Genomic DNA, 54,788 nt, shown 5'->3' with positions numbered 1-54,788 from the left:
GCTGCGGCATCACCAAATGCAGGCTATCCTTGGCCCGCGTCATCGCCACGTAGAGCAGCCGCCGCTCCTCGTCGACGTCCTCCTTGCTGCCGACCCCTAGGTCGATCGGGATGCAGCCGTCGACGGTGTTGAGCACGAAGACGTTCTTCCACTCCTGGCCCTTGGCCGAATGGATGGTCGACAGGATCAGATAATCCTCGTCGCGGTGCGGCGGGCCGGCTTCGTCGCTGGTCGCGTCCGGCGGATCGAGCGTCAGCTCGGTGAGGAAGCGCTCGCGCGATCCATAGCCGGAGGCGATCTGCTCGAGCTGCAGGAGATCGGCCCGGCGCGTCGTCGCATCCTCGTGGATGCGTTCCAGATGCGGCTCGTACCAGAGCCTGACCTGCTCGATGTCGGCCGGCCATTTCTTTGCGCCGGCGCGCAGGCCGCAATAGAGCGCGACAAAGCCCGGCCAGTCGTCGGCGGCCCGCTGCGGCGGCCGGTAGCGCGCAAGCCCCATCGTCTCGTCGAGCGACGTCGCCATGGTCTTGACGATCGCATTGGCGGCCGAAGGGCCGATGCCGGGCAGAAGTTGCAGCACGCGAAAGCCGGCGACGCGGTCGCGCGGGTTTTCGGCAAAGCGCAGCACGGCCAGCACGTCCTTGACGTGGGCGGCATCGAGGAATTTCAGCCCGCCGAATTTGACGAAGGGGATGTTGCGGCGCGTCAGTTCGATCTCCAGCGGGCCGCTATGGTGCGAGGCGCGAAACAGCACGGCCTGCGCTTTGAGAACGGTACCGGCCTCGCGCTCGGTGAGTATCGCCTGGCAGACATAGCTCGCCTGCTCGATCTCGTCGCGCACGCTCACCAGCTTCGGCTTTTCCGCCGATTTGCGCTCCGACCAGAGATTTTTGGTGAAACGTTCCGACGCTTCGCCGATCACCGCATTGGCCGCCGCCAGGATCGTCTCGGTCGAGCGGTAGTTGCGCTCCAGCATGACGACCTCGGCCGGCTGCGCGAACTGCTTGGGAAAATCCAGGATATTGCGCACTTCCGCGGCGCGGAACGAATAGATCGACTGCGCGTCGTCGCCGACCACCGTCAGCCCCGATCCGTCGGGCTTGAGGGCCGTCAGGATCGAGGCCTGCAGCCGGTTGGTGTCCTGGTATTCATCGACCAGCACATGGTCGAAACGTGCACCCAGATGCGCGGCGATTTCCGGCTCGCCGGCCATCTGCGCCCAGTAGAGCAGCAGATCGTCGTAATCGAGCACGTTCTGCGCCTGCTTGGCCTCGACATATCTGGCGAATAATTGTTTCAGCTGTTCGGCCCAGCCGGCGCACCACGGGAACACCGAACCCAGCACCTCGCCGAGCGGCGCCTGTGCATTGACGGCACGCGAATAGATCGCAAGGCAGGTGCCCTTGGTCGGGAAGCGGGCTTCGGTCTTCGAAAACCCAAGCTCGTGGCGGGCGAGGTTCATCAGGTCGGCGGAATCCTCGCGGTCGTGGATGGTGAAGGCGGGATCGAGACCGATCTCCAGCGCATAATCACGCAGCAGCCTGGCGCCAATGCCGTGGAACGTGCCGGCCCAGCTCAGCGCATCGGTGATGACAGAAGCATCGCGGCCCAGCCTCGCCGGCGATGCGCTCGACCCGCTTGGCCATTTCCGCCGCGGCACGGCGGGAAAATGTCATCAAGAGGATGCGGCGCGGATCGGCACCCCTAACGATCAGATGCGCGACCCGGTGCGCCAGCGTGTTGGTCTTGCCGGAGCCGGCGCCGGCAATCACCAGCAATGGTCCCGCGACCTTGCCGTCGCCATGTTCGACGGCAAGCCGCTGCTCGGCGTTGAGCTTTGCCAGATAGGCCGGCTGGAAGGACGAATCACGGGCGGCGAGGTTCATCGCCCATCAAGCATCGTTTCTGCTTTGTTCGCAACGGTTTGCGGAGCCGGGATAGGGCTCGTGAACGAAGAAGCCTTGTGGGCCGGCCTGTTGACTAACGCCCGGGCTCGACGCCCATCCTTGCCGATTGCCGCCGCAGCGCCTCGCGATCGTCTTCTGGTGGCGGCAGCAGCAGCGGATCGAAATCGTCGGGCACCTCGTCGATCACTTTCTTGGCGACGCGATAGGCAACATAGACGATTGCCCCGGCGATAAGCAGACGGATCATGGCTTCCTCCATTGATTCTGGAGCAACCGGAGACGCGGCATTTTGTTCCCCGACTTCTCGGCGAATGCGGGAACGACACCGATCGCGCAACCAAATCGCCGACGCCTCGTTGTCGGGCGAGAGGAGACTGCGATGAACAAGCGCTCAATCCTGCTGCTTGTGGCAGCGCTGACCGTTGCGGGTTGCGACAACAACATCCAGCCGACCAAGGCCCCTGGCGATACGGTCGAGCAGAATCCGCAGGTCGACAAGAATCCGGTGCCGAAGTCGACGACCGGCGGCGATCAGCCCGGCACGCCGCCGAAACAATGACCGCTTCAAATGGCGTCGGCGCCGGTCAAAAAAGGGTGGCCGGCGCCGCTTGGGAGGAAGCTGATGACGCCGGCCAGGCGGAGATCAGGCCCGCCGCACATCCAAGAATAGCCGAGTCTTTCCGCAGCGTCATGGTCCGATAGCGTACAAACGGCACGCCCTGTGGACAAACCTGCCGCCACGCCGGCGTTTGTTCATCACATGGTTTGTCTATCCCATGGAACAAACCCGGCTGCTGCGTGTTTGGGTGTCGATCGGACGCTCCCAAGGCCGCCGTTCACGAAAGAACCCGCTTTCCTTGCCCCCCTCAGGATAGCGGGTTCTTTTTGCGTTTTGCGGGAAGTCGCGGTGCGCGGGGGTCGGCGTCACCTGCTTGCCGGTTTTCGCGCCTAATGCGGCGAACCGGGGCTCAAGCCCTTGCGAAGCATGGTTGTCCCGTGCAAAAGCGCGGCCATGCTGATCATCAACGACCTTTCGCTCCGCATGGCCGGACGCCTGCTTCTCGACCATGCCTCGCTGACCTTGCCGGCCGGCAGCAAGGCTGGCCTTGTCGGCCGCAACGGCACCGGCAAGACGACCTTGTTCAAGGCGATCACCGGCGACCTCGCCTCCGAGACCGGCTCGATCAGTCTGCCCAAGAACACACGCATCGGCCAGGTCGCTCAGGAAGCGCCGGGCACCGAGGAGCCGCTGATCGAGATCGTGCTCAAGGCCGACCTTGAACGGAGTGCGCTGCTCGAAGAGGAAAAGACGGCGACCGATCCGCACCGCATCGCCGATATCCATATGCGGCTGGCCGATATCGATGCGCACTCGGCCGAGTCACGCGCCGCCACCATTCTCGCCGGCCTCGGCTTCGACGACGCCGCACAACAGCGCCCGGCCTCGTCCTTCTCCGGCGGCTGGCGCATGCGCGTCGCGCTGGCCGCGGTGCTGTTTGCCGAGCCCGATCTGCTGCTGCTCGACGAGCCGACCAATTATCTCGATCTCGAAGGCACGCTGTGGCTGGAAAACTACGTGTCGAAATACCCGCACACTGTGCTGCTGATTTCGCACGACCGCGACCTGCTCAACCGAGCCGTCAATTCGATCGTCCATCTCGACCAGAAGAAGCTGACGTTCTGGCGCGGCGGCTACGATCAGTTCGAGCGCCAATATACCGAGCAGCGCGAATTGCAGGAGAAGGGCCGCGTGAAGCAGGAAGCCGCGCGCAAGCACATGGAATCCTTCGTCGAGCGCTTCCGCGCCAAGGCGTCTAAGGCGAGGCAGGCGCAGTCGCGCATCAAGGCGCTGGAGAAGATGAAGCCGATCGCCGCGATTGTGAACGACACGGTTCGGCCGTTCTCCTTTCCGGAGCCGGTGAAGACGGTGGCCTCGCCGATCATCGCGCTGAACAACGTCAATGTCGGCTATACCGAGGGTGCGCCGATCCTGAAGAAGATGACGCTGCGCGTCGATGCCGACGACCGCATCGCGCTGCTCGGCGCCAACGGCAACGGCAAGTCGACCTTCGCCAAGCTGTTGGCCGGCCGGCTGAAGCCGGAGACCGGCGGCATGACCGTGGCGCCCGGGCTGAAGGTGGCAATCTTCGCCCAGCACCAGCTCGACGACCTCAGGCCCGACGAAAACGCCTATGAGCATGTCCGCCGGCTGATGCCGGACGCGCCGGAATCCAAGGTGCGCGGCCGCGTCGCGCAGTTCGGCCTGACCACGGAAAAGATGAACACCGCCGCCAAAGACCTGTCCGGCGGCGAAAAGGCGCGGCTCCTGATGGGCCTGTCGGCCTTCGAGGGGCCGAACCTGTTCATCCTCGACGAGCCGACCAACCATCTCGACATCGACAGCCGTGAATCGCTGATCCATGCGCTGAACGATTTTCCCGGCGCCGTCATCCTGATCTCGCACGACCGCCATCTGCTCGAAGCGACCGCCGACCGGCTGTGGCTGGTCAAGGAGGGCGCGGTTAACCCGTATGACGGCGACCTCGAGGACTACAAGACGCAGGTCACCGGCGTCTCCGGCGACCGCCGCGGCAAGCGCGAGGCGGACAAAGCCTCGAAGGCCGACCGCCGCCGCGATGCAGCCGCGCGCCGCGCCGCTTTCGAGCCGCTGGCCAAGGAAATCCGCGCCACCGAAGCGCTGATGGACCGCCTCCGCAAGCGCATCGACCTGATCGAGGACGAACTCGCCAATCCGGCCGTCTACGAAAAGGACCCCTCGACCGCGACAAGGCTGGCCAAGGAACGCTCACAACTCGCGCAACAGCTGGCCGGCCACGAGGAGAAATGGCTGTCGATGTCGGCGGAGTACGAGGAAGGCACGGCGGAGTAGGACGATGTCGGCAAAACTGTGGATCGAAGCTGCCAAGGTTTTGGCCGTCAATTCCGGAGCTGTCGTAAAATGTCCTGAGTGTGGAGACGGCAATCTGCTGGTCATCGACGCCGGAGCCGGATCATCGCATGTCGAGCGCCACATACATTGCCCGAAATGCGGTGCCTACAACGCCTTGTTCAAGCGCATTGATGGCGTGTAACTGGCCCTACACGCCGCTATCACAACCGGCTAGTTTGCTCCCATGAATCAGCACGCCAAGCTCAAAATCGGCCATTCGGCCTGTCCGCATGATTGTCCCTCAACCTGCGCGCTCGAGGTCGAGTTGCTTGACGCCAGGCGTATCGGCCGCGTCCATGGCGCCAAGGCCAACAGCTACACGGCCGGCGTCATCTGCGCCAAGGTCGCCCGCTACGCCGACCGCGTCCATCATCCCGACCGCCTGCTGAAACCGCTGATCCGGGCGGGCGCCAAGGGCGAGGGCGCCTGGAAGGAAGCGAGCTGGGAGGCCGCACTCGACCTTGTCGCCGAAAAGTTCATCGCGGCGGAGGCAAAATTCGGCTCGGAGACGGTCTGGCCCTATTACTATGCCGGCACGATGGGTCTGGTGCAGCGCGACGGCATCGAGCGGCTCAGGCATGCCAAGAAATACTCCGGCTTCTTCGGTTCGATCTGCACCAATCTGGCCTGGACCGGCTGGATGATGGGGGCAGGCGCACTGCGCGGTCCCGATCCGCGCGAGATGGGCAAATCCGACTGCGTGGTGATCTGGGGCACCAACGCCGTGGTCACGCAGGTCAACGTCATGACCCACGCCATCAAGGCGCGCAAGGAACGCGCAGCCAAGATCGTCGTCATCGATGTTTACGAGAACGCGACGATGAAGCAGGCCGATCTCGGCCTAGTGCTGAAGCCCGGCACCGACGGCGCGCTGGCCTGCGCGGTGATGCACGTGCTGTTCCGTGACGGCATGGCCGACCGCGCTTATTTGGAAAAATACACCGACGACCCGCATGGTCTGGAAGCGCATCTTCAAACGAGGACGCCGCAATGGGCCGCTGATATCACCGGGCTTTCTGTCGACGAAATCGAGACCTTCGCCCGTCTCGTCGGCACGACGAACAAGACCTACTTCCGCCTCGGCTACGGGTTTTCGCGCCAGCGCAACGGTTCGGTCAACATGCACGCCGCAGCCTCGATCGCCGCGGTCACCGGCTGCTGGCAATATGAAGGCGGCGGCGCCTTCCATACCAATTCGGGCATCTTCAAGCTCAATCAGGAACTGCTCGAAGGCACGCGGATGCGCGACCCCGCGATCCGTCATCTCGACCATTCGCGCATCGGCCCGGTGCTGACCGGGGCTGAGGATGCGCTCTATGGCGGCCCGCCGGTGACGGCGCTGCTGATCCAGAACACCAATCCGGTCAATGTCGCGCCGGAGCAGCGGCTGGTGAAGCAGGGTTTTTTGCGCGACGATCTGTTCTCCTGCGTGCACGAGCAGTTCATGACCGACACCGCCAAGCTCGCCGATGTGGTGCTGCCGGCGACGATGTTTCTCGAGCATGACGACGTCTACAAGGGCGGCGGCAACCAGCACATCACGCTCGGGCCGAAGCTGATCGACCCGCCGGAAGGTCCGCGCACCAACCATTTCGTCATCGAGGAACTCGGCAAAAGACTCGGTGTCGCCGATCGCCCGGGCTTCGGCATGACCGAGCAGCAGCATATCGACGTCATTCTGGGCAAGCGCGGGCTGGGCAGCTTTTCGAGCCTGAAAGAGCAGAAATGGGTCGATTTGCAGCCGGATTTCGATGCCGCGCATTACCTCGACGGCTTCGGCCATGCCGACAAGAAGTTTCATTTTCGCGCCGACTGGACGGGCCAGGCGTCGCCCAATCGGCCACCGAAAAGCATGGGCCTGTTCGGGCCGGTGGCGAGCCTGCCGGAATTCCCCGACCATGTCGATCTGATCGAGGTGGCGGACGAGGCGCACCCGTTCCGGCTGACCACCTCGCCGGCGCGCAATTTCCTCAATTCGACCTTCACCGAAACGCCGGTGTCGCAGGCAAAAGAGCGCCGGCCGGAGCTGCTCTTGCATCCCGATGATGCGGCGGCACTCGGCGTCGCCGACGGCGGCCGCATCGAAGTCGGCAACCAGCGTGGCGAAGTGGTGCTGCACGCAAAACTGTTCGACGGCATCAAGCGCGGCGTGGTCATCGCCGAAGGCATCTGGCCGAACAGCGCCCATGAGCGCGGCGAGGGCATCAACGTGCTGACTGGCGCCGATGCGCCGGCGCCCTATGGCGGCGCCGCCTTCCACGACAACAAGGTCTGGCTGCGCCCGGCAACTTGAAGCGTTCGGAACGATATGTTCCTCCGGCCGTTTCGCATGGCGGGTGGAGGCATGGTCATGGCAGAAGCGTTGGCGGCGCCGGACCCCATCGGGCGAACGCTTTCGTCCGGCGAACTCGTAACCACGATGTCCCACTTCCATCGCGCCGAGATTGCGCGCATGGCTGGGTGGCGCGACCGCCTGGACCGGACGAGCAATTGGGCGATAACGGTTGTCGCGGCGATGCTGTCCGTCTCGCTTTCGACAGCCAGCGCTCACCATGGCGTGCTGCTGTTTGCCATGCTGCTTGTTCTGCTGCTGCTGTGGATCGAGGCGCGGCGATACCGCTTCTTCGACTTCTATCGGGCTCGCGTGCGCCAGTTCGAACGGCACTATTTCGCACAGGTATTCTCACCGCAGCCGGATTTTGCGTCCGATTGGCTGTTGATCGTCGGCGAGAGCCTGCGCGCACCAAAATTCCTGATTTCGCAACGCGTGGCTTTGGCGCGCCGCCTGCGTCGGAATTACATCTATATGCTGCTGATCCTGCTGCTGGCCTGGATCCTCAAACTGTCGACCCCCAGCCTCTTAAACGAAGGCGTCCGCATCGGCTTCGTCGGGTCGATGCGTGAGGCCGTCGCCAGTGCTGCGCTGGGTCCAGTTCCTGGTGGCGCCATCGTCGTGCTGGTCGCCGTCCTCTATGCCGGCCTGCTGATGGCAGCCTACCTGACGGAGAGCGACGACGGCGAACTCTCCTTCGGTGACGTCCACGTCTAGCAACGCAACTCATTGTCGCGCGTTGTTGGGCAGGTGCATTGGGCGATGGGGGTTTCATGGCTTGGCAGGCTCCGACATGTTCCAGCCTGGCGCTGTTGGTTTGCGCTTTCGCCCCCGCAGGCGCGGCCCGGGCGGCGGAGACGCTTGTTGCCGGAACCAAGGCTTCGGGAATGGGCGGTTCGGGCGAAGGCGCTTTCGTTGCCGAGATCGTCCTGCTGCTGCTTGTCGGGCGCGGCCTGGGCGAAGTGCTGCAGCGCTATGGCCAGCCGGCAATCATGGGCCAACTGATCGGCGGCATCCTGCTCGGTCCTTCGCTGTTCGGCTGGCTATGGCCATCGGCTCAGCACCTGATCTTTCCCAGCGATCCTGCGCAAAAGGGCATGATCGACGCCGTCTCACAGCTCGGCATCCTGATGCTGCTTTTGCTGACCGGCATGGAAACGGACCTGCGGCTGGTGCGCCGGGTTGGCGCGGCCTGTTTTTCCATTTCGGCGACCGGCGTCGTGGTGCCCTTCATCTGCGGTTTCGCGCTGGCGCAGTTCCTGCCGGGCGCATTGCTGTCTGACGCCACGCAACGCACCGTCGCCGGGCTGTTCCTGGGCACCGCGCTGTCGATCTCGTCGGTCAAGATCGTCGCCATGGTGGTGCGCGAGATGAACTTCATGCGCCGCAACCTCGGACAGGTGATTATTTCCTCGGCGATCATCGAGGACACGATCGGCTGGCTTATCATCGCCGTAACCTTCGGCATCGCCACCAATGGCAGGTTGCAGTTCGCGCCGCTGGTGACCACCATCGCCGCGGTGGCACTATTCATGGTGTTCTCCTTCACCATTGGCCGCCGTCTTGTCTTCACCTTGATCCGCTGGACCAACGATCAATTCCACAGCGAGTTCGCGGTGATCACCATGATCCTCATCATCATGGGCGTGATGGCGCTGATCACCAATATGATAGGCGTGCATACCGTCCTGGGTGCGTTCGTCGCCGGCATTCTTGTCGGTGAATCGCCCATCCTCTCCAGCCATATCGAAGGCCAGCTGCGCGGCGTCATCACTGCGCTGTTCATGCCGATCTTCTTCGGCATGGCGGGGCTTTCCGCCGATCTCACAGTGCTCGCCGATCCGACGCTTGCCATGCTGACGGGCGCTCTTGTGGTTATCGCCAGCATCGGCAAGTTTGGCGGCGCGTTCATCGGCGCCAGGCTCGCCGCCATGTCGTTCAAGGAAGCAATCGCCGTCGGCAGCGCCATGAACGCGCGCGGCTCGACCGAGGTGATCGTCGCCAGCATCGGCCTGTCGATGAACATCCTGTCGCACAATCTCTTCACCATGATCGTCACCATGGCCGTGATCACCACGCTGGCCATGCCGCCGATGCTGCGCTGGGCGCTCGGCCGGCTGCCGGTGGGGCACGACGAGCAGCAGCGTGTCGAGCGCGAGGCGTTGGACGAATACGGCTTCATTTCCAGGCTGGAGCGGCTGCTGGTGCTGGTCGACGACAGCAGGATTGGCAAGTTCACTGCCCATCTCGCCGGACTGGTCGGCGGAGGCAGCGGCATGCCCACTACCTTGCTTCGCCTGCCCACCACCTTGCTTCAGCCGAAAGACGGCCGAATTGACAGGCCGAGCGACAGCAAGGGACAGGAGCGCGCCCTGCAGGAAATCAAGAAGGGTGCAAAGAAAAGCGCCCAGGCGGTAAAACGGATCGAAGATACGCTTGTCGGCAAAGTCCACCTGACGGCCCGCACCGAGTTGGAAGCCACCGGTGAGACGATCGCCGAAGAGGCCCGCAAGGGATACGGCCTGCTGCTGGTCGGCCTCGACAATGTGCTGACCGCCGATGGCGCCTTCGCGCCGGCCCTCAACGACATTGCCGCAGGATTTGACGGCCCACTTTGCCTGGTCCTGAACGGCGGCAATGCAGCCGAAAAGATGCCGACGCTGAAGGCCGGCACCAGCATTCTCGTCCCCGTCAACGGAACCCAGGTGGCGCGTCGCGCCGCCGACTTGGCGCTGGCGCTGGCCCGTCCAAACCGGGCGCGGATCAAGGTTCTCTACGTCTCGCAAAGGGCAGCCAAGGGCCGCAGGTCGACATCGGTGTCGCATAGCCGCGAAGAGGCCGTCCTGAAAGACATCGCCGACTTGGCGGGCCGCTACGGCCTGCATATCGACACCGCGTTCCATACCCGCGTCACACCCGACAAGGCGATCACTAGGGAGGCGGCCAAAGGCGCGGCGATCGTCGTGATGGGTGTCACCCAACGTCCGGGTGAGGACCTGTTCTTCGGCGAAACCGCCGGCGCTGTTTTAGCCGCCTGCAACTGCCCCGTGGTGCTTCTGGCCAGCGCGCGGCCCAAGCATGACACCGCTGGCGCTGAGCTGGCAGCGTGATTTTTACTGGGCATTGATCGGTCGGCAGGCATGTCGATCGAGGCTCTGAAGCGCTGATCCAGCCAAACGTAAAATAGTTCGAACCGAACGGTTCGGTTCTGTTGACAGAGGGTACAGGAATACAGGAATGGGTGAACGCCGGCTCACAGAATGTTCGCGCTGAAAATCACCAATAACCGCATAACTAATTGAAAAGAAATAAGAACATTGTGGCGAAAGGAGCCGCATGTCGAATTTCAAGCGGCCAATTTGGCGCACCTGTACAAAACTTTTGTGATTGGAAACGACAAGCTTGCGGACCCATCTCGGGGCGGTCCGAGCGACGCGAATTCTTCCCAAGGCACGCCACTTGACGGACAGACCAAAGAACTACCGGAGTACCTGAAATGACCAAGATCGCTCTTACCGCCGGCGCCATCCTCGTTGCCACCGGCATTGCTTTTGCCGGCAGCGACCATTATGGCTCAGACAACGTCAACCAGCCGGCCGCTCCTGCTGCCAACGTTGACAACACGTTCACCGGCTCGATCCGCAAGCCGGTTACTTCCGAGCATACCGGTGCCAAGACGACTTCCGAGTCGGTGGCGCCTGAATCCGGCCAAGGCATCTGGGGCCGCTGATTATCACAGCCCCGGAACACAAAGAGCGGCGGGCTCGGCCCGCTACTCTTGCTTTCGCGTATCAGCCGGGACGAGCGCTGGATCGAATCCTGCGCCAATCGAATACTTTGAATTGCAGGTTTCATCTGTAGCCACAATCTCGGTTGCTGAAATCGTCCAGCAACGTGCACGTCGGAAAAAGCCGATGCGTATTCGTCGGTGCGGGCAGCGCTCTCATCTCGAATGCGTCGAAAGCAACGACAACTCACGAATGACCAGCACACTGGAGTACCCGAAATGACCAAGATTGCTCTTACCATCGCCGCTATCGTCCTCACCGCCACGGGCAGCGCCTTTGCCGGCAGCGACCACTATGGTTCGGACGGTGCCAACCAGCCGGCCGCGCCTGTTGGCAATGCGCCTGTCGGCGCTATCGACAGCGGGTTTACCGGTTCCATCCGCAAGCCGCTGACGGCTGAGCACAACGCCGTCGACACCGGGGCGACGACCCGGTTCGGCACGGATCAGCCCGTAGTGCCCCAATCTGGCCGGGGCAACTGGGGCCGCTAGTTCCTCAAACCCCGGGAGCACAAAGAACGGCGGGCTTGGCCCGCCGCTCTTGTTTGTGCGAAGCTCGGTCGGTCGAGGGATCGGCGGTTTTTCCCCCGGCCTGTTGGTAAATCCCTAACGCAGATCCTTCGGCCAAATGCAGTGCGTCAGTCGGGCGCTGCCGAAGGTGAGACCGGCCCAATCGCCATCGACGTCGAACCGAGCCAGGGCCGCGGTCGGGAATTTTTCCGCCAGCTTTTTCAGCGCCGCTTCATCCGATCCAGCCCCGGCAAGCCCGCGCGCGAACTCCTCCAACCCGGGATTGTGGCCAAGCACCAGCAGCGTTCCGGTCTCCGCCTTTACTTGCCGCACCTTGGCGAGGATGTCCGCCGCCGCTGCCTCGTAGAGCGCCTGGGCAAATTTGGCCTGCACCTTCGCCGGCAATTCCGCCGAAACCAGCCGCCATGTGTCGCGGGTGCGCAGCGCCGGCGACACCAGCGCCAGCTCCGGCAGCCAGCCGCGCCGGGTCAGTTCGCGCCCGACCAGCGGCGCTGCTTTCCGCCCGCGCCCGGACAGCGGCCGGTCGAAATCGATGAGGCCAGGATCGTCCCAGCTCGACTTAGCGTGACGCAGGAGCAGCAATTGCATCATGGTTTCAATTCAAGTCCAAGGGATGTCCGGCTGAAAGTCTTTCCCATATCCGCCGCCATGCTTTGTGCCCATGGCGGTATCAAAACTCGCCCAAAGCACACCAAAGATGAACAGGCCTACGCGCCGTTCATCTTTATCCCATCTGACCGAAATGTCTGCTTCAGTGATAGCCCAATCGCCCGATCGAATGTGAATTGCTTCGATGACAGAATCGGCCCGCCCGTCCTCGGTTCGACAAAGATAGAAATATGCCGTGGCACTGTTCGGATCGTCCGCCTCGTCATACTCGAAGACGCCGGCGAGATCACCTTTTGTGCGGATCGCGCTGTCGAAAACGTCCATTGGTCTGTTTCTGCCGACCCCGACGATTTATTGGCTTTTTCTACGGACCCTCACGGCGTTATCCGCGCCAGGTGCTCGAGATCGGTCTCTTCGCGCAGCGGGTCGGGCGCGATCACCACCGACGTGGCATTGTCGGCATCGTCGGCGAAGCGCGAAAACACCGTGCGGCCGCCTTCCATCCGCGCCTTGCCTTCGGCGACCAGGCCCAGCGCCAGCGGATAGAGCTGGTGCTCGGCCTTGAGCACGCGCGCGGCCAGCGTGTCCTCATTGTCGCCGACCATCACCGGCACTGCGGCCTGGGCGATGATCGGCCCGTCATCCATGTCGAGCGTGACGAAATGCACTGTGCAGCCATGGATGCGCATGCCTGCGCGGATGGCTCGCGCGTGCGTATCCAGCCCCTTGAAGGCAGGCAGCAGGGCAGGGTGGATATTAACCATCCGGCCCTGCCACTTCTCGACGAAACGCGCGCCGAGGATGCGCATATAGCCGGCCAGCGCGACGATTTCGGCGCCGAACGAGACAAGGGCCGCATCGATCGCCCCGTCATGCGCTTCCTTGCTGGCATAGTCGGAGCGCGAAATCACCTTGATGGCGATGCCGCGAGCCGCGGCGATGCCGAGGCCGGCGGCATTGGCGCGATCGGAGATGACGCCGACGATCTCGGCCGGATAGGCCGGGCTGCCGGCGGCCGCGATCAGCGCCGTCATGTTGGAGCCGCGCCCCGAAATAAGCACTACGGTGCGTTTCCTGGTCATAGGCCGATCGAGCCCCGATAGATGACGCCGGCATCGCGGCGCGGCACGATCTGGCCGATCGGCGTCACCGTCTCGCCGGCCTCCTGCAGAACGGCGGCGACCTGCGCCGCCTGACCGGAGGCGACGACCAGGATCATGCCGATGCCGCAATTGAAGGTGCGCATCATCTCTTCCGGCGCGACGCCGCCGGTCTTGGCCAGCCACGAAAACACCGGTGGCACCTCGATGGCGCCGAGATCGAGCTCGGCCGAAAAATCCTTGGGCAGAACGCGCGGGATGTTTTCGGGAAAGCCGCCGCCGGTGATATGGGCCAGCGCCTTGATGCCATGCGTGTTGCGGATCGCCTTGAGAATCGACTTGACGTAGATGCGCGTCGGCTCGAGCAGCGCCTCGGCAAGTGTCGCCTCGTCATTGAACGGCGCCGGATCGCCCCAGCCAAGGCCGCTTACGGCAACGATGCGGCGGACCAGCGAAAAGCCGTTCGAATGCAGGCCCGACGAGGCAAGGCCGAGCAGCACGTCGCCCTCGACGATGTCGTCGGTCGGCAGCAGCTGGCCGCGTTCGGCGGCACCGACGGCAAAGCCGGCAAGGTCGTAGTCCTTGTCGTGATACATGCCCGGCATTTCCGCCGTCTCGCCGCCGATCAGCGCGCAGCCGGCCTGCCGGCAGCCGGCGGCGATACCACCGACGATCGAAGCACCCTGGTCGGGATCGAGCTTGCCGGTGGCGAAATAGTCGAGGAAGAACAGCGGCTCGGCGCCTTGCACGACGATGTCGTTGACGCACATGGCGACGAGGTCGATGCCGATCGTATCGTGCTTGCCGGCGTCGATGGCGATCTTCAGCTTGGTGCCGACGCCGTCATTGGCGGCGACCAGCACCGGATCGGTGAAGCCGGCGGCCTTTAGGTCGAACATGCCGCCGAAGCCGCCGATCTCGCCATCGGCGCCCGGCCGGCGGGTCGCACGCACCAGCGGCTTGATCTTCTCGACCATGAGATTGCCGGCATCGATGTCGACGCCCGCTTCGGCATAGGTGAGCCCGTTCTTGCGCTTGCTCATTTCCGGCGCCTGCTCATCTGTTGCGCTTGCCTGTCGCTGGTTTCATTCGCTTGCGGGCTCTTCGCATGAACGGTTTTGCCCCGCAAGGCAAGCGCGCGATGATGGTGTTTTCAGTTGGATACCGGCGGAACCGGGCGCGATATACTCCAACAGTAAAAAGAAATCCCCGCCAGAATTGCGGCGAGGCCACCGACGGTGGCAAGAGACCTGATTTCACCGTCGAAGGGCAGGATTCCATACGAGAAGCCGGCGGCGACCAAAGCCGCCGCGGCAGCCCACAGACCTGGATTTGCAACGACCGACCTCGCGAACAGAAACGCCACGACCGCAGCCGTCAGCCAGAGGGGCCAAGAGACGACCACGCCCACGGCCAGCTCAAGAGCGAAGGCCCACAGAAGATCTTGCGTCGCTATGTTGCGGTGCGGGGCTCCGAAAGATGCGAAAGCCAGCAGACTTTCTGTCAGTCCGGCCAGATAGCAAAGCGTTACTCGCCAAGCGATTGTGATTCTCTGCGCCATCGTCATTCAGCAGTAGGGAAAATAAGCTATTGCTTTCCCGGGCTCTTCGCATGAACGGCCGCACCTCGCAAGGATGACGGCGGGATCAGACTGTCTTGGCTCGACAAAAGAGTGGACAGTCGCCCAAGCTGCCGCCCTTATGGACGTCCCTCTCGTTCCGCCAGAACCATGTCGACGCGGTCGAGTTGTGCCTTGGCGTAGCCGCTCAGCGCTATTCCGCTATTGTTCGTTCGAATCCAGTGCACAGCCTGCCTCACCCGCTCGTAGTGCCCAAGTTCGATTTCGCAGGCAATCAGCGCGAGGATCCGAACTGCGAAGGGCTGTGTGAATTCGTAAGGTTTGTCGAGCAGCTCGCTATGTCCGGCGACGTAACTGGCGAGGTCCGGATTCTGAGCCCTGATCCGTCGCGCCAGCTCGACATATTTCCCCAGCAACCTATCTATGCTCGTCTGGTCAAGGTTCTCGAAGTAACGACCATAAGCTTTCAGCTCATTGTTAAATATCGTTTCGGGATGAAACTGCGACAGTCCGGGCCAGATCCATTTTTTGCCGTACAGCCTTTCAAGCAACGGCCTGACGGTAAGAAAGTCCAGGTAAACGAGCATGTTCACATGAACATCGCCAGAGCTTGCAGTAAAGGCTTCTTCGAGAATCAGGCTAATATCGTCGCTCCGGTCGACTTCGAAGACGCCTTTCCGGATGCGGCGAAAGCCATGTCCCATCATGAACGTATCGAGATACTTACGCGCTTCGCCAACGGCCAAAGACAAGGTTCCACTCCCTCTTTGTTGCGCCATGGTGCCTTGATGGTTGCCGAAGAGTCCAGCCACTGCGCCGCTTGTTCCAAAATAGCTTCGCGGCCAGTGCGCTCTCGACAAACCCGTGCACGGCCCAACTTTTGTCGCTTCTCACTTGCCGTGACCCTCCATCTCCATCATGTATCGACAAACAAGAGCGACGGGATAATGCGTTTGACCATCCCCAACATGATCACGATCATGCGCTTCGTGCTGGTGCCGGCCGTGGTGCTGGCCATGCTGCAGGAACGCTGGGACTGGGCCTTTGCCGGCTTCCTCATTGCCGGCATTTCCGACGGCGTCGACGGCTTCATCGCCCGCCATTTCAATCAGTTTTCCAGGCTCGGCGCCTATCTCGACCCGATGGCCGACAAGCTGCTGCTGGTCTCCGTCTTCGTGGTCATGGGCATCAGCGGCGAGTTGCCGCTATGGCTGGTCATCACCATGGTGTCGCGCGACGCGCTGATCGTCTGCGCCGTGCTTTTGTCCACCGTCATGGCGCATCCGGTTGAGATGAAGCCGCTCCTGGTGTCGAAGGCCAACACCGCGATCCAGATCGTGCTGGCGGCAGTGGTGTTGGGCGAACTCGCCTTTGACATCCGTCTCGATCCGCTGAGGCCGGCCCTCATATTGCTGTCCGGGGTCTTGACCGTGGCTTCGGCCGCGGCCTATCTCGTGGCTTGGCTGAGGCATATGAGCGGCTATGGCGAAGGCTCCACACCCGGCACCTGAACGCGGGGCACCTGAACACCAGGGACCCGACGAACGGTCGATCGACGCCGAGGCCGAAGCCGCGGCAGCGGAGGCTGCGGCATCGGCGTCGTTTCGCCGCCAGATCCGCTTCTGGCTGGTCAGCGCCATCATCCTCGCCGTCTTCCTCTATGTCTTCAGCGGCATCCTTCTGCCCTTCGTCGCTGGCATGGTGCTCGCCTATTTCCTCGACCCTGTCGCCGACCGGCTGGAGCGTCTCGGCCTGTCCAGGCTGATGGCGACGGTGGTCATCCTCATCGCCTTTATCGTCGTCCTGGTGCTGGCCGTCGTCATCCTGGTTCCGGTGCTCGCCTCGCAGATGGCTGATTTCGCCAGCAAGCTGCCGGACTATCTGACCCGGCTGCAGAGCCTGATCACCAGTTTCGACCCGAAATGGCTGGAAGAGAAATTCGGCGTCGACGCCAATGGCCTGCGCGAAGGGCTGAACTCGCTGCTGACCTCCGGCTTCGGTCTCCTGACTACGGTCTTCACCTCGATCTGGAGCTCCGGCGTGGCGCTGGTCTCGGTTGTCAGCCTGTTCGTGGTGACGCCGGTCGTCGCCTTCTACATGCTGCTCGACTGGGACCGCATGGTGGCAATCGTCGACGGCTGGGTGCCGCGCGACTATGTCAAGACGGTCCGGGCGATCGCCAGGGACATCAACACCGCGACCGCCGGCTTCGTGCGCGGCCAGGGTACGCTCTGCCTGGTGCTCGGCGCCATGTATGCCACCGGCCTGACGCTGACGGGCCTGAATTTCGGCATCCTCATCGGCCTGTTCGCCGGGCTGATCTCGTTCATCCCCTATGTCGGCTCGCTGACCGGGCTGGTGCTGGCTGTCGGCGTTGCCTTCGTCCAGTTCTGGCCGGACTGGACCATGATCGCGGCAGTGGCAGGCGTGTTCTTCGTCGGCCAGTTCATCGAGGGCAACATCCTGCAGCCGCGGTTAGTCGGCAAAAGCGTCGCCCTGCATCCGGTATGGCTGATGTTTGCGCTGTTTGCCTTCGGCGCGCTGTTCGGCTTCGTCGGCCTGCTGATCGCCGTTCCGGCTTCCGCCGCCGTTGCCGTTCTGGTGCGTTTCGCCATCGCGCGCTATCTCGAATCGCCGCTCTACAAGGGCCATGCCGACGAGCCGGTGCCGCCGCTGCCGGTTCGGCGCCGCGGGGGCGCGCGCGGTTGAGCCAGATGCCGGACAACAAGATCGATCCGCCGCGCCAATTGCCGCTCGATCTAGGCCACGGCACCGGCTATTCGCGTGACGAGCTCGTCGTCTCCGCCACCAACAGCCAGGCCGCGGCGCTTGTCGACCGCTGGCCGGACTGGCCGTCGCCGGTTGTCGTGCTGGCTGGGCCGGCCGGCTCGGGAAAAACCCATCTGGCCTCGATCTGGCGGACCCGCGCCGACGCGGTGAAAGTGGAGGCCGCCCGCATCGGCGACTGTATCGAAAATCTCGGCGCGCATCCGGCCCTGATCGACGATGTCGACGCCGGCCCGGTCGACGAGCACGGCCTGTTCCACCTGATCAATGCGGTGCGCGGCGCCGGCTCGACCTTACTGTTGACGGCGCGCCGCTTTCCCTCCGCCTGGGGCGTCAGGCTGCCCGACCTGGCGTCGCGGCTCAAGGCGGCGGCTACCGTCGAGATCCACGAGCCCGACGATCTCTTGCTGGCCGGCGTCATCACAAAACTGTTCGCCGACCGCCAGGTCGAGGTCGAGCCGCATGTCGTGCAATACCTGGTGCGCCGCATCGAACGCTCGCTGGCCACCGCCATGGGGGTGGTCGAACGGCTCGACCGCACCGCGCTCGAGCGCAAGACGCCGATAACGCGAGCGCTCGCAGCCGAGACGGTCAGCGCCATGGATGAAGGGCAGGGCGAGTTCGAGATATAGCGGGATGATCTCGTTTGGCGGGTGTGCTAATCAAGTCGATCTTTTTGACAGTAGGTTTGGAATGAGCCCGATCGTCAGACGAATCGCACTGATATGGCTTGTCTCATCGCTGTTCTGGTCGGCGATCGTGGTCCAAGAGATCTTCGATTACGCGGACTTGATGCTCAGGACTTACGGCGAGGAGCCTGCTCATAGCACCTGGCTCAGGCAAGCCTTTTCAGAGTTTTGGCCAGCTATTCCCTGGGGCTCGGCCGTGATCCTGGTCGTGGAAGTCGGAGGCGCATTGCTGCTGATTTCAGGAATTCGACTGATCCGGCACATCAGGCAAAAAGCCTCGGCGTGAACATCAGGGAGCTCATTCCCGTCTGTGTCCCATTTCGAGAAGAAAGACTGGCATCTGTCTTGCAACAAAGAGCTTGCCGGCTGATCCCGGTCCTGATTGCGTATCAATCAGGTAAGTAGGCTCGCCGGGAGATGGGGTGGTTGGGGTTCTCTTCCCGGCGAGCTTGCCTTTGGCAGCATCGAATCGATAGCGCCATTGCGCGGCGGCCGGGCCTCAGCTCTCTCCACCCGCAATCACAGCTCATTCCACGCCAAAGCGCCGGCGATAATCGCCGGGCACCAGGCCGGTTATCCTGGCGAATACCTTGCGGAAGGAGCCGGGATCGTCATAGCCGACCTCCCAGGCGATCTGGTCGATCGATCGTATCGTGGTTTCCAGCATCTCGCGCGCCTTGCCGACCCGCAGGTGCTGACAATATTCGGTCGGCCTGAGGCCAGTGGCGTTTCGGAAGCGTCGCAGAAAGGTCCGCTCCTCCAGCCCCGCATGCTCGGCCATGGCGCCGAGCGTCACGTCGCGCGCGCCGTTCGCCTGCAGCCAATGCTGCACCTTGAGGATCGCTTCGTCGTCATGGGTCAATCGCGGCGCAAACGGGCTGTAAAAACGTTGCTCGCGGCCCGGCGGATCGACCAGCATGAAACGCGCCGTGTCCATCATGACGGTTGACCCGAGCACCCTGTCCACGAGCTTGAGGCCGAGGTCGGTCCAGGCCATGTAGCCGCCCGCGGTGATGATGTCGCCATCGTCGATGACCAGCCTGTCGGCGTCGAGCAAGATGTCTGGAAAGCGTAGCGCCAGCGCGTCGCGATAGGCCCAGTGCGTTGTCGCGGCGCGACCGGACAACAGGCCGGTCTCGGCAAGCACGAAGGCGCCGGCACAGACCGAACCGAGCGTCGCGCCTGCCGCATGACGGTCCCTGAGCCAGCCGGCATAGGGCGCGGCCGCCTCGCGAGGGATCGGCTGCAGCAGGGTCGGCGGCAGGATGACCATGGCCGGTTCATTGTCGGCGCCGGGGTCGCTGTCGAAGGTGCGGATTACGGTATTGCCCGCGTCCAATTGCCAATGGCTGACGCGAAGCCTCGCCGCCTCCGGCGACCGCTCGACAGCCAGCCGGTTTGCCAGCATGAAAAGATCGGTCAGGCCGAGCACGGCTGCTTCCTGCACGCCGGGATACAAGACAAGGCCGATTTCGATCAGATCACGCGCAGCCGTCATTTGTCAGTTTTGCCACGTTGAATGTCCGTTTTGCCAATGCTCACCCTGACCGCACTGTTATAATTTGTCCAGCTGAAGGGGCTAAAAGCTTCCCTGTTACCTCCCAGCTTTCCATCAAGGAGTAGGACGATGAGCACATTCACCACCCATGACGGCACCGAGATTTTCTATAAGGATTGGGGCAAGGGCCAGCCGATCGTGTTCCATCACGGCTGGCCGCTGAGCTCAGACGACTGGGACAACCAGATGCTGTTCTTCGTCGAAAAGGGCTACCGCGTCATCGCCCATGACCGCCGCGGCCACGGCCGCTCGTCGCAGACCGCGACCGGCAATGAGATGGACACCTACGCCGCCGATGTTGCGGCGCTCGCGGCGCATCTCGATCTCAGGGATGCGATCCACATCGGCCACTCGACCGGTGGCGGCGAGGTGGCGCGTTACGTCGCGCTTTATGGCGGCGGAGGCCGTGTTGCCAAGGCGGTGCTGATCGGCGCCGTGCCGCCGATTATGGTCAAGACCGACAGCAACCCCGGCGGCTTGCCGATCGAAGTCTTCGACGGCTTTCGCGCGGCTCTGGCCGCTAATCGCGCCCAGTTCTACAGGGATGTGCCGGCCGGCCCGTTCTATGGCTTCAACCGCGACGGCGCCAAGATCTCGCAAGGCGCCGTCGACAATTGGTGGCGCCAGGGCATGATGGGCGGAGCCAAGGCCCATTACGACTGCATCAAGGCATTCTCGGAGACCGATTTCACCGACGATCTCAAAAAGATCGAGGTTCCCGTCCTGATCATGCATGGCGACGACGACCAGATCGTGCCGATCGCCGATTCCGCGCTGCTTGCGGCCAAGCTGGTGAAGCACGGCACGCTCAAGATCTACAAGGGCCTGCCGCACGGCATGTGCACCACCCATCCGGAGATCATCAATCCGGATCTGCTGGCCTTCATCCAGGGCTGACATCTTCCATATCGGACGGGCAGCGCAGGCTCGTGCTGTCCGTCCGTTGCCTGAGCATGATACGGCGACGGATCACGCTCGAGCGTGATCAGCTTGCGCTGCCGACGAGATTTGCTTGATGAATGGTCGGAGTGGAGAGATTCGAACTCCCGACCCTCTGGTCCCAAACCAGATGCGCTACCAGGCTGCGCTACACTCCGAACGGTCTGTTGCCTATTGATTTCGGCCCGCCAAAGCAAGCGTAAAAAGCCATCGGCCTTGCTGCCGGCGCCATTGCGCAGTAATGACGGGCTAGTGCATGGCCAGAGAATAGTAATCTGGTTTCGAGGTCGTGTGCTTGCAACCAGCAATGAGGTGGTCATGTCAGCCCGCATTTTCAGCCCAGCCAAAACCGCGATGCAGTCCGGCAAGGCCAAGACCGGCTATTGGGTGCTGGAATTCGATCCGGAGCAGCGCAAGAAGATCGATCCGCTGATGGGCTACACCACGTCCGGCGACATGCGAAGCCAGATCAGGCTGACCTTTGACACCAGGGAAGAGGCGGTCGCCTATGCCGAGAAGGAAGGGCTGTCTTTCCGCGTCGAGGAGCCGAAGGAAATCAAACGCCGCCAGATTTCCTATGCGGAGAATTTCCGCTATGACCGCAGGACGCCCTGGACGCATTGATCTCATACCGGCCCTGCCGGCGCCAACAATCAGCCGGTCATGCGGCCGGCCAGCGGTCCCGTAGCTCAGCTGGATAGAGCACCGGCCTTCTAAGCCGATGGTCACAGGTTCGAATCCTGTCGGGATCGCCAATATTTCAGCGTCCATTCCGGACAGGTTCACTCGCCAGTCGCGAACAGGATTTCCAACACATGACAGCGATGGGCGCGGCGGCATTGCTGATCCTGGTCCTGACCTATGCCGGCGTCGCCATCGGCACGATACCAGGGCTACGCCTCGACCGGGCAGGCATCGCGCTGCTCGGCGGTGCGGCGATGATCGCCATCGGCGCGCTCAGCATGGAGGACGCCTACCGCGCCATCAGCTTCGACACCATCACGCTTTTGCTCGGCATGATGATCGTCGTGGCGCATCTGAAAGTGTCCGGCGCTTTTCGCGCGCTCGGCGGGTTCGCCATTGAGCATGCGCATGCGCCATTCATGCTGCTGGTGATGGTGACGCTGTTGACCGGCGTCCTGTCGGCATTCCTGGTCAACGACGCCATCTGCCTGGTCATGGCGCCGATCGTCGTCCATGTCACCCGCGTCATCAACCGCAACCCGGTTCCCTATCTGATCGCCACCGCCACGGCCTCGAATTGCGGCAGTGTCGCCACCATCACCGGCAATCCGCAGAACATGGTCATCGGCGCCCTGTCGGGGATTTCCTATCCGGCCTTCTCGGCGGCACTTGCACCGGTCGCGGCGTTCGGCCTCTTCGCCGTCATCGTCATCATCCGCATCGTCTACCGCGCCGAATTTTCGCGCAAGGCCGAGCTCAGCCCCGAAGTCTATCGCGGCCGCATGCTGCCGGGGCAGGTGCTCAAGGCGGTGGTCGTCTGTATCGGTTTGGCGGTCGCTTTCTTTGCCGGCGTTCCCGTAGCCAAGGCGGCGCTGATTGGCGGTGCGATTCTGTTGCTGACCCGCGCCATCAAGCCTGAGCGCATCTATCGCGAGATCGACGGGCCGCTGCTGTTCATGTTCGCCGGGCTGTTCATCGTCGTCGCCGGTGCCGAAAAGACATTGCTGACGCCCGACATCGTCGCTTCGGCAAAGGACCTTGGGCTGAATGATGTCTGGCGGCTGTCCGGCTTCACCGCAGTGCTGTCCAACATCATGAGCAACGTTCCGGCCGTGCTGGCGCTGCGGCCGTTCATACCCGGCCTGGAGAATCCAGAGCGTGCCTGGCTGGTCGTCGCCATGAGCTCGACCCTGGCCGGCAATTTCACGCTGCTCGGCTCGGTCGCCAATCTGATCGTTGCCGAGCACGCGCGGGTCTCCGGCAAGCCGCTGGGCTTCATCGCCTTCTTCAAGGTTGGCCTGCCATTGACGCTGGTCACGCTTCTTGTCGGGACGGCATGGCTGGCGGCCTAAAAGCACGTCGCGTTCGACCGGCCTCATGCGACGCGCTTTAGGCTCTTGTTTTATGCATGTCGTTATCGCAAAACCGCTGCACACTTTTGCGCGACAGGCATTAGCCAGTCAGGGCGATGTCACCGTCACATGGCCCTTCATATTGGGATGGAAGCGGCAGAAATAATCGACCGATTCGGCCTTCTTCACCATCAGGCTTGCTGCCTGCTTCGGCGGGATCATCACTTCCCAGCCGCCGTTGACGGTTGCCGTGTGGGCGAACACGTCCTTGTTCACCCACTTGATCGTGTCGCCGACCTTCGCCTCGATGTTTCCGGGCGAAAACACAACCTTGTCGATCGTCACCTCAATGGTTTCGGCCTTGGCAGGTGCGGCGCCGATGGTCAGCGCCAGCGCAACCCACAGATGCCGCCTCGACACCATTGGCCCGATCCTCACTTCAGCATACCGGCGACGTGTTCGGCGTGCTGTTCGTGGCCCTGGAATATTTTCAGGCCGGTTTCCAGCAGGCTCTTCAGCTCGGCATTGCCGGCCGACGGGATCAGCAGAGTTTCGAGCGCGCCATTGACCTGCTTGTGGTAGGCCACCTCGCTGGCGACATAGGCCTTGTCGAACGCCGCGCCCTTGAGCTTGGCAAGCTTGGCACGTTCCTCGGCCGCCGCCTTGGTCAGCGCTTTGCTGGTCGGATTGTCCTCAGGCGTGACCTTGAGCTTCTTGACCAGGTCGAGAGCCTGTTTGTTGACGGCCTCGTGATCCCGCACCATGTCCTTGGCGAAATCTACGACCTCTTTGTTTTTCGATTTCTGCAGCGCCTGCTTGGCCGCCTCGACGTCAAGCACGCCCGCTGTGTAGGCGATATGTGCGATCTGCGGATCGGTCGGCTTGTCGGCAGCTTGCGACAAGGGCGCTGCGCTAAGCAGGAAAAATGCGGCCAGTGCCGTGGTCGATCGAATAAACATGATGCTCTCCTTCGCCCCGACGCCGAGCTGCATCGGGCTTCGTTTTCAGTGATGCTCATTGGATGCAGGTCGCCGGAAAACGTTCCCGCGAAAATCGACGCGACCTATCCGGAAAGACCAAGCCGCTGCATCACGGCATTGGTCAGCCGTTCACAGCGCCGGCCCGCGAACGGAAACGCGTCGAGCAGCACCGGGCCGATCTGGTCGTCCAGCGCCTTGCGCACCAGCGCACGAGCGCGGTGCAGCCGGGTCTTGATGGTTTCTGGTCGCACGCCAAGCAGTTCGCCGGTCTCCTCGATGCTCAGCCCCTCGATGACTCGCGCCACGAACACCAGCCGGTAGACATCGGGAAGACTGTCGGTTGCCCGTTCGACAAGCTCAAGGATCTGCCGTTGCGCCATCGTCCGCTCCGGATCGTCGCTCGGGTTGAGGGGAAACCGGATGATTTCGGCTTGCGGATTTTCAGGTATCGCCACCATTCGCCGCCTTTTGCGCAAGCGGCCGAGCGCTTCGTTGATGACGATACGCGACAGCCACGTGGCGAGCGAGGCATCGCCACGAAAGGCCTCGAGGTGGGCAAACGCCCTGACATAGGCCTCCTGGACGATGTCCTCGGCCTCGCTGTCGTTGCGCACAACGCCGCGGGCGATGCGGTAGAGCCTCTGGTTGTGCGTCTTGATGATGGTGCGGAATGCATCGCCATCGCGTGCCAGCGCGCGGCCGACAAGCTGCATGTCGCCGGAAGCGGCGGACGTTGCCGTCAACACAGCCGGCATTGGCGATCTCCTGATAGGCTTCTCATCGGGATATTGGATGCATCGGCCGACAAAAGGTTCCCGACCGATCCGCCGGCCAGCCTCGATCCGCATCAAGCGCCGGCAGAAGCTATTCTATCGCTTCCGCCACGCCGGCGTCTCTATTTTGTAGACGCCGCTTCATCGGCTGATCGGTCGCCATGACACCGCTCAGGATCGCAGTGTTTCCAGGCTGTTACGCCGATTCCTGACTCAGTCTGGCAAGGTGCTGGCTCAGGCCTCTGCGGCCGCCGCCAGCCCGCGCGCCAGGTCGGCCTTCAAATCCTCGACATCCTCGAGCCCGATCTGCAGGCGCACCAGCGGTCCGTCATACGGGCCCTTGGCGACGGTACGGTCGCCCAGGAATACCGGCACGGCAAGGCTCTCATAGCCGCCCCAGGAATAGCCGAGGCCAAAAAACTTCAACGCGTCGAGGAAGGCGTGCTGCTGCTTCTGTCCGCCGCCTGCAAGGACGATAGAGAAGATGCCGCTCGATCCGCAAAAATCACGCTTCCACAAAACGTGGTCGGGATGGCTGGGCAGCCCCGGATGCAGCACCTGCGCCACGCCCGGCTGGCCCTCCAGCCAGCCGGCGAGGGCAAGCGCGCTCTTTTGATGGTGCTCCAGCCGCACGCCCATTGTGCGCAGGCCGCGCAGCACCTGGTAGACGTCATCCGGCCCGGCGCAGCATCCCATCGTGTTGAACGTCTCGCAAAGCTGCTTCCAGCAGGCTGCGTTGGCCGAGACCGTGCCGAGCAGCACGTCGGAATGGCCGGCCGGGTATTTCGTCGCCGCATGGATCGAGATGTCGACGCCATGGTCGAGCGGGCGGAAGTAGAGCGGCGTCGCCCATGTGTTGTCCATCATGACGATGGCGCCGGCGGCATGCGCTGCCTTGGCGATGGCCGGTATGTCCTGCACCTCGAAAGTGTTGGAGGCCGGCGATTCGGTGAACACCACCCTGGTGTTGGGCTTGATCAGCGCCGCGATGCCGGCGCCGATGCGCGGTTCGTAATACTCGACCTCGATGCCCAGCCGCTTCAGCATCGTGTCGGCGAAATTGCGGGTCGGGTGATAGACGGAATCGACGATCAGCAGATGATCGCCGGCCGACAGGAAGGCGAGCAGCGGCAGCGTCACCGCCGCCAGGCCCGATGGAACCGCGACCGTGCCCGCAGAGCCTTCCAGCGCATCGATCGCGCTGTTCAGCGCATCGGTGGTCGGCGTGCCCCGCGTTCCGTAGGTGTATTTCTGGCTGCGTGAAGCCATCGCCGCCGCGTTGGGATAAAGCACGGTCGAGGCATGCACCACCGGCGGGTTGACGAAGCCGAAATAGTCATGCGGGTTGTTGCCGGAATGGGCGAGCCGCGTGTTGATGCCCATCTCGCTGCCGTCTTTTGCCATTGCATTTCGTCCCGTGAGTAGGTCGTTAGCCATAGTGCGGCGGCATTGGCCGCGCAACCGCACCGCACTCGCCAGGCAAAGGTCTTGAATATGCCAATTCAGCAATGCGCCGTAGATCCGCAGGGCGCCCGGCGCGGTCGGGAAGTCGCGGTCGGGAAGGCGCGATCGGATTTTGCCGGCTTTATCGGCGCGTTGACCGATTTGCGGGCGCGTTTGTCTGCGATTCAGGCATTTCAGCCAGTTGGTTTTCAAAGTCTTTCGGATTTGGTCATTTCCCTTGACCTCACAGGAATAATCGCCTTCGATGTTGTTCGTGAATGGGAGACAGCGCGTCGGTTACGATGCGGGATTCCGGTAATGGGCCGGGATACGAAGCTGCGTTCACACGGGAAAAAGTCAGGTTCGCCTGGAAAAAACAGAAAAGGGTCTGTGGGTCATGAAACACATTGCAATCGGCGTTTTGGGCGCCGCCGCGTTTGGATTCGCGGCTTCGGCCGCATCCGCGAGCACGCTCGACGACGTCAAGGCGAAAGGCTTCATCCAGTGCGGCACCAACACAGGTCTTGCTGGCTTCGCGGCGCCGGACGACAAGGGTGAATGGAAAGGCATCGATGTGGATTTCTGCCGCGCCGTGGCGGCCGCCGTCTTCGGCGATGGCACCAAAGTCAAATTCACGCCGCTCAGCGCCAAGGAGCGGTTCACCGCGCTGCAGTCGGGCGAGGTCGACATCCTGTCGCGCAACACCACCTGGACCATCAACCGCGATACGGCACTTGGCCTGAACTTCGTCGGCGTCACCTATTATGACGGTCAGGGCTTCATGATCAACGCCAAGAAACTGCCGGGCGTCAATTCGGCGCTGCAGCTTTCGGGCGCGGCGGTCTGCGTGCAGAGCGGCACCACGACCGAGCTCAATCTCGCCGACTACTTCAAGGCGAACAAGATGGAATACAACCCCGTCGTCTTCGAAAAGCTGGATGAGGTCAACGCCGCCTATGACGCCGGCCGCTGCGACGTCTACACCACCGACCAGTCGGGTCTCTACGGCATCCGCCTGACGCTCAGCGCGCCGGCCGACCATGTCGTGCTGCCCGAGATCATCTCCAAGGAACCGCTCGGCCCGGCCGTGCGCCAGGGTGACGACCAGTGGTACCACATCGTCAAGTGGACCTACTTTGCGCTGTTGCAGGCCGAGGAACTGGGCATCACCCAGGCTAATGTCGACGAGATGAAGAACTCGGACAATCCTGAGATCAAGCGCGTGCTCGGCCAGGAAGCCGACACCAAGATCGGCACCGATCTCGGCGTCTCCAACGACTGGGTCGTCAACATCGTCAAAGCAGTTGGCAACTACGGCGAAATGTTCGAACGCAATGTCGGTTCGGGCAGCCCGCTGAAGATCGCGCGCGGCATCAACGCGTTGTGGACCAAGGGTGGCCTGCAATACGCTCCGCCGATCCGCTGATCGAAATGTGATCCGGAAGGCAGCTTCCTGCCTTCCGGTTTCTCTTTCCAGGGGATGGTCGCCAGAAGGGTGGTGGTTTAATGGCATCGCAGGGAATTCTTCGCGAGGAGCCAAGCCGCGGTTCCTTCATCAATGATCCTCGCGTCCGCGGCATATTCTTTCAAGCACTGGTCCTCGTCCTGCTGGTAGCGGGTGTCTGGTGGGTCACCCACAACGTCATCGCCAATTTGACGCGGCTGCACATCGCTTCCGGCTTCGGCTTTCTCAAGGGCCGCGCCGGCTTCGACATCAGCGAAAGCGCCATCGCTTATTCATCGGATTCGACCTATTTCCGTGCCATCCTGGTTGGCTTTATCAACACCGTGATCGTTGCTGTCGTCGGCATCATCACCGCCACCATCATCGGTTTCATCGTCGGCATAGGCCGGCTGTCGCATAACTGGCTGATCAGGAAGATCTGCACCGTTTATGTCGAGGTGTTCCGCAACATCCCACCGCTGCTGGTCATCTTCTTCTGGTATTCCGGCGTGCTCGCCGTGCTGCCGCCGCCGCGCGACAGCATCAATTTGCCGTTCGGCTCCTTTCTCAACCAGCGCGGCTTCTATTTTCCCCGCGCTATGTGGGGCGAGGGATCCTGGCTGATCCTGGTCGCACTGCTCCTCGGCATCGCCATGGCCTGGTTCGTCGCCCGCAAGGCGCGACAGCGGCAGATGGCGACGGGGCAGCCATTCCCGGTGTTCTGGACATCCATAGCGTTGATCGTCGGCCTGCCGCTGCTGGCCTACGCGCTGAGCGGCTTTCCGCTGAGCTTTGAATTTCCAAAGCAGTCGACCTTCAATCTCGTCGGTGGCTTTCAGGTCAGGCCCGAGTTCCTGTCACTCTATCTGGCGTTGTCGTGCTATACGGCCGCCTTTATCGCCGAGATCGTGCGCGCCGGCATCAGGGGCGTCAGCGCAGGCCAGACCGAGGCGGCCGCTGCACTCGGGCTGCGCTCGGGATCGATCCTCAGGCTTGTCGTCGTGCCGCAGGCGATGCGCATCGTTATTCCGCCGCTGACCAGCCAGTATCTCAACCTGACCAAGAATTCCTCACTCGCCATCGCCATCGGCTATCCGGACCTGACGGCGACGGCCGGCACGGTCTTGAACCAGACCGGGCAGGCAGTCGAAGGCGTGGTGATCATGATGGCGGTGTACCTGGCGCTCAGCCTGATCACGTCGGCGGTTATGAACGTGGTGAACGCCAGGATGGCGCTGGTGGAGAGATAAGGCCATGCAAGAGCACGATATGTCCTGGGTGCGGACGGAGATGGCGCTGGCGCAGCCGGCGCCGTCGAGCGAGCGCGGCCTCGGCGCCTGGGTCCGCAAGAATCTGATCGCGTCGACCGGCGACACCATCCTGACCATCATCAGCATCGTGCTGGTTGCCATGATCCTGCCGCAGATCGTCAATTGGGCTTTCATCAACGCCCAGTGGACGGGACCGGACCGCACGGTCTGCGCCACCGTGGCGCAGGGCGGCATCCAGCCGGACGGCTGGACCGGCGCCTGCTGGGCCTTTGTCAACGCCAAGTTCGGCCAGTTCATGTTCGGCCGCTATCCCCTGGAAGAGCGTTGGCGCCCGATCCTGGTCGCCATCCTGTTCGTGGCGCTGCTGGTGCCACTGCTCATTCCGCGCGTACCGCGCAAGGGGCTGAATGCCATTCTTCTCTTTTTTGCACTGCCGGTCGTCGCCTTCGTTCTGCTGCTCGGCGGCATGTTCGGCCTGCCCTATGTCGAAACCCCGCTTTGGGGTGGACTGCTGGTGACACTCAGCCTGTCCTTCGTGGGCATCGCTGTGTCGCTTCCGGTCGGCATCGTGCTGGCGCTCGGCCGGCGCTCGAACATGCCGATCGTCAAGCTGCTGTGCGTGATCTTCATCGAGACGGTACGCGGCATCCCGCTGATTACGGTGCTGTTCTTTGCCAGCGTGATGCTGCCGCTGTTCCTGCCGGCCGGCGTCAGCTTCGACAAGTTCCTGCGCGCGCTGATCGGCGTGTCGCTGTTTGCCGCCGCCTACATGGCCGAAGTGGTGCGCGGCGGCCTGCAGGCGATCCCCAAAGGCCAGTATGAGGGCGCCGATTCGCTCGGCCTCAGCTACTGGCAGAAGATGGGTCTGGTCGTCATGCCGCAGGCGCTGAAGCTGGTCATTCCCGGCATCGTCAACACCTTCATCGGCATGTTCAAGGACACCAGCCTGGTCATCGTGATCTCGATGTTCGACCTCCTCGGCATCGTCAAGCAGAACTTCTCCGACGCCAGCTGGGCAACGCCGCAGACGGCCAGGTCCGGCCTGGTGTTCGCGGCCTTCATCTTCTGGCTGTTCTGCTTCGGCATGTCGCGCTATTCAATGTACACGGAACGCCGTCTCGACACCGGCCACAAACGCTAAAAAGGGGACCTTGTCATGGCCATAGAAAACGCCGTCAGCGCGGAAGAGATCAAGGTCAATGCCGCCAAGATGCATATTTCCACCACCGATGTCGCCATCGACATCATCGCCATGCACAAATGGTACGGCGAATTCCATGTGCTGAAAGACATCAATCTGAAGGTGATGCGCGGCGAGCGCATCGTCATCTGCGGCCCGTCGGGCTCCGGCAAATCGACGATGATCCGCTGCATCAACCGGCTGGAGGAACACCAGAAGGGCAAGATCATAGTCGACGGCAAGGAACTGACCAACGATCTGAAGAAGATCGACGAGGTGCGCCGCGAAGTCGGCATGGTGTTCCAGCACTTCAACCTGTTTCCGCATCTGACCATCCTCGAGAATTGCACGCTGGCGCCGATCTGGGTGCGCAAGATGCCGCGGAAGCAGGCCGAGGAAATCGCCATGCATTTCCTCACGCGCGTCAAGATCCCGGAACAGGCCAACAAATATCCCGGTCAGCTTTCCGGCGGCCAGCAACAGCGCGTGGCGATCGCCCGCTCGCTGTGCATGAACCCGCGTATCATGCTGTTCGACGAGCCGACCTCGGCGCTCGACCCGGAAATGATCAAGGAAGTGCTGGAGACGATGGTCGGGCTGGCCGAGGAAGGCATGACCATGCTCTGCGTCACCCATGAAATGGGCTTTGCGCGCAAAGTCGCCAACCGGGTGATCTTCATGGACCAAGGCCAGATCGTCGAGCAGAACACGCCGGCCGAGTTCTTCGACCACCCGCGCCACGAACGCACGAAACTGTTCCTGTCGCAGATCCTGCACTGATCCTGTACGCCGGTTCGTGACAAGGCCGGCGGACCGGGCTCGCTGCCTTGCTCAGGGCCTTACGCGTATTCGACGAGCGCTGACCGTGCGCGGCGCGAGAAGATAGCAAGCGTGCTTCAGGCCGCTCGAGTGGTCACCTTGCAACCTGGTAACTAAGGCCGGCACGGATCATAAGCGCGCCGGCTGCGTTCATTGCCATTAGGAGTTGTATAACAAGCCGCGTGGGCGCGTGCGGCGGCAGGTTAAGGGCTCATCCTGATGCTCATCCAACCGATCGACTATTTCCTCGTCGTCTGGTTCGCGCTGGCGCTGGCTTCGACGCTTTATGTCGGCTTCGACCAATATCGCAACAACCCCGAGCCGGTGGTGATGAAATGGGGCTTCATCCTGGTTACCCTCTACATGGGTCCGCTCGGCCTGCTACTCTACGTGCTCGCCGACAAGGAGCCCCGGCCGGGCGAGCATGAACTCTTCACTCAGCCGCTCTGGAAGCAGGGCGTCGGCTCCACCATCCACTGCGTCGCCGGCGATGCCACCGGCATCATTCTTGCCGCCGCCGTCACGGCGGCGCTCGGCCTGCCGATGTGGATCGACCTGATCGTCGAATATCTCGCCGGCTTTGCCTTCGGCCTGTTCATCTTCCAGTCGCTGTTCATGAAATCGATGATGGGCGGCACCTATTGGGAGAACGTGCGCAAGAGCTTCCTGCCCGAATTCATCTCGATGAACTTCATGATGGCCGGCATGGCGCCGGTCATGAGTTTTCTGATGATGGGCCGCGACATGCGCGCAATGGAACCGACGGAGCTCTTATTCTGGGGCGTGATGTCGATCGGCGTCATCGCCGGTTTTGCGCTTGCCTACCCGGCCAACGTCTGGCTGGTCGCCCGGGGGCTGAAGCACGGGTTGATGACGCAGCGCGCGCAGGCAGCCGGCATCAATGGTCGGCAGCAGCCTGCCACGAGGCAACACGCGCAGATGCAAATGCAGCAGGCCGACGCCAGCGGCCATCACAGGCAGCACCACGATATGGCTTCCCACAAAGGCAAAGGCGGCGCCGGTCATCACATGGAGACGGATGCCACGACCCCGCAAGTCGCCGCCCTCAGCATGGTCTCCCTGCTGGCCCTCGCCATCGGCATGATCGCGCCGGCGAACTGGCTGAACCTAACCTTGTCGGCGCGCGATGTCGGCGGGGTGATCATGCCGCAAGGCATGATCATGGACCGCGACACGCCGGCCGACGCGATGCGCGACATGGCCGCCACCGATCCTCGCCTTGTGGCCGCCTCTTATGATCTGACGGCAAAGGGTGACCAGGACCTGCCTTTTCGAATGGAGAACGGCATCAAGGTGTTCGAGCTCAGGCCTTCGGTGGTCCGCTGGCAAATCCTGCCTAACGTTGCGGTCGACGCCTATGCCTATAATGGCCAGATTCCCGGCCCGCGAATTCATATTCGCCAGGGCGACCGGATCAGGATCAACGTCACCAACGGCCTGCCTGAGGAAACGACGGTGCATTGGCATGGCCTGATCCTGCCGAACCAGATGGATGGGCCAGCCGAAATCACGCAGGCGCCGATCGAGCCCGGCCAATCCTATTCATACGAATTCACCGCAACCCAGCACGGAACCTATTTCTACCACCCCCACGCCAAGCCGGACCGGACCCAGGCGCTCGGCCTCTACGGTGCGCTGATCATCGATCCCGCCAATCCCGCCGATGAGGTCGCGGCCGACCATGATTACGTCATCGAGCTTCAGGAATGGCTGGTGCGGGAAGGGCTGACGTACCCGTCGATGCCGATGGACGGCGGCATGCCGAATTTCTTCACCATCAACGGCAAGGCCTATCCCTCGACCGAGACGATCCCGATGAAGGTCGGCGAGACGCTCAAGGTGCGGTTCATCGGCACCAATAACGGCTTCATCCATCCGATGCATATCCATGGCGGACCGTTCGAGGTCGTTGCCCGCGACGGCGAGACGATCCCTGCCTCGGGTCGTTTCCTTGCCGATACGGTCAATGTCGGGCCGGGTCAGCGCTACGACGTGATCTGGAAGGCGCAGCGTCCGGGCAAATGGCTGATCCATTGCCACATCCCGCATCACACCACGAACAACAATGTCGAGGAGAAGGGCGGCGGCGGGCTGATGGTCGTGATCGATGTGACATGACCGGCGTCGGCTTGGCTCGTTCCAACCGCTGCACCGGCCCGGACGCCATGCAGTGGCTGAAACCATGTTTTCTCTTAAGCTGATGTGATCTGCCAGACAGCGACGCCGGCAAGGGCGAGACCGGCGGCGCCCTCGATGGCCCGGGAGATGGTTTCGAACAGCCGTGGCTGGCGCGCGAAAAACTGTACAAGCCGTTCCCGAAACACGATCGACAATACCGCGACGCAGGACAGCGTCAGCGCCACGCCGACCATCATGGTGATGGCAAACAGGACGCCCGCTGCCGGAACACCCCTGGAGATCGCGAAAGTCATCGCGAAAAGCGTCAGCGGGCAGGGGATCAGGCCTGCCATCACGCCGACAGCCTCGCCTTCGTGCCTGTGGTGATGGCTGTGGCTCAAAGCGCGCCAGAGCATCCAGACGCCAATGAGGCCGAGCAGCCCACGACTGATATGCTCCAGAAGCGGAGCGCGGCCAACGCTGCCCAATGCTATGGAGACCAGTGGCAGCGAGAGAGCCGCAATCAGAACGGCAATCGTCACATGCGTGAACGATAGCGTGATAGACACGAGCAGGCCGCGCGAGACCTTCGCATCCGAACCGGCAAGATAGGTCGCCAGGACCGCCTTGCTATGACCCGGCGTCAGCGCATGGGCAGCCCCGAACACGACGCCCATCGGCAGGAAGGCCATGAATGCCAGCCAATTGCCTCCGGCCGCAAGCAGCTTGATCTGCTCGCCGAGCGTCAGATAGATCGTGCGCTGAAATTCGACGAGCGTCTGGAACATCGGACGAGACTAGCAGAAAATCGGCGAGCGTCAGTGCATGTGGCCGTGGTCATGCGTGTGCTCGTGAGGATGGTCGTTCTCTCCACGTTCCGTTGAAAACCGGACATTCGCCTCAGCCAGGGCTGGCATATGCTGGGACAGTTCGTCTTTCAGCGCTGCCGCGATCTTGTTCGCCGCCGACAGCGGTAAGGTTTCGTCCGCGGCAATTGCGATGTCGGCGTGCAATCTATGACCGACCCAGCGCGCCTTAGCATCGACAATATGCGCGCCCGCAATATGCTCGGCGGCATGTCGGATTTCATCCATCACACCGGGTTCGATTCCGTCCAGCATGCGGGTCAGCACCGAACGGGCCGATTGCCACACGATACCGAAGATCGCAATCGTGATCAGCAGGCCGACGATCGGGTCGGCCAAGGAAAAGCCGAGCCAGACGCCGATGGCTCCGATGACCACGGCAAGGCTGGTAAGTCCGTCGGTGCGGGCGTGGTAGCCGTCGGCAATGAGTGCCGCGCTGTTGATTTCGCGGCCGACGCGGATACGGAACACGGCAACCGCCTCGTTGCCGAGGAAGCCGACAATGCCCGCCGCCGCCAGCCAGCCCAGGTGTGTCACCGCTTGTGGATTGATCAGCCTGTCGATGGCTTGGTAGGCGGCGACTACAGCGCTGAACAGGATGATGAGCACGATGATGATGCCGGCCAGATCCTCGACCCGGCCCAAGCCATAGGTGAAGGTCCGCGACGGCTTGCGCCGCGCCAGCACGAACGCAATCCATAGCGGGATCGCCGTTGTCGCATCGCCGATGTTATGGATCGTGTCGGCCAGCAATGCCACGCTCCCCGACAGCACAACCACGACCATCTGCAACGCCGCGGTGATGGCCAGGATTACGAACGACCATTTGATTGCCCAGATGCCCCGGTCGGTGGTAGCAATTGTCGCATCGATGACGCCGTGGGTGTGACCGTGCGAACCGTGATCGCCGTGATGATGTGCGGCGTGCGAGCCGAACCCGAGCCAGTCCAGAATGCGGGCTACGATGGCATTCATAGATACTTCGCCAGCTGCTTGAGTTCCGCCAGCGAGTTGCCGCCGGTTTCCACGCTGTCCGTGAGGCAATGCTCGATGTGATCGTTGATCAGCTCGCGCTTGGCGCTGCTGATGGCCCTTTCGACGGCATGAAGCTGCTGCGCCAGATCAACGCAAGGGCGATGCGCCTCGATCATGGCCAGCACAGCCGCAAGGTGACCTTGCGCGCGCTTCAGGCGCTTTATGATGGAAGGATGCGAGGCGTGGAGGTGATCTGACATGCTTGAGCATATCCTCCCGGGGAGGATACGCGTCAAGCGCTTTGTCAGCCGTGCAACTCCAGAGACGCTTCACCTTGAGCATGGCTTGCTCTAAGCCTTTCCCATGAAGAAGCTTGCCCGTTTTCTTGGCCTGCTGGTCGTTGCAACAGTGCTTGCCGCAGCGCTGGGCACGCTGCTGCCGCGCCCGCTCTGGCCGGCGGCAGTTGCCGATCCGATCGGCGCAAGCCACCGCATCCTGGTGCTGCAAAATCCGATCCACACCGACATCGCCATCCCGGTCGACGACGATATGCGCCGGCGCTTCCATTTCCTGGTCGATGCCGGCATTCCTGCCGACATGGCGGAGGTCCGCTACATCGTCTTCGGCTGGGGCGGCCGCGCCTTCTATCTGGAGACGCCGACCTGGTCGGAGCTGAAGCCGATGCCGGTGATGAAGGCGCTGACCGTCGATGCCTCGGTGATGCATGTCGACATTTCCGGCGACATCGCCGAGCCGCATCCCGACGTCGCCGGCTTCGACATCGGCGACGAACGCTTTGCGGCGCTGCTCGATTACATTGCGGCAAGCTTCCAGCGGGGGCCGAACGGGGCCATTCCGATCGAGAATGCGGCCTATTCCCGCTTCGATCGTTTCTTCGAAGCCAATGGCCATTTCAACGCGCTGATCGGCTGCAACACCTGGACGGCGGCGGCACTGCGCACGGCCGGGCTGCGCACCGGCTGGTGGAACCCGCTGCCAGCCTCGCTCGGCCTGTCGATGCGGCTTCACAATTGAAGAGGGTTCCGGCTGATCAACGCCGCGATCCTTCGAGCCCTCCTTTCGCCAATCTCTAACGTCGCAGGACCTAGCAAGGCGCCGAAACTGCCAATCTCCCTCCTTGTGGGGGAGATGTCCGGCAGGACAGAGGGGGGCGCTGTCCCGCCGGCCTATCGAGCTTTTTATCGCCGATCCCCAGACTCGCGCGCCCGCTAGCCATAAAGCCAATCAAGATCGGCGGCGAGCTTTTCGGGTGAGCGCATCGCCAGGAACAGGTTGCGGGCCATCGCCACCGGCCCGGCCGCGTGCCAGGCGAGGCGGTTGACCGCGCCGCGGCGGGCGACCTGGGCGACGCGCGGCCGCCGCGCCTGTTCCCAAGCGGCAAGCGCGCCGCTGAGATCGGCAGGCGAGGTGGCAACGAAGCCGGCAAGCGTCGCCGCGTCCTCGATCGCCATCGCCGCGCCCTGTGCGGCAAAGGGCGTCATCGCATGCGCCGCATCGCCGATCAGCGCGACGCCTTCCGGTGTCGTCCACCGCCGCTGCTCGACGGTGTGGATCGGCCATGCCGTCCACGGCGCCGCCTCGCTCGCCAGACGGACCAGCGCCGGCGCGGTACCGCGCATGGCGCTGACGAGGATGGCGGGGTTGGCATGCCCCGACCAGCCCTCGGCGATGCGCTCGCCCCTGGTGAAGGCGGCGAGGTTGAAGGCAGTGCCACGGCTGACCGGATAGGCGACCATATGGAAGCCGGGATAGAGGAATGCGGTAACGCAATCGGGCGCACCGATCGCTGCAAAGGCTTGGCCAGCAGGGCTGTCGGCACCGACGGTGGCGCGCCACGCCAGCTCACCTGAAAACCGGCTACTACCGAATTCGGCCGCTTTGCGGGCCAGTTGTTCTCGCACCGACGACCAGACGCCATCCGCGCCGATCAGCAGACAGCCAGCCTCGACCGTTTCGCCATCAGCCGATGCGGTGACGGCAACAGCTTTCGGTCCGGCTGCGATGTCGGTCACCCGCGCGCCAGCGACCAGTTCGATCCCGGGCTGCTCCGAAACCCGCTGCATCAGCGCTGACTGCAGATCGGCGCGGTGGGCGACGAGATAGGGTGCCCCCCAGCGCGTTTCGGCGGCCGGGCCAAGCGGTACGCGCGCCAGCTCGCCCAGCGTGGCGGCATCCTTGAGCACAACCGCCTCCGGCCGCACCGCCGTCGGCAGCAGCCGATCGAGTACGCCGAGTTGTCGAAGAATGCGTGTCGCGTTGGGCGACAACTGGATGCCGGCGCCGGCAGCCTCGAGGTGCTGCGCCTGTTCGAACAGTTTTATCCGATAGCCGCGCTCGGCGAAGGCCAGTGCCGCGGTCAGCCCGGCAACGCCCGCCCCGGCGATGACGACCTGCCGGGACTGCGTTTCCTGCATCAGGCTTGTCGCAGGAGAATCAGGCGGCCTGGTCGATATAAAGGCAGCCCGGCGGCACCGTTTCCAATGCCTTCAGCTTCGGCGAATAGCGATAGAGCGTCGAGCAGTAGGGGCAGACCTTTTCATTGTCGTCGCCCATGTCGAGAAATACATGCGGATGGTCGAAAGGCGGATTGGCGCCGGTGCACATGAATTCCTTGACGCCGATGTCGATTGCCGGATAGCCCGCATCGTTCTGGAAATGGGGAATGGAACCGCCTGCCATCGTCGTCTCCTGATCTTGTCGATTGCATCTGGATCATAACCCGTCTCTTTGCAAGATCGATGAAATGAAACTGTCGCAAAAGCCTGTCAGAGGATAAGTTAAGCCGGTTAACACCGTAATCCGCGGACGGGTGTGAGAAGAGCAGGAACTATGAACGAACTGAAGCCGGTCCAGAACGAATTCATCACCATCGAGGCTGCGAGCCGCGAAGGCGGCAATCCTGACCGCTTCGTCAACCGCGAGTTTTCCTGGCTGCAATTCAATCGGCGCGTGCTCGAGGAATCGCTGAACGCCAATCATCCGCTGCTCGAGCGCGTTCGCTTCCTGTCGATATCGGCGGCCAATCTCGACGAGTTCTTCATGGTCCGCGTCGCCGGTCTTGCCGGCCAGGTGCGCGAGGGCATCGTGCTGAAGAGCCCGGACGGGCGCACCCCCGAGCAGCAGCTCGAACAGCTGTTGCGCGAGGTCGAGCGCCTGCAGGAGGACCAGCAGAACAGCCTTTCGGCGCTGATGCTGCAGCTCAACAAGGAAGGCATCGAGAGCATCACCCGCGATGCGCTGACCAAGGACGAGAAGACCTGGCTCGAGGACCATTTCCAGGAGCAGGTGTTTCCGGTCCTGACGCCGCTGTCGATCGACCCAGCGCATCCGTTTCCGTTCATTCCCAATCTCGGTTTCTCGATGGCGCTGCAATTGCGCCACCGCAAGAACGGCGAGGAAATGAGCGCGCTTTTGCGCCTGCCGGTAGCGCTGAGGCGCTTCATCCGCTTGCCGGATCGCAAGCATCACGTCCGCTTCGTTCCGCTCGAAGAGGCGGTCAGTCTCTACATCGGCAAGCTGTTCCCCGGCTACGAGGTCAAGGGCTCCGGCACGTTCCGCATCATCCGCGACAGCGATATCGAGGTCGAGGAAGAATCCGAAGATCTGGTGCGGCTGTTCGAGACGGCGCTGAAGCGTCGCCGCCGCGGCTCGGTCATCCGGATCGAGTTCGACAGGCTGATGCCGTCCGAATTGCGCGACTTCGTCGCCGGCGAGCTTGGCGTCTCGGCCAGCCGCATCAGCGTGCTTACCGGTCCGCTGGCGCTTAGCCAGATCTCGGAGATCGTCGCCGTCGCTCGCGACGATCTGAAGTTCACGCCCTACAATCCGCGCTTCCCGGAGCGCATCCGCGAGCATGGTGGCGATTGCTTTGCCGCCATCCGCGAGAAGGACATCATCGTCCACCACCCCTACGAATCCTTCGACGTGGTGGTGCAGTTCCTGCGCCAGGCGATGGCCGATCAGGAAGTGGTGGCGATCAAGCAGACGCTCTACCGCACCTCCAACGACAGCCCGATCGTGCGGGCTTTGGTCGACGCCGCCGAGGCCGGCAAGTCGGTGACGGCGCTGGTCGAGCTAAAGGCGCGCTTCGACGAGGAGGCCAACATCCGCTGGGCGCGCGACCTCGAGCGCGCCGGAGTCCAGGTCGTCTTCGGCTTTCTCGAATTGAAGACCCACGCGAAAATGTCGCTGGTGGTGCGGCGCGAGGATGGCAGGCTACGCAATTACGTGCATCTCGGCACCGGCAATTACCACCCGGTCACCGCGCGCATCTACACCGACCTGTCCTTCTTCACCACCGATCCGACGATCGCGCGCGATGTCGCGCAATTGTTCAATTTCATCACCGGCTATGCCGAGCCGGCCGAGCAGATGCGGCTGGCCATATCGCCGTTCACGCTGCGCAACCGCATCCTCAAGCATATTTCGGACGAGATCGGCCACGCGCTGGATGGCAGGCCGGCTCGCATCTGGATGAAGATGAATGCGCTGGTCGATCCGATCATCATCGATGCGCTCTACGATGCCAGCCGCGCCGGCGTCGAGATCGATCTCGTCGTGCGCGGCATCTGCTGCCTGAGACCGCAGGTGCCGGGCCTGTCGGAGAACATAAGGGTGAAGTCGATCGTCGGCCGCTTCCTCGAGCACAGCCGCATCTATTGCTTCGGCAACGGCCACGGCCTGCCCTCGGACGGGGCGATCGTCTACATCTCCTCGGCCGATTTGATGCCGCGCAATCTCGACCGCCGGGTCGAGACCATGGTGCCGATCACCAATCCAACTGTGCATGAACAGGTGCTCGGCCAGATCATGCTCGGCAACATCATGGACAACCAGCAAAGTTTCGACGTATTGGCTGACGGAACCTCCCGGCGCGTTGTGCTGGAGGAGGGCGAGGAACCGTTCAACGCGCAGGAATATTTCATGACCAATCCGAGCCTGTCCGGACGGGGCGATGCGTTGAAGTCGCATGCGCCCAAGCGCATCGCGCAGTTCAAGCGCCGCAAGAAACAGAACGCAGCGACGGGCTGATGATTTCAGCGTCCCAGGGCCGGCTTCAGGACCGCCGACCGCTGTCCATCATCGATATCGGGTCGAACTCGATCCGTCTTGTCATCTATGAAGGGCTGGCGCGCTCGCCGACCTTGCTGTTCAACGAAAAGATGCTCGCCGGCCTCGGCCGCGGCATCGTTTCGACCGGAAAGCTCGATCCCGAGGCGGTGACGCGCTCGATGGAAGAGTTCCGCCGTTTCCGCGCGCTCTCCGACCAGGCCGGCGCCGAGCGCATGTATGTGTTGGCGACCGCCGCCGCCCGTGAGGCGGTCAACGGCCCCGACTTCATCCACCGCGCCGAGGATGTACTCAAGACCGAGATCCAGGTGCTGAGCGGCCGCGAGGAAGCCCATTATTCGGCGCTCGGCGTCATCTCCGGTTTCCACCCGGCCAACGGCATCGCCGGCGATCTTGGCGGCGGCAGCCTCGAACTGATCGATATCGACGGAGAGGCGATCGGTGACGGCATCACCCTGCCGTTGGGCGGCTTGCGCCTGCAGGACATGGCGAAGAACTCGCTGACCCAGGCGGCAAAGATCACGCGCGAGCAACTGGCGCGGGCGAAATTGCTGAAGGGCGGACAGGGCAGGGCCTTCTACACGGTCGGCGGCACCTGGCGAAACCTCGCCCGTCTGCACATGGAAATGACCAACTACCCGCTCGGCGTCATGCACCATTACGAGATCGGCATCGAAAGCGCCGCGAGCTTCCTCCGGCAGGTCGCCAAAGCCGAGATCGATAAGGTCAAGGGCATCGAGGGCGTCTCCAAGAACCGCCGCTCGCTGCTGCCCTACGGCGCCATCGTGCTGCAGGAGATCATGGCGGCGATGCAGCCGTCGAAGATCATCGTGTCGGCGCTGGGCGTGCGCGAGGGCTTTCTCTATTCGCTGCTCGACAAGGCCGAACAGAAAGCCGATCCGCTGATCTCGGCGGCGGAAGAGCTTGCCCGCCTGCGCTCGCGATCGGTCGACCACGCGCATGAGCTTGTCGAATGGACCGGTAAGGCCTTCGCTGCCTTCGGCATCGACGAAACCAGGGATGAGGCGCGCTACCGCCACGCCGCCTGCCTGCTTGCCGATATCGGCTGGCGCGCCCATCCCGAATATCGCGGCAAGCAATCGCTCAACATCATCGCCCACGCCTCGTTCATCGGCGTCGACCATCCCGGCCGCGCCTTCCTGGCGCTTGTCAGCCTGTTTCGCCACGAGGGCGTGTTCAATGAAGCCGCTCCGGAAATCCGCGGGCTGGCGACACCGCGCTATCTCGAACGCGCCCGGGTATTGGCGGCGCTGTTGCGCGTCGTCTATCTGTTGACCGCGGCAATGCCGGGCGTCATGCCGCGGCTGAAATGGGAAAACCGCGGCAATGGCGTGCTGGCGCTGGTGCTGCCGGCAGCGCTGGCCGATCTTTACGGCGAGCGGCCGGCTGGCCGGCTGGCACAGCTGGCAAGAGTCACCAACCGCCGGCTGGTGCTGGCGGTCGAGGGCGGGCCAAGCATGTCTGTGAAGTGAACGGGCGGTCCAAGGCCGGATTTCGGGACGTGGGGTAAACGCAGAGCGAAAAATTCCATAACCATCCCATCGTCATCTCCGTCCGTAGCTGCAGCCGAAGCGCTCGGCTTCGATCCAGCGATCCACCGCAAGCTGCTTGCCGGGCTCGAGTCCGGCCTGTTGCGCGACCTGCACATCGTTCTCGCTGCCCGCTCCGAGAAGGTCTTCCTGGAGCACTATGCCGAGGGCAGGGACGAAGAATGGGGGCGCCCGATCGGGCAGATCGCCTTTGACGCCGGCACGCTGCACGATCTGCGCTCGGTAACGAAGAGCATCGTCAGCCTGCTTTACGCCGATCTCGCCGCCGATCCCGCGCGTGAGAAGATCACGATCGGCCATGCGCTGACGATGACGCTCGGCATGGAGTGGGACGAAAACCGTCCCTATAGCGATCCGCAGAACAGCGAGATCGCGATGGAGAACGCGCCCGATCGTTATCGCTTCATCCTTGAGCGGCCGATCATCGCCGACCCTGGGAGCCGCTGGATCTATTCCGGCGGCAGCGTCGCGCTGGTTGGCGCGATCATTGAAAGAGGCTGCGGCAAATCCCTGCCGGATTTCGCGCGCGAGGCGCTTTTCGCGCCGCTTGGCATCGAGCGCTTTCACTGGTCGGCTGGTGGTGACGGCGTCGCCTCCGTAGCGTCCGGCCTCAGGCTGGCGGCCCCTGATCTTTTGAAGATCGGCCAACTCCTTCTTCGCAAGGGTCTGTGGAATGGAGAGAGGATCGCGTCGGAAGGCTGGATAAACGCGTCGTTAACAGCCACAATCTCGACGCCGGACGGCCTTGGTTATGGCCGGTTGTGGTTCACCGGCGACGCGCCGGCGCCAGCATTCGCCGCCCCGAAATCATGGTATGGGGGTTTCGGCAATGGCGGACAGCGGCTCTGGCTGATGCCCGAGGCCGACATCGCCGCCGTGATCTATGCAGGCAAGTACAACGCCCAGGATGCCTGGGTGACGCCGACCCGCGTCTGGCGCGAGATCATTCTGGCCAATTTCCTGAACGCCTGATGATCTGTGCTGACGCCAGTCTTTCAGGTCGCTTCGGCACCGACGCCGATGCCACGCCCGTCGGCCGACCAGGCGCCCGCACCAGCCATTGCCAGCGCCAGAAAACCCCCTGCTATGGCAATGTCCTTCATCAGCATCTGTGAATGCAGGAAGGTCAGCGTCGGATCGTCGCCGCCTTGGCCGTAATGACCAATGAAGGCGGTCGCGATGCAGAAGGCGGCGAGCAGCAGCGCCACGATCGGCGTCTTGAAGCCGACGAGGATGAGCAGCCCGGCGATCAGCTCGAACAGCCCCGTGCCCCAGGCAGCGAGTGTTGGCAGCGGCAGTCCGAGGCCGGCGAAATAGCTAGATGTGCCGGCGATGTCGGCAAGCGCATGGAAGCCGGACGGCACGAACAGTGCCGCGAGCAGCAGCCGGGACAGCAAGAGCAGCGCATTGCGGGGCATGATTCACCTCCGTTATCAGCGGCCGTTTTGGCCCAGCGCCCGATCTTAGCAGAGTTCCGGCCAGCAGATCGACCGACGCATTCCGACAACGAAAAAGGGGCACGGAAAATTCCGCGCCCCTTTTGTCTAGGCAATGCTGGGCCGCTTCAGCCGCGCTTGGCGTCGATCGAATACGCGCCGGCACCCGAGGAGGCGAGCACGAGGAAGCCGCCGGCAATGCCAAGGTTCTTCATGAAATTGATCATCTGCATCTGATCGGCCCAGCCGGTGTGGGCGACCAGCGCGGTGGCGACGGTGAAGATCGCCATCACCCAGCCGACGATCCGGGTCTGGAAGCCGACGAGGATGGCGAGGCCGCCAAGCAGTTCGATGAGGCCAACGACAATGGCGGTCACCATCGGCAGCGGCAGGCCAAGGCTGCCGAAATAGCCGGCCGTACCGGCAATCGCCGTCAGCTTGCCGAAGCCGGAAAGCAGGAAGATGACCGAAAGCAGGATGCGGCCGAGCAGGATCGTGCCCGAGGCGCCGGAGGCGGTGCCGGACCCGGCAAACGAAGTGTTGGTGGACGTGTTGGTGGACATGCGTAACTCTCCAGAAGGGTTTGGCCAAACGACTTGGGATAGCCGTCCAGTTAGCGCATGCCGACTGTTCACCAAAGACGTCAGATTGGTTACGGATTGTTCACCGAGGTAACGTTTTCGCGATCAACTTACCCCGGATGCGTCATGTCCTCCGGCCGCACCAGCCGCTCATAATCGGCTTCGCTGACCAGCCCGGTGGCCAGCGCTTCCTCGCGCAGTGTTGTGCCGTTCTTGTGCGCCGCCTTGGCGATCTTGGCGGCGTTGTCGTAGCCGATCGTCGGCGCCAGCGCGGTCACCAGCATCAGCGAACGGTCGAGCGCCGCCTTGATATTGTCTTCGCGGGCCTCGATGCCGACGACGCAATTGTCGGTGAACGACACCGAAGCGTCGGCCAGCAGCTGCACCGATTGCAGGAAACAATAGGCCATCAGCGGATTGTAGACATTGAGCTCGAAATGGCCCTGGCTGCCGGCGAAGCTGATCGCCGCATTGTTGCCGAACACCTGCACACAAACCTGCGTCATCGCTTCGCACTGGGTCGGGTTGACCTTGCCCGGCATGATCGAAGAGCCCGGTTCGTTTTCCGGCAGCGACAATTCGCCGAGGCCCGAACGCGGGCCGGAGCCAAGCAGGCGGATATCGTTGGCGATCTTGAACAGCGCTGCCGCGCAGGCATTGATGGCGCCGTGCGAGAAGACCATGGAATCATGGGAGGCCAGCGCCTCGAACTTGTTCGGCGCCGTGACGAAATCGATGCCGGTGATCGCTGCGATGCGCGCCGCCACCTTTTCGGCAAAACCGACCGGCGCGTTGAGGCCGGTGCCGACCGCGGTGCCGCCCTGTGCCAATTCCTGCAGGCCGGGAAGGGTCATCTCGATGCGCTTGATCGACGAGGCGACCTGCGCCGCATAGCCGGAGAACTCCTGGCCAAGCGTCAGCGGCGTCGCGTCCTGCGTATGGGTGCGGCCGATCTTGACGATGTGGGCGAAAGCCTTGGTCTTGGCCTCGAGTGCCGCATGCAAATGTCTCAGCGCCGGCAGCAGATCGTGGATGATGCGCTCGGCGCAGGCAATGTGCATGGCCGTCGGATAGGTGTCGTTCGACGACTGGCTCATATTGACGTGGTCGTTGGGATGCACCGGCTTCTTCGACCCCATGACGCCGCCCAGAAGCTCGATCGCCCGGTTGGAGATCACCTCATTGGCGTTCATGTTGGACTGGGTGCCCGAGCCGGTCTGCCAGACGACCAGCGGGAAATGGTCGTTCAGCTTGCCGTCGATGACCTCCTGGGAGCCCTCGATAATGGCCTTGCCGATCGCCGGATCGAGCCGCTTCAGCTCCATATTGGCCTCCGCTGCCGCTCGCTTGACGATGCCCAGCGCCCGCACGATCGACGCCGGCTGCTTTTCCCAGCCGATTTTGAAATTGGCAAGTGAACGCTGCGCCTGCGCGCCCCAGTAACGGTCGGCGGCGACCTCGATGGGACCGAACGTGTCGGTTTCGGTTCTGGTCTCTGGCGCGCTCACGAAGTCTCTCCGGGTTGCAAATTTGCAAACGGCGTATCGCGTTGCACAAATGCCTTCAAGCGGAGATTGCGGACGATGGGGATGCAAATCGGTTGAAGCAGCGCCTTTTCCTTCTCCCGCAAGGGGAGAAGGAAGAGCGCGCGCCCCTCACCCCGCCGTGTACCCTCCATCCACTGCAAAGATGCCGCCGCTGGTCCACGCCGCTTCGTCGCTGGCGAGATAGACGGCGATGCCGGCAAGGTCGCTGGTTCGGCCGATGCGGCCGAGCGGGTAGCTGCGCTCGACATAGGCCTTGAGCTCGGCTTGCGCGGCCTCAGGCAGGTTTTCGATCGACCTGCGCCGCATCGCTGTGTCGACCGTGCCGGGCGCGATGGCGTTGACCCTTATGCTGCGCGGCCCGAGCTCGAAGGCGAGCGACTTGGTCAGCGAATTGAGCGCGCCCTTCGAGAGCGAATAGAGGCTGGACGGCCGCTTCGGGATCATCTTGTGCGCGAAATAGGACGAGATGTTGATCACCGAGGCCGCGCCCGGCGCGAGATGCGGCAACAGCCGCTGGGTGAGGAAGAATACCGCCGTGACGTTGAGTGCGAAGGACTGCTGGAACTGATCCTCGCTGACGGTCTCGAACGGCACAAGGAACGCCACGCCGGCATTGTTGACGAGGATATCGACAGGTGGGCCGCGCCTGGCATGCTCGACCACGGCATCGATGCCGGCGCTGGCCGACAGGTCGGCCGAAAGCGTTTCGACATTATCCCCGAGTTGCTTGCGGACGGCGTCGAGTTTTTTGCCGTCGCGGCCGACGATCAGCACGTCCGCGCCTTCGCGCAAAAACGCTTCGGCGATTGCCAGCCCGATCCCGTCCGAGCCGCCGGTGACCAGTGCCCGTTTGCCGCCTAGTCTCATCCAACACTCCCGCACGTGCCGCCTTGTCTGATAAGGAGAACAGCGCCGTTGCCATTGTGGTCAAGCCGCCGGCCTATCCTACAATATGAACTTTCGGCTGATGCGCCTGTCTATTCGGCAGCGGCTGCACCGCGCCGAACAGCCAGCCGCGTAGCAACGAAATCCTTGACCTGATGAATGGCCTGTTCACGCGTGACGCTGCCGGGTTGCAGGCCAAGCCGCAACCACAGCCCGTCGATCAGGGCGGTGACGCCGAAAGCGATCTCGTCAGCATCGCGCGCCGGCGCCAGACCGCGCAGGCCGGACAGCAGGTTGGAGCGCATGCGCGCATGGATCACCTTCTGGATGCGGGCAAGCTTTTCGTCGCGCGGCACCTCCGCGCAAAGTGAAAGCCAGGCGTGGCAGAGCGAAGGCTGGAAGAGATGCGGCTCGAAATTGCCTTCGATGATGGCATCTATCCGTTGCATTGGGGTGCGCGCCTGCCTCAACCGCTCCACCACCGCGTGACGCAGCACCAGGTTCGATTCGCGCATGGCATGCTCGAACAGCTCCCGCTTGCTGTTGAAATAATGCAGCACGATGCCCTTCGACGCGCCGGCCTGTGCCGCCACTTTTTCTATGGTGGCGCCAGCTATGCCTTCGCGCTGAAGCACGGCAAAGGCGGCTTGCCGCAGCTCTTTGCGGCGTATGTCGCTGAGGCGCTTGAGTTTCACGGGCCGGATCCATGCATCGAAAACCGACGTTGACATTTTCGTCCGCCGAGATCAAGAATTGACCGGTGGGACAATATAAGGACCGAATGGTCAACACCGTTGGTGAAATGAGGAGAACCGAAATGCTTCGTAGCCTTGGAATAGGCGCCTCGCTCTGGGTCCTGCTGGCGATCCAGCCGGTCTTTGCGGCTGAACCTGAACAATGCAAGGTCGTGCGCATGGCCGAGCCTGGATGGAACGACCTTGCCTTCACCACCGGCGTCACCAGCGTCTTGCTCGATGCGCTCGGCTACAAGCCGGCAAGCTCGCTTCTGGGCATCAACGTCATCTATGAATCCTTGAAGAACAATGATTTGGACGTGTTCCTTGGCTATTGGGATCCGGCGATGATCACCTATTACGAGCCCTATAAAAAGGACGGCTCGGTAGACGATGTGCGCGTCAATCTCGTCGGCGCCAAATACACCTTTGCCGTGCCGACTTACGTCTGGGAGGCCGGCGTCAAGGATTTTGCCGACCTGCAAAAGTTCGCCGACAAGTTCGGCAGGAAGATGTATGGCATCGAGCCGGGCTCGAACCAGCTGATGATGGACGCCATCGCCGATAAGTCGCTGGGCCTCGATGGCTGGCAGGTCGTCGAATCGAGTGAAGCCGGCATGCTTTCCGAGGTCGGCTACGAGATCAAGGAAAAGCGCTTCATCGTCTTCCAGGGTTGGGCGCCGCATCCAATGAACACGATGTACGACTTCAAATATCTGAGCGGCGGCGACAAGTTCTATGGCCCGAACTTCGGCGCCGCGACGGTGACGACGCAGGTGCGCAAGGGCTATCTGCAGCAATGCCCGAATGTCGGGCAGTTGCTGAAGAACCTCGCCTTCGACATCGATTTCGAAAATCTCGGCATGGGCTATCTCATCAATGACGGCCTGAAGCCGGAGGAAGCCGGCCTGAAGGCCATCAAAGGGAATCCGGATAGGCTCGGCGCCTGGCTTGCCGGTGTCACCACATTCGATGGCAAGCCCGCGCTCGACGCGGTCAAGCAGCAGCTCGGCCTTTGATATCGGTCGATCAGGCTGGCTGGAACGGCCGCAAGCGCAAGGTCGGTGCCGGCTGCACTGAAACGGCCTGCGTCGAAATCGCCGGGCAGGAGCCCGCGCTGGTGCTGGTGCACGGCTTCTCCGACACGAGCCGCAGCTTCTCCTTGCTGGCGCCGCATCTCGCCGGGCGCCGGCTTATCATCCCAGACCTGCGCGGGCATGGCGCCTCGCCGGCCGGGACACGCGGCTTCGCGTCAGCGGATTTCGCGGAAGATGTGGTGAGTTTGATCGAGCGGTTGCGCCTCGAGCGGCCGGTTCTGGTCGGGCATTCCTTGGGCAGTATGGTGGCGATCGAGGCAGCAGCGCGCTATCCCGAGATGATTGGCGGCCTGGTGCTGATGGCCGGAACGGTGCGGCCGCAGATCGGTGAGGATCACCCGATGACCATTGGTGTGCGGGCACTTCGAGACCCGATATCGCCGGCCGATCCGTTCTATGACTATTGGCATGCCTGCGAGGCCGAGGTTCCAGCGGACTTCCTGACCATGGTTGCAAAGGAGGCGTCAGCCATGCCGGCGGCACTTTGGCGAGCAATCCTGGAGCAGGTTCGGCGCGTCGATCTTACCGACAAGGCGCGTACGCTGCGCCTGCCGGCGCTTGTCATTGCTGGCGGGCGCGACCTGCTCTTCGACGAAACGCACCAACAGCGGCTCCTCGAAGAAATCCCTGCCGCCGAGTTCGTGGGCGCGGTGCGGTGCGGGCATAACCCGCACTGGGAGGATCCGGCATTGGTCGCGGCAGCCATCGCCCGATATTTCAAGGTCCGGAGTAAAGCTGGATCCCAGTCGACGGCCGACGCGACCGGCAGTCCGGGCTGAGAGCAGTCATGAACCTTTCCGAATATGTGGCGTTGGATGCCGTCGCCCTGGCCGGGCACGTTCGTTCGGGCGAACTGTCCGTTGTCGAGGTCGTCGAGGCGGCTATCGAAGCAATCCAAAGCATCAATCCCGCCATCAATGCCGTGACACTGATCGATGCGGACCGGGCGCTTTCCGCAGCGGCAAGCTGCAACCGGCACGCCGCACTCGCCGGCATTCCTTTCCTGGTCAAGGACACCGGCGTCAATGTACGGGAGTGGCCGACGACGCACTCGTCGCTCTACTTCAAGGATGCCGCGCCGAAACCCGACAGCGAGATCGTCCGGCGCTGGCGGGCCGCCGGTCTGATCTTGCTGGGCAAGACAAACACGCCTGAATTCGCCAATGACTTCGTCACCGAACCCAGCTTTCGCGGCCCCACCTCGAACCCTTGGGATCCTTCGCTGACGGCGGGCGGCTCAAGCGGCGGAGCTGCTGCCGCGGTGGCGAGCGGCATGGTGCCGGTCGCCCACGGTTCCGATATCGGCGGATCGATCCGGGTGCCGGCTGCCTGTTGCGGCGTGTTCGGCATGAAGCCGTCGCGCGGGCTCACGCCTGTCGGGCCTGGTCGAGGTCAGGTCGGCGCCGGACTCTACGCCGACAATGTCCTGTCCCGCACCGTTCGCGACAGCGCCGCCATGCTGGACATGACTGCCGGTCCAGAGCAAGGAGCGCCTTACTCCGTGTCCAAATCGGTGCCGTCCTACCTGGACTGGCTGTCTTCGCCCGGCGAGCGTCTGCGCGTCGCGTGCCTGGCGCACCGGCCGGACGGCACGCCCGTCGCGTCCGAGATCGGGGCAAAATTCCAGGAAGCCATGATCCTCCTCGAGGACAGGGGGCACGAAGTCACAGAGGCGCGTTTCCCGCGGGAAGCCAGCGCCGAAGCGGACTGGAGCATCTTCTGGATGTCGGAGGTCGCGCGGCTGGTTGACGAGCGCGCCGATGAGATCGGGCGGATGCCGGAGGCCGGCGAAATCGAAAGCCTGACTCGTCACGCGCTCGACTGTTTTCGGCGGTCTTCGGCCGCCGATTATCTCAGGGCGCAGGACCATGTGCACAGCGCTTCGCTGGCGATGGCGATGGCGTTCGATGGGTTCGACCTGATCATGACGCCGACGACGGCCGAGCTTACGCCCCGGCTTGGCGCCATCCATGGCGATGGTGCTCTCTTCGATTACGGGGCTTGGGCGAGCCGGGCCTACGGCTTTGCGCCTTTCACCGAAATCTTCAACGTCACCGGCCAACCGGCCGCCAGCCTGCCGCTTTTCCAGTCGAAAGACGGCCTGCCGATTGGCATCCAGCTCATTGGCCGCAAGAACGAGGATCACCGGCTGCTGCGCGTTTGCCTTGACCTGGAGCAGGCAACCGCATGGACCACGCGTTACCAGGTGATCTATGCCAGGCATTTTTAGGCGTGAACTAGACAGAGGGTTCAGTGCACATAGGTGGCTTTCAACGGCGTTGGTCACGCCGGCGTTGGCTGTCCGAGCAGCGATCGCGCCGTCGGCGCCAGGCGCAGAACCTCCACGGGCCTGGCGAATTCCCACCGCGCGGCCTGCTCCAATTTCTGCCATCTCGGGAAGGCAGCCAAGGCTGCCTCATGGCGGGCATGCGCTTCGGTGCTGTCGAAACCCGTGATGCTGATGAAGACGTTTTCGCCGGCTCGCACCGGCAGCCGCGGAAAGCTGTTTTCGGCATGTTCGGTAACGAAGGCGGCGAGCGGCGACGCGCCAAATGCGGCGAGCACCGGAAGGGCCGCGGTCTGGAAGTCGTTGGCGAAACGGGCTTCCAGGCCCGGTTGCAAATGATGAATCCTGATGACAACAATTGCCTGCAAATCGCTGCTTGCGCTCGGCTTTTCGAGATCCGGCAGGGTTGCCCGCTGCGATCCCGAGAGATCGAGGCCGGCGCCCGGCCAAGCCGACTTCAGCAGCAGCACGTCGTCGGAATCGATCATCGTGGCGTTGGCGGCGTTGCGCCAGGCCGCCCAGACCGGCCCGTCATAGAAGGCGGCCAGCGCATGCTTCCGCGCGATCATGCCGTCGAAGCCGCGCAACCAGACGAACATATCTGGCCGGTCGAGGTCGCGGAACTGGCCGATGATGGTCATCCCCGCAGTTTCCTGGCCCTCGATCAAATGATTGTCGAAGATGCCGATCAGCGTCTCGCGTCGGCCAGGTTTCAGCGTGTATTGCCGAAGTTCGACGACGGGCGAGGCGAGCAGATCGGATTTAGGCGCGGCATTCAAAGGCAGGTTCATCGCTCGATCTCAAAAACAGGACAGTCATCCTGTTTTACAAAACAGACCGGTTGTCCTGTTTTGTCAATCTGCTATCGTGTGGAAATGTCAGCAGAGACCACAGCCCGCCCAAAGGCGCGGGCTAAAAAACGCACCAATGACCCCGAAGGCATGCGCAAAAAGGTGCTCGATGTCGCCGAAGAGGCGTTTCAGGCACGCGGCTATCACGCCTCCAGCATGGGCGACCTGATGGCGACGGCGGGCGTCACCGGCGGCGCGCTGCACCACCATTTCGCGACCAAGAAGGCGCTGGCGCTAGCAGTCATCGAAGAGCGGGTCGCCGCCGCCGTCGAAGACACATGGATCGCGCCGGTGCGGAGGGCCGGCTCGGCGCGGGAGGGCGTGCGCGCCGTGTTCGCGGCCGTCGCGGCGGAGCTGGAGCAGCAGGGATTCGTGCGCGGCTGCCCGCTCAACAATCTGGCGCACGAACTGTCGCTTGCCGATCCGGATTTCCGCATTGCCCTTGCCGACATTTTTTCGGCCTGGCGTCAGGCGATTGCCGACAAGATCAGGGCCGACCAGCAGGCGGGCCGGGAGCAGGGCACCGATCCGCAGCGCTTCGCAGCGCTCGCCGTCGCCACCTATTCCGGCGCCATGTCGATGGCCAAGACCGCACAGGACACAAGAGTGCTGCGCGACTGCCTGATGGCCTTGGAACAGGGAGTCACGAGGCGACGTCGCAGGATACTGCACAAAGCCCCTTGACGCCGGCAGGACAGAGGCGCCGCCGTCGCTCACTGTGACCGAGGTGGGGGAGGCCGAGCTCTTAATTCGGCAGCGGCTTGATCAGCTCGTAGCCGACCACGCTTTCGGCGCTGGTGCCCTCGTCATAGCGCCTGGCCACAACTGCCTGCAAGTCGGGTGCGTAAAGCGCGGTAAACTCGTCCCGCGTCTCGCCGGCCTCGCTCCTGATCGTCTGCTTGACCGCGAGCACGGAGTATTTGCATTCACCCAGGCTGAACGTCTCCTTGCCCTTGACGTTGATCTCCAGCGTCTCGGTGCCCTTCGGCGGCTTGTTCGGTGCGAGGCGGGCAAACACGATCTTGTTCTTAGCCCCCGCCTTCAGCGGGAACACCTTCCTGAGATCGGAAAACGGGATCATCGCCAGCTGCCCCGTGCTGCTGTCGCGAAACACCTCGATCAGTCCGCCGAACAGGTACTGCGACTGCGGCGATTGCGACTGGTATTTGTTGGCAACGGCCACCATTCCGCCCGCTGCCGGTCGAAATTCGCTGTGGATGCCAGGCCTTTCGAGAATGAAGCCGGCCTTGGCCGATTTGACGTCGATGCACTCGGCGCCATGCGCTGCGCTCGTCACCGCCAGAATGGCCATTGTCATGCCGATGGATGCAGTTTTCATGCCGTCCTCCTCTGCCCGCGCAAGTTGAATGCCGAAAGCAATGCCAGACCTGGGAGAACGTGTCGACATACTTTGCGAGCAACTGGACTGCCGATCCGCGTCGTGCTGAATTTTAGCGCATGATGCATCGCATTCCCGCCCCACCGGTTTCCCGGCGCAGCTTCCTGATGCAGGCAGCGGCCCTTGCCGTGGCCGGCGCCGTTTCGCGCCCGGCCTTCGGCCAGACCGGGCAGCGCATCCCGCCGATCGACGCCACCTTCCTGTTTATCGCTGATGTCCATGCCTGCCGAATGGCGAACGGATTGAGCCCGCATTGCGAGCAGGAGGGCAAGACTGACGCTGCCTTGCTGCGCAATGTCGCCGCACTCAACGGCGTCGGTGACAGACAATGGCCGGCCGAAATCGATGGCGTTGCCACCGGCCTGCGCTCGACGGGCAAAATCAGCACGCCGCTCGGCCTCGTCGTCGGCGGCGACATCACCGACGACGGCGGCGGCCAGATCACCCAGCCCAGCGAGGGCACGCAGCTGCTTCAGTTCAGCCAGCGCTACCAGCAGGGCGTCGGCCCCGACCGCGTGCACATGCCGGTCTATGTCGGCCTTGGCAACCACGACCTCGACCAGAACGGCCCGCGCTCGCATGTCGATTGGTACCGCCGCGAAATGCGCGACTATGTCGAGGTCAACCACCGCCCCGGCGTGTTCTTCAAGCCGCCTGCGCCGGCGACCGACTACGACGTCGAGACTGACTGCTATTCATGGGATTGGGGCGGTCTGCATCTTGTCCAGACGCACCGTTTTGCCGGCGATACCGGCCATGGCGCCGCCAGCAGCCTGCCATGGCTGAAGCAGGACCTTGCCACCTATGCCGGCGACGGCCGCCCGGTCATCCTGTTCCAGCATTATGGCTGGGATACTTTTTCGATCGAAAGATGGGACGCCGCCGAGAGAACCTTCGACGACAGCGGCACGGGTCCGCCGCATTGGTGGAGCGAAGTCGACAGGCAGGCGCTGCTGGCCGTGCTGAAAGGCTACAATGTCGTCGGCATCTTCCATGGCCACCAGCACGCGACGCCGATGATCTACCACCGTGACGGGCTTGATTTGTTCAAGCCGAAGGCCGCCTTCATGGGCGGCTTTGCGTTGGCGCGGGTGACCGGAAACAGCATGGATGTGGTGCTGGGCGAAGCCGCCGGAGATCATGGCGAGGTCACCTTCACCAATGCGTACAGCAAAAGCCTGACTTTCTGACGGGTAAGAGACGGCGCAAAAAAAGGCGGCCGAGCCGCCTTTTTCCTGGTTTGCGAAGGGCAGGCGTCAAAGCGCCTTCTTCACCTTGTCCTTCACGTCGTCGTAAGCCTTCTGGATCTTGCCGGTCGCCTTGTCGACGTTGCCTTCGGCCTCGCTGCGTCTGTTGCCGGTGGCCTTGCCGGCGGCCTGCTTGACCGAGCCCTTGGCTTGCTTGGCGACGCCTGCCACCTGATCCTTGTTCACCATCGCGCATCTCCTGAACCGTTCGCCTGGAGAAACGGTCGCGGGTCGCTTAGGTTCCGGGTTCGGCCGGTCGAGTTGGGATAGCTTCCGGCCGCGAAGCCGACAGGATAGGGTGCACCAGAACGCCCGAACAGACAGGGCCGGAGGGACAATGGCTGAATTCACGCTCTTCATCGGCAACAAGTGTTTTTCATCGTGGTCACTGAGGCCATGGCTGGCGATGAAGCACCTGGACATCCCGTTCGAGGAAGGTCTTGTGCGCCTGCGCACGCCCGAGACCGCGGCCAATCTGGCCAGGATATCGCCGACCGGCCAGGTGCCGGTGCTGAACCATCGGCTGCCGGCTGGCGAGGTCCGGATCGTCTGGGAAACCCTTGCCATCCTTGAATATCTTGCCGACCTGTTTCCCGATAAGAAGCTCTGGCCGGCCGATATCGGCGCTCGCGCGCACGCCCGCTCGGCGGCGACAGAGATGCATTCCGGCTTTCGCGAGGTCCGCTATGGCTGGCCGATGAATTTGCGCCGGCCAAAAGGCCACAAGCCGCTCGACGCCGAAGGTGAGGCGCAACGGGCGCGCATCGAGGATCTGTGGCGGCAATGCCGGGAAAAATACGGCAAAGGCGGGCCGTTCCTGTTTGGCCATTTCACCGCGGCCGACGCCATGTACGCGCCGGTCGTCACCCGCTTCGACACCTATGGCGGCACGCTGGCGCCCGACACCCGCGCCTATGTCGACGCCGTGCTTTCGATGCCGGCGATGCGCCACTGGTATGCGGAGGCGGCGAAGGAGCCATGGCCGGAGCCCGGCCCCGACGAATGAGCCGAGCAACCGGCGAGCTGGTCTTCCACTTCGCGGCCCGCGGCCTATCTGAAGATCGGGCAGGGGCTTTGGAGACTTCACAATGACAGCTGTTTCTTCCGCACTGGCCGGCAAGGTCGCGCTTGTCACCGGCGCCTCGTCGGGCATCGGCGAGGCAACCGCTGTGGCGCTGGCGGCCGCCGGGGCAAAGGTGGCGATTGCCGCCCGCCGCGCCGATCGCCTCGAAGCGCTGGCCGCGCGTATCGAAAAGGCCGGCGGCACGGCACTCCGTATCGCGGCCGACGTCACCAGCAACGACGATGTCACCGCCATGGTCGACAAGGTTGTCGCCGAATGGGGCCGCCTCGACATCCTCGTCAACA

At 62.9% G+C, this 54,788-nt stretch carries 56 protein-coding genes, 2 tRNA genes and 1 pseudogene (2 of these 59 running past the window's edge); 33 read left to right on the top strand and 26 right to left on the bottom strand.

What is annotated here, in order from left to right:
- Together NKH43_RS19140 and NKH43_RS19135 are read right to left on the bottom strand one after the other, a co-directional pair.
- Window positions 1–1,886 (bottom strand): annotated as a pseudogene (locus NKH43_RS19140) (ATP-dependent helicase); it reaches 194 nt to the left of the window's first position.
- Window positions 1,887–1,980: 94 nt separating this feature from the next.
- On the bottom strand, window positions 1,981–2,154 hold the full coding sequence (locus tag NKH43_RS19135; RefSeq protein ID WP_023719776.1) for a hypothetical protein: 174 nt from the start codon (window positions 2,152–2,154) through the stop codon (window positions 1,981–1,983).
- A gap of 132 nt (window positions 2,155–2,286) precedes the next feature.
- Here NKH43_RS19135 and NKH43_RS19130 point away from each other — a divergent pair, with 132 nt between their 5' ends.
- From NKH43_RS19130 to NKH43_RS19095, 8 genes are all read left to right on the top strand, one after another.
- Window positions 2,287–2,466, top strand: a complete 180-nt coding sequence (locus NKH43_RS19130) for a hypothetical protein (RefSeq protein ID WP_352859424.1) — start codon at window positions 2,287–2,289, stop codon at window positions 2,464–2,466.
- Between the two features lie 453 nt (window positions 2,467–2,919).
- A complete protein-coding gene (locus NKH43_RS19125) occupies window positions 2,920–4,797 on the top strand; it encodes an ABC-F family ATP-binding cassette domain-containing protein (protein ID WP_352859422.1) in 1,878 nt (625 codons plus the stop codon).
- Between the two features lie 4 nt (window positions 4,798–4,801).
- Window positions 4,802–4,999 (top strand): hypothetical protein, encoded by a 198-nt coding sequence (locus NKH43_RS19120; RefSeq protein ID WP_023719772.1) that lies wholly within the window; start codon window positions 4,802–4,804, stop codon window positions 4,997–4,999.
- Window positions 5,000–5,041: 42 nt separating this feature from the next.
- Window positions 5,042–7,150 carry a molybdopterin-containing oxidoreductase family protein gene (locus NKH43_RS19115; protein WP_352791881.1) on the top strand — a complete coding sequence of 703 codons (2,109 nt, stop codon included), beginning with the start codon at window positions 5,042–5,044 and terminating at the stop codon, window positions 7,148–7,150.
- 57 nt (window positions 7,151–7,207) lie between these two features.
- On the top strand, window positions 7,208–7,906 hold the full coding sequence (locus tag NKH43_RS19110; RefSeq protein ID WP_023719770.1) for a DUF2270 domain-containing protein: 699 nt from the start codon (window positions 7,208–7,210) through the stop codon (window positions 7,904–7,906).
- A 170-nt stretch (window positions 7,907–8,076) separates the two neighbouring features.
- Window positions 8,077–10,299: a cation:proton antiporter domain-containing protein gene (locus NKH43_RS19105; protein ID WP_502906495.1), complete on the top strand. Its 2,223-nt coding sequence runs from the start codon at window positions 8,077–8,079 to the stop codon at window positions 10,297–10,299.
- A 386-nt stretch (window positions 10,300–10,685) separates the two neighbouring features.
- Entirely contained in the window at window positions 10,686–10,919 is a 234-nt protein-coding gene (locus NKH43_RS19100; RefSeq protein ID WP_352791879.1) for a DUF680 domain-containing protein, read from the top strand.
- Between the two features lie 276 nt (window positions 10,920–11,195).
- Window positions 11,196–11,468 (top strand): DUF680 domain-containing protein, encoded by a 273-nt coding sequence (locus NKH43_RS19095; protein WP_352481779.1) that lies wholly within the window; start codon window positions 11,196–11,198, stop codon window positions 11,466–11,468.
- A 114-nt stretch (window positions 11,469–11,582) separates the two neighbouring features.
- Here the strand turns inward: NKH43_RS19095 and NKH43_RS19090 are convergent, their stop codons facing one another.
- The 4 genes from NKH43_RS19090 to purM are packed head-to-tail and all read right to left on the bottom strand — an operon-like array spanning window position 11,583 to window position 14,259.
- Entirely contained in the window at window positions 11,583–12,098 is a 516-nt protein-coding gene (locus NKH43_RS19090; protein WP_023719766.1) for a SixA phosphatase family protein, read from the bottom strand.
- A 9-nt stretch (window positions 12,099–12,107) separates the two neighbouring features.
- On the bottom strand, window positions 12,108–12,440 hold the full coding sequence (locus tag NKH43_RS19085; RefSeq protein ID WP_352481778.1) for a hypothetical protein: 333 nt from the start codon (window positions 12,438–12,440) through the stop codon (window positions 12,108–12,110).
- A gap of 50 nt (window positions 12,441–12,490) precedes the next feature.
- Window positions 12,491–13,198 carry a phosphoribosylglycinamide formyltransferase gene (gene purN / locus NKH43_RS19080; protein WP_352481777.1) on the bottom strand — a complete coding sequence of 236 codons (708 nt, stop codon included), beginning with the start codon at window positions 13,196–13,198 and terminating at the stop codon, window positions 12,491–12,493.
- The gene (gene purM / locus NKH43_RS19075; RefSeq protein ID WP_352481776.1) at window positions 13,195–14,259 is read right to left on the bottom strand and encodes a phosphoribosylformylglycinamidine cyclo-ligase; all 1,065 of its coding nucleotides are present in this window, start codon (window positions 14,257–14,259) and stop codon (window positions 13,195–13,197) included. Before purM ends, purN begins: the two co-directional genes overlap by 4 nt.
- Window positions 14,260–14,324: 65 nt before the next feature.
- Here purM and NKH43_RS19070 point away from each other — a divergent pair, with 65 nt between their 5' ends.
- Entirely contained in the window at window positions 14,325–14,831 is a 507-nt protein-coding gene (locus NKH43_RS19070; protein WP_156948088.1) for a hypothetical protein, read from the top strand.
- 83 nt (window positions 14,832–14,914) lie between these two features.
- Here the strand turns inward: NKH43_RS19070 and NKH43_RS19065 are convergent, their stop codons facing one another.
- Window positions 14,915–15,607, bottom strand: coding sequence for a hypothetical protein (locus NKH43_RS19065; protein ID WP_023719761.1), 693 nt, complete (start codon window positions 15,605–15,607; stop codon window positions 14,915–14,917).
- Window positions 15,608–15,748: 141 nt separating this feature from the next.
- On the opposite strand from NKH43_RS19065, the gene NKH43_RS19060 reads away from it, so the two are divergent.
- The 4 genes from NKH43_RS19060 (at window position 15,749) to NKH43_RS19045 (ending at window position 18,557) form a co-directional block, all read left to right on the top strand.
- A complete protein-coding gene (locus tag NKH43_RS19060) occupies window positions 15,749–16,306 on the top strand; it encodes a CDP-alcohol phosphatidyltransferase family protein (protein WP_023719760.1) in 558 nt (185 codons plus the stop codon).
- The gene (locus tag NKH43_RS19055) at window positions 16,278–17,504 is read left to right on the top strand and encodes an AI-2E family transporter (protein WP_352859418.1); all 1,227 of its coding nucleotides are present in this window, start codon (window positions 16,278–16,280) and stop codon (window positions 17,502–17,504) included. The genes NKH43_RS19060 and NKH43_RS19055 overlap by 29 nt, the downstream gene beginning before the upstream one ends.
- 5 nt (window positions 17,505–17,509) lie before the next feature.
- The gene (gene hdaA / locus NKH43_RS19050) at window positions 17,510–18,214 is read left to right on the top strand and encodes a DnaA regulatory inactivator HdaA (RefSeq protein WP_352859444.1); all 705 of its coding nucleotides are present in this window, start codon (window positions 17,510–17,512) and stop codon (window positions 18,212–18,214) included.
- A 61-nt stretch (window positions 18,215–18,275) separates the two neighbouring features.
- Complete coding sequence (locus NKH43_RS19045; RefSeq protein WP_352495574.1) at window positions 18,276–18,557, top strand: hypothetical protein; 282 nt, start codon at window positions 18,276–18,278, stop codon at window positions 18,555–18,557.
- Window positions 18,558–18,797: 240 nt separating this feature from the next.
- Here the strand turns inward: NKH43_RS19045 and NKH43_RS19040 are convergent, their stop codons facing one another.
- Window positions 18,798–19,769, bottom strand: a complete 972-nt coding sequence (locus NKH43_RS19040; RefSeq protein WP_352495573.1) for a GlxA family transcriptional regulator — start codon at window positions 19,767–19,769, stop codon at window positions 18,798–18,800.
- A 129-nt stretch (window positions 19,770–19,898) separates the two neighbouring features.
- Here NKH43_RS19040 and NKH43_RS19035 point away from each other — a divergent pair, with 129 nt between their 5' ends.
- Entirely contained in the window at window positions 19,899–20,726 is an 828-nt protein-coding gene (locus NKH43_RS19035; RefSeq protein ID WP_352495572.1) for an alpha/beta fold hydrolase, read from the top strand.
- A 123-nt stretch (window positions 20,727–20,849) separates the two neighbouring features.
- Here NKH43_RS19035 and NKH43_RS19030 read toward each other — a convergent pair.
- Window positions 20,850–20,926 (bottom strand) — tRNA-Pro (locus tag NKH43_RS19030).
- Window positions 20,927–21,086: 160 nt separating this feature from the next.
- Between NKH43_RS19030 and NKH43_RS19025 the strand changes: the two genes are divergently transcribed.
- The 3 genes from NKH43_RS19025 (at window position 21,087) to NKH43_RS19015 (ending at window position 22,804) form a co-directional block, all read left to right on the top strand.
- On the top strand, window positions 21,087–21,392 hold the full coding sequence (locus NKH43_RS19025; protein ID WP_352515784.1) for an ETC complex I subunit: 306 nt from the start codon (window positions 21,087–21,089) through the stop codon (window positions 21,390–21,392).
- Between the two features lie 54 nt (window positions 21,393–21,446).
- A tRNA-Arg gene (locus NKH43_RS19020) sits at window positions 21,447–21,523 on the top strand.
- 60 nt (window positions 21,524–21,583) lie between these two features.
- On the top strand, window positions 21,584–22,804 hold the full coding sequence (locus tag NKH43_RS19015) for an anion transporter (protein ID WP_352495570.1): 1,221 nt from the start codon (window positions 21,584–21,586) through the stop codon (window positions 22,802–22,804).
- 108 nt (window positions 22,805–22,912) lie between these two features.
- On the opposite strand, the gene NKH43_RS19010 is transcribed toward NKH43_RS19015, so the two are convergent.
- The 4 genes from NKH43_RS19010 to NKH43_RS18995 all read right to left on the bottom strand — a co-directional run bounded on the left by NKH43_RS19010 (window position 22,913) and on the right by NKH43_RS18995 (window position 25,961).
- Window positions 22,913–23,227: a cupredoxin domain-containing protein gene (locus NKH43_RS19010; protein ID WP_352481771.1), complete on the bottom strand. Its 315-nt coding sequence runs from the start codon at window positions 23,225–23,227 to the stop codon at window positions 22,913–22,915.
- Between the two features lie 11 nt (window positions 23,228–23,238).
- A complete protein-coding gene (locus NKH43_RS19005; protein ID WP_023719753.1) occupies window positions 23,239–23,763 on the bottom strand; it encodes a DUF4142 domain-containing protein in 525 nt (174 codons plus the stop codon).
- Window positions 23,764–23,867: 104 nt separating this feature from the next.
- Window positions 23,868–24,539 (bottom strand): RNA polymerase sigma factor, encoded by a 672-nt coding sequence (locus tag NKH43_RS19000; RefSeq protein WP_023719752.1) that lies wholly within the window; start codon window positions 24,537–24,539, stop codon window positions 23,868–23,870.
- 252 nt (window positions 24,540–24,791) lie between these two features.
- Window positions 24,792–25,961, bottom strand: a complete 1,170-nt coding sequence (locus NKH43_RS18995; RefSeq protein ID WP_352481770.1) for a cystathionine beta-lyase — start codon at window positions 25,959–25,961, stop codon at window positions 24,792–24,794.
- Between the two features lie 436 nt (window positions 25,962–26,397).
- Here NKH43_RS18995 and NKH43_RS18990 point away from each other — a divergent pair, with 436 nt between their 5' ends.
- From NKH43_RS18990 to NKH43_RS18970, 5 genes are all read left to right on the top strand, one after another.
- Window positions 26,398–27,426, top strand: a complete 1,029-nt coding sequence (locus tag NKH43_RS18990; RefSeq protein ID WP_023719749.1) for an amino acid ABC transporter substrate-binding protein — start codon at window positions 26,398–26,400, stop codon at window positions 27,424–27,426.
- 80 nt (window positions 27,427–27,506) lie between these two features.
- Window positions 27,507–28,694, top strand: a complete 1,188-nt coding sequence (locus NKH43_RS18985) for an amino acid ABC transporter permease (RefSeq protein WP_352859415.1) — start codon at window positions 27,507–27,509, stop codon at window positions 28,692–28,694.
- A 4-nt stretch (window positions 28,695–28,698) separates the two neighbouring features.
- Complete coding sequence (locus NKH43_RS18980; protein ID WP_352859413.1) at window positions 28,699–29,856, top strand: amino acid ABC transporter permease; 1,158 nt, start codon at window positions 28,699–28,701, stop codon at window positions 29,854–29,856.
- A gap of 69 nt (window positions 29,857–29,925) precedes the next feature.
- Window positions 29,926–30,675 (top strand): amino acid ABC transporter ATP-binding protein, encoded by a 750-nt coding sequence (locus NKH43_RS18975; RefSeq protein WP_031194215.1) that lies wholly within the window; start codon window positions 29,926–29,928, stop codon window positions 30,673–30,675.
- A gap of 258 nt (window positions 30,676–30,933) precedes the next feature.
- Window positions 30,934–32,853: a multicopper oxidase domain-containing protein gene (locus NKH43_RS18970; protein ID WP_352495569.1), complete on the top strand. Its 1,920-nt coding sequence runs from the start codon at window positions 30,934–30,936 to the stop codon at window positions 32,851–32,853.
- A gap of 74 nt (window positions 32,854–32,927) precedes the next feature.
- On the opposite strand, the gene NKH43_RS18965 is transcribed toward NKH43_RS18970, so the two are convergent.
- The 3 genes from NKH43_RS18965 to NKH43_RS18955 are packed head-to-tail and all read right to left on the bottom strand — an operon-like array spanning window position 32,928 to window position 34,954.
- Window positions 32,928–33,641, bottom strand: a complete 714-nt coding sequence (locus NKH43_RS18965) for a HoxN/HupN/NixA family nickel/cobalt transporter (protein WP_023719744.1) — start codon at window positions 33,639–33,641, stop codon at window positions 32,928–32,930.
- 30 nt (window positions 33,642–33,671) lie between these two features.
- The gene (locus tag NKH43_RS18960; RefSeq protein WP_502906493.1) at window positions 33,672–34,694 is read right to left on the bottom strand and encodes a cation diffusion facilitator family transporter; all 1,023 of its coding nucleotides are present in this window, start codon (window positions 34,692–34,694) and stop codon (window positions 33,672–33,674) included.
- A complete protein-coding gene (locus NKH43_RS18955) occupies window positions 34,691–34,954 on the bottom strand; it encodes a metal-sensing transcriptional repressor (protein WP_023719742.1) in 264 nt (87 codons plus the stop codon). Before NKH43_RS18955 ends, NKH43_RS18960 begins: the two co-directional genes overlap by 4 nt.
- A gap of 103 nt (window positions 34,955–35,057) precedes the next feature.
- Here NKH43_RS18955 and NKH43_RS18950 point away from each other — a divergent pair, with 103 nt between their 5' ends.
- Window positions 35,058–35,729, top strand: coding sequence for a TIGR02117 family protein (locus NKH43_RS18950; protein WP_352481908.1), 672 nt, complete (start codon window positions 35,058–35,060; stop codon window positions 35,727–35,729).
- 194 nt (window positions 35,730–35,923) lie between these two features.
- On the opposite strand, the gene NKH43_RS18945 is transcribed toward NKH43_RS18950, so the two are convergent.
- Together NKH43_RS18945 and NKH43_RS18940 are read right to left on the bottom strand one after the other, a co-directional pair.
- Window positions 35,924–37,129: an FAD-dependent monooxygenase gene (locus NKH43_RS18945; protein WP_352495567.1), complete on the bottom strand. Its 1,206-nt coding sequence runs from the start codon at window positions 37,127–37,129 to the stop codon at window positions 35,924–35,926.
- Between the two features lie 19 nt (window positions 37,130–37,148).
- The gene (locus tag NKH43_RS18940; RefSeq protein ID WP_023722726.1) at window positions 37,149–37,394 is read right to left on the bottom strand and encodes a zinc-finger domain-containing protein; all 246 of its coding nucleotides are present in this window, start codon (window positions 37,392–37,394) and stop codon (window positions 37,149–37,151) included.
- A gap of 150 nt (window positions 37,395–37,544) precedes the next feature.
- Here NKH43_RS18940 and NKH43_RS18935 point away from each other — a divergent pair, with 150 nt between their 5' ends.
- The 3 genes from NKH43_RS18935 to NKH43_RS18925 all read left to right on the top strand — a co-directional run bounded on the left by NKH43_RS18935 (window position 37,545) and on the right by NKH43_RS18925 (window position 42,328).
- Entirely contained in the window at window positions 37,545–39,746 is a 2,202-nt protein-coding gene (locus NKH43_RS18935; protein WP_352495566.1) for an RNA degradosome polyphosphate kinase, read from the top strand.
- Window positions 39,746–41,278, top strand: a complete 1,533-nt coding sequence (gene ppx, locus NKH43_RS18930) for an exopolyphosphatase (protein ID WP_023722728.1) — start codon at window positions 39,746–39,748, stop codon at window positions 41,276–41,278. The genes NKH43_RS18935 and ppx overlap by 1 nt, the downstream gene beginning before the upstream one ends.
- 159 nt (window positions 41,279–41,437) lie before the next feature.
- Complete coding sequence (locus NKH43_RS18925) at window positions 41,438–42,328, top strand: serine hydrolase domain-containing protein (protein ID WP_352859412.1); 891 nt, start codon at window positions 41,438–41,440, stop codon at window positions 42,326–42,328.
- A gap of 23 nt (window positions 42,329–42,351) precedes the next feature.
- Here NKH43_RS18925 and NKH43_RS18920 read toward each other — a convergent pair whose 3' ends face one another.
- The 5 genes from NKH43_RS18920 to betI form a co-directional block, all read right to left on the bottom strand.
- On the bottom strand, window positions 42,352–42,774 hold the full coding sequence (locus NKH43_RS18920) for a DoxX family protein (RefSeq protein ID WP_023722730.1): 423 nt from the start codon (window positions 42,772–42,774) through the stop codon (window positions 42,352–42,354).
- Window positions 42,775–42,920: 146 nt separating this feature from the next.
- On the bottom strand, window positions 42,921–43,355 hold the full coding sequence (locus NKH43_RS18915) for a DoxX family protein (protein WP_023722731.1): 435 nt from the start codon (window positions 43,353–43,355) through the stop codon (window positions 42,921–42,923).
- A gap of 128 nt (window positions 43,356–43,483) precedes the next feature.
- Entirely contained in the window at window positions 43,484–44,881 is a 1,398-nt protein-coding gene (gene fumC, locus NKH43_RS18910) for a class II fumarate hydratase (RefSeq protein ID WP_352859411.1), read from the bottom strand.
- Between the two features lie 147 nt (window positions 44,882–45,028).
- Window positions 45,029–45,787 carry an SDR family NAD(P)-dependent oxidoreductase gene (locus NKH43_RS18905; protein WP_352859409.1) on the bottom strand — a complete coding sequence of 253 codons (759 nt, stop codon included), beginning with the start codon at window positions 45,785–45,787 and terminating at the stop codon, window positions 45,029–45,031.
- 110 nt (window positions 45,788–45,897) lie between these two features.
- A complete protein-coding gene (betI, locus tag NKH43_RS18900; protein ID WP_352479299.1) occupies window positions 45,898–46,500 on the bottom strand; it encodes a choline-binding transcriptional repressor BetI in 603 nt (200 codons plus the stop codon).
- Between the two features lie 122 nt (window positions 46,501–46,622).
- Here betI and choX point away from each other — a divergent pair, with 122 nt between their 5' ends.
- Genes choX through NKH43_RS18885 form a run of 3 tightly spaced genes read left to right on the top strand, consistent with a single transcriptional unit; the run spans window position 46,623 to window position 49,866 of the window.
- Window positions 46,623–47,558 carry a choline ABC transporter substrate-binding protein gene (gene choX / locus NKH43_RS18895; protein ID WP_352859406.1) on the top strand — a complete coding sequence of 312 codons (936 nt, stop codon included), beginning with the start codon at window positions 46,623–46,625 and terminating at the stop codon, window positions 47,556–47,558.
- The gene (locus NKH43_RS18890) at window positions 47,555–48,415 is read left to right on the top strand and encodes an alpha/beta fold hydrolase (RefSeq protein WP_352859404.1); all 861 of its coding nucleotides are present in this window, start codon (window positions 47,555–47,557) and stop codon (window positions 48,413–48,415) included. Before choX ends, NKH43_RS18890 begins: the two co-directional genes overlap by 4 nt.
- Window positions 48,416–48,423: 8 nt before the next feature.
- The gene (locus NKH43_RS18885) at window positions 48,424–49,866 is read left to right on the top strand and encodes an amidase (protein WP_352859402.1); all 1,443 of its coding nucleotides are present in this window, start codon (window positions 48,424–48,426) and stop codon (window positions 49,864–49,866) included.
- Between the two features lie 53 nt (window positions 49,867–49,919).
- Here the strand turns inward: NKH43_RS18885 and NKH43_RS18880 are convergent, their stop codons facing one another.
- On the bottom strand, window positions 49,920–50,714 hold the full coding sequence (locus tag NKH43_RS18880; protein WP_352859400.1) for an NIPSNAP family protein: 795 nt from the start codon (window positions 50,712–50,714) through the stop codon (window positions 49,920–49,922).
- An 84-nt stretch (window positions 50,715–50,798) separates the two neighbouring features.
- Here NKH43_RS18880 and NKH43_RS18875 point away from each other — a divergent pair, with 84 nt between their 5' ends.
- The gene (locus NKH43_RS18875) at window positions 50,799–51,458 is read left to right on the top strand and encodes an LmrA/YxaF family transcription factor (protein WP_352859399.1); all 660 of its coding nucleotides are present in this window, start codon (window positions 50,799–50,801) and stop codon (window positions 51,456–51,458) included.
- A gap of 61 nt (window positions 51,459–51,519) precedes the next feature.
- On the opposite strand, the gene NKH43_RS18870 is transcribed toward NKH43_RS18875, so the two are convergent.
- Window positions 51,520–52,113 carry a hypothetical protein gene (locus NKH43_RS18870; protein WP_023722740.1) on the bottom strand — a complete coding sequence of 198 codons (594 nt, stop codon included), beginning with the start codon at window positions 52,111–52,113 and terminating at the stop codon, window positions 51,520–51,522.
- 119 nt (window positions 52,114–52,232) lie between these two features.
- On the opposite strand from NKH43_RS18870, the gene NKH43_RS18865 reads away from it, so the two are divergent.
- Window positions 52,233–53,363: a metallophosphoesterase gene (locus NKH43_RS18865; protein WP_352859397.1), complete on the top strand. Its 1,131-nt coding sequence runs from the start codon at window positions 52,233–52,235 to the stop codon at window positions 53,361–53,363.
- A 66-nt stretch (window positions 53,364–53,429) separates the two neighbouring features.
- On the opposite strand, the gene NKH43_RS18860 is transcribed toward NKH43_RS18865, so the two are convergent.
- The gene (locus NKH43_RS18860; RefSeq protein WP_352859395.1) at window positions 53,430–53,609 is read right to left on the bottom strand and encodes a CsbD family protein; all 180 of its coding nucleotides are present in this window, start codon (window positions 53,607–53,609) and stop codon (window positions 53,430–53,432) included.
- 148 nt (window positions 53,610–53,757) lie between these two features.
- Here NKH43_RS18860 and NKH43_RS18855 point away from each other — a divergent pair, with 148 nt between their 5' ends.
- Window positions 53,758–54,426, top strand: a complete 669-nt coding sequence (locus NKH43_RS18855) for a glutathione S-transferase family protein (RefSeq protein ID WP_352859393.1) — start codon at window positions 53,758–53,760, stop codon at window positions 54,424–54,426.
- An 82-nt stretch (window positions 54,427–54,508) separates the two neighbouring features.
- On the top strand, window positions 54,509–54,788 hold the 5' end (the start) of the coding sequence (locus tag NKH43_RS18850; protein WP_352859392.1) for an SDR family NAD(P)-dependent oxidoreductase. It continues 476 nt past the right edge of the window; only the first 280 of its 756 coding nucleotides appear in the window; the start codon lies at window positions 54,509–54,511; the stop codon falls past the right edge of the window.

Source organism: Mesorhizobium sp. M1163 (assembly GCF_040318415.1).
GTDB lineage: Bacteria > Pseudomonadota > Alphaproteobacteria > Rhizobiales > Rhizobiaceae > Mesorhizobium.
The sequence above is the reverse complement of the archived record's forward strand: the minus strand, read 5'-3'. Positions and strand labels throughout refer to the sequence as shown.

Coding starts and splice junctions, on each gene's coding strand:
- NKH43_RS19040 (WP_352495573.1), bottom strand. CDS start 19,769: ATGACGGCTGCGCGTGATCTGATCGAAATCGGCCTTGTCTTGTATCCC.
- NKH43_RS19045 (WP_352495574.1), top strand. CDS start 18,276: ATGAGCCCGATCGTCAGACGAATCGCACTGATATGGCTTGTCTCATCG.
- NKH43_RS19130 (WP_352859424.1), top strand. CDS start 2,287: ATGAACAAGCGCTCAATCCTGCTGCTTGTGGCAGCGCTGACCGTTGCG.
- NKH43_RS19115 (WP_352791881.1), top strand. CDS start 5,042: ATGAATCAGCACGCCAAGCTCAAAATCGGCCATTCGGCCTGTCCGCAT.
- NKH43_RS18935 (WP_352495566.1), top strand. CDS start 37,545: ATGAACGAACTGAAGCCGGTCCAGAACGAATTCATCACCATCGAGGCT.
- NKH43_RS18995 (WP_352481770.1), bottom strand. CDS start 25,961: ATGGCAAAAGACGGCAGCGAGATGGGCATCAACACGCGGCTCGCCCAT.
- NKH43_RS18965 (WP_023719744.1), bottom strand. CDS start 33,641: ATGTTCCAGACGCTCGTCGAATTTCAGCGCACGATCTATCTGACGCTC.
- NKH43_RS18980 (WP_352859413.1), top strand. CDS start 28,699: ATGCAAGAGCACGATATGTCCTGGGTGCGGACGGAGATGGCGCTGGCG.
- NKH43_RS19055 (WP_352859418.1), top strand. CDS start 16,278: ATGGCGAAGGCTCCACACCCGGCACCTGAACGCGGGGCACCTGAACAC.
- NKH43_RS19120 (WP_023719772.1), top strand. CDS start 4,802: ATGTCGGCAAAACTGTGGATCGAAGCTGCCAAGGTTTTGGCCGTCAAT.
- purN (WP_352481777.1), bottom strand. CDS start 13,198: ATGACCAGGAAACGCACCGTAGTGCTTATTTCGGGGCGCGGCTCCAAC.
- NKH43_RS18885 (WP_352859402.1), top strand. CDS start 48,424: ATGAACCTTTCCGAATATGTGGCGTTGGATGCCGTCGCCCTGGCCGGG.
- NKH43_RS19005 (WP_023719753.1), bottom strand. CDS start 23,763: ATGTTTATTCGATCGACCACGGCACTGGCCGCATTTTTCCTGCTTAGC.
- NKH43_RS18960 (WP_502906493.1), bottom strand. CDS start 34,694: ATGAATGCCATCGTAGCCCGCATTCTGGACTGGCTCGGGTTCGGCTCG.
- NKH43_RS19135 (WP_023719776.1), bottom strand. CDS start 2,154: ATGATCCGTCTGCTTATCGCCGGGGCAATCGTCTATGTTGCCTATCGC.
- NKH43_RS18990 (WP_023719749.1), top strand. CDS start 26,398: ATGAAACACATTGCAATCGGCGTTTTGGGCGCCGCCGCGTTTGGATTC.
- NKH43_RS19110 (WP_023719770.1), top strand. CDS start 7,208: ATGGCAGAAGCGTTGGCGGCGCCGGACCCCATCGGGCGAACGCTTTCG.
- choX (WP_352859406.1), top strand. CDS start 46,623: ATGCTTCGTAGCCTTGGAATAGGCGCCTCGCTCTGGGTCCTGCTGGCG.
- ppx (WP_023722728.1), top strand. CDS start 39,746: ATGATTTCAGCGTCCCAGGGCCGGCTTCAGGACCGCCGACCGCTGTCC.
- NKH43_RS18975 (WP_031194215.1), top strand. CDS start 29,926: ATGCATATTTCCACCACCGATGTCGCCATCGACATCATCGCCATGCAC.
- NKH43_RS19105 (WP_502906495.1), top strand. CDS start 8,077: ATGGGCGGTTCGGGCGAAGGCGCTTTCGTTGCCGAGATCGTCCTGCTG.
- NKH43_RS18855 (WP_352859393.1), top strand. CDS start 53,758: ATGGCTGAATTCACGCTCTTCATCGGCAACAAGTGTTTTTCATCGTGG.
- NKH43_RS18920 (WP_023722730.1), bottom strand. CDS start 42,774: ATGCCCCGCAATGCGCTGCTCTTGCTGTCCCGGCTGCTGCTCGCGGCA.
- NKH43_RS18865 (WP_352859397.1), top strand. CDS start 52,233: ATGATGCATCGCATTCCCGCCCCACCGGTTTCCCGGCGCAGCTTCCTG.
- NKH43_RS18970 (WP_352495569.1), top strand. CDS start 30,934: ATGCTCATCCAACCGATCGACTATTTCCTCGTCGTCTGGTTCGCGCTG.
- NKH43_RS19000 (WP_023719752.1), bottom strand. CDS start 24,539: ATGCCGGCTGTGTTGACGGCAACGTCCGCCGCTTCCGGCGACATGCAG.
- NKH43_RS19100 (WP_352791879.1), top strand. CDS start 10,686: ATGACCAAGATCGCTCTTACCGCCGGCGCCATCCTCGTTGCCACCGGC.
- purM (WP_352481776.1), bottom strand. CDS start 14,259: ATGAGCAAGCGCAAGAACGGGCTCACCTATGCCGAAGCGGGCGTCGAC.
- hdaA (WP_352859444.1), top strand. CDS start 17,510: ATGCCGGACAACAAGATCGATCCGCCGCGCCAATTGCCGCTCGATCTA.
- NKH43_RS18955 (WP_023719742.1), bottom strand. CDS start 34,954: ATGTCAGATCACCTCCACGCCTCGCATCCTTCCATCATAAAGCGCCTG.
- NKH43_RS18905 (WP_352859409.1), bottom strand. CDS start 45,787: ATGAGACTAGGCGGCAAACGGGCACTGGTCACCGGCGGCTCGGACGGG.
- NKH43_RS19085 (WP_352481778.1), bottom strand. CDS start 12,440: ATGGACGTTTTCGACAGCGCGATCCGCACAAAAGGTGATCTCGCCGGC.
- NKH43_RS18860 (WP_352859395.1), bottom strand. CDS start 53,609: ATGGTGAACAAGGATCAGGTGGCAGGCGTCGCCAAGCAAGCCAAGGGC.
- NKH43_RS19070 (WP_156948088.1), top strand. CDS start 14,325: ATGAACGGTTTTGCCCCGCAAGGCAAGCGCGCGATGATGGTGTTTTCA.
- NKH43_RS19035 (WP_352495572.1), top strand. CDS start 19,899: ATGAGCACATTCACCACCCATGACGGCACCGAGATTTTCTATAAGGAT.
- NKH43_RS19025 (WP_352515784.1), top strand. CDS start 21,087: ATGTCAGCCCGCATTTTCAGCCCAGCCAAAACCGCGATGCAGTCCGGC.
- NKH43_RS19090 (WP_023719766.1), bottom strand. CDS start 12,098: ATGATGCAATTGCTGCTCCTGCGTCACGCTAAGTCGAGCTGGGACGAT.
- NKH43_RS18915 (WP_023722731.1), bottom strand. CDS start 43,355: ATGTCCACCAACACGTCCACCAACACTTCGTTTGCCGGGTCCGGCACC.
- NKH43_RS18940 (WP_023722726.1), bottom strand. CDS start 37,394: ATGGCAGGCGGTTCCATTCCCCATTTCCAGAACGATGCGGGCTATCCG.
- NKH43_RS19015 (WP_352495570.1), top strand. CDS start 21,584: ATGACAGCGATGGGCGCGGCGGCATTGCTGATCCTGGTCCTGACCTAT.
- NKH43_RS18950 (WP_352481908.1), top strand. CDS start 35,058: ATGAAGAAGCTTGCCCGTTTTCTTGGCCTGCTGGTCGTTGCAACAGTG.
- NKH43_RS18880 (WP_352859400.1), bottom strand. CDS start 50,714: ATGAACCTGCCTTTGAATGCCGCGCCTAAATCCGATCTGCTCGCCTCG.
- NKH43_RS19095 (WP_352481779.1), top strand. CDS start 11,196: ATGACCAAGATTGCTCTTACCATCGCCGCTATCGTCCTCACCGCCACG.
- NKH43_RS19125 (WP_352859422.1), top strand. CDS start 2,920: ATGCTGATCATCAACGACCTTTCGCTCCGCATGGCCGGACGCCTGCTT.
- NKH43_RS19010 (WP_352481771.1), bottom strand. CDS start 23,227: ATGGTGTCGAGGCGGCATCTGTGGGTTGCGCTGGCGCTGACCATCGGC.
- NKH43_RS18985 (WP_352859415.1), top strand. CDS start 27,507: ATGGCATCGCAGGGAATTCTTCGCGAGGAGCCAAGCCGCGGTTCCTTC.
- NKH43_RS18875 (WP_352859399.1), top strand. CDS start 50,799: ATGTCAGCAGAGACCACAGCCCGCCCAAAGGCGCGGGCTAAAAAACGC.
- NKH43_RS18870 (WP_023722740.1), bottom strand. CDS start 52,113: ATGAAAACTGCATCCATCGGCATGACAATGGCCATTCTGGCGGTGACG.
- NKH43_RS18945 (WP_352495567.1), bottom strand. CDS start 37,129: ATGCAGGAAACGCAGTCCCGGCAGGTCGTCATCGCCGGGGCGGGCGTT.